The organism is Rhizobium binae (genome assembly GCF_017357225.1).
Lineage (GTDB): Bacteria > Pseudomonadota > Alphaproteobacteria > Rhizobiales > Rhizobiaceae > Rhizobium > Rhizobium binae.
Map to the genome: position 1 here is coordinate 173,015 of NZ_CP071609.1, position 57,671 is coordinate 230,685.

Sequence of the window (57,671 nt, forward strand, 5' to 3'; positions counted from 1 at the left end):
AGCTCCGTTTGTCCGGGTTGCGGGAGACGGCTAGCTGCCGCTCCTTGCCTGTCTTCATTCCTTCGAAGACACCCCTCCGACCGCGGAGCGGGCTGGCCGATGCAACTGCGCGCGAGCAGCCCTGCCGTGAAGTCCCAAGCGGGGCTTTTGAGCCCTGCGCGGGCGAGTGGCTGGGATGCGGAGCGGGCGATTGAGCGTCAGCGTCGGCGGACTGCCCGCTCTGCGAACGGTATTTCTCTTCTTCCTTCCTTCATTTCTGCCCATTCACTTCCCGTAACGCGGTAATCGCTTTTCTGGTGGGCGGCGGAACGCGCGCAAGAATTTCGCGAAACGGGCTTGAACGTTTCATCCGACCGATGGCAAACAAGCGCGGATTGATTGAAACGTCGCCGCCCTGGCATGCGCATGAGTTGTGCGGCCGCCGGCGACCCTTGGAGAGCGAGGAAGCAAGATTGTCCAAGCAAGACGATCACAAAGGGCAGCAGGCGAGGAGACATCAGTCCAAGCCGGGTTCACCCCGTACCGTTGGGTTTGAGCTGCCATTCATGACCATGTCGATGAATCAGATCCTGGCCAATCCCGTGGAAGGGGAGACGCCGTCAGCCCACCTCAAGCAAATTGGCCTGATGACAGTGATCGGCTGCCTGACGAGAGATAATCCGGTGATCACGATTACCCGCCTGACCGAAATCACCGGCCTCACCCGTAGCGCCGTGGCCGAAATGATCGGCCCGCTCGTTGAGCGCGGCCTTCTCGTAGAGGAAATGGGGAAAAATGCGATGGGACGCGGCATGGCGCGGCAATTTCTCGCCAGCCTTCATGCAGACGCTCGGGCGCATCATGGGTGATCCGATCCGACATGAAAAATGAAAGCGCGCAGCGGAGACGCTTGCCTGGACCTGTGGAATGAACCTGCAGTGCAACGTTCTGGCTTACAGACAAGGCCAGGACCTGGTCGCCAGCCCAGGTGAAAGCGATCCGCTTCCGGCGGCGACATTCTCCACACAACTGCGCCTTCACGCTGAGCCGGAGGGCATCGCCGGAACAAAAAAATGGGCCAGCGGAGACCGCGGCCCATAAGGTGTGAAGGTAATTTAAACCTCCAGAGGGGAACAGCTGATACAGCGGCACTGGGAGGAGAAGCCGCCATGTGCATCAGCTGCACGCATGATGCCTTTATTTTGATCAGACCGGAATCACTTTTTGTGCAATGCAGCTATGCGTATGCTGCTGCGCAAACAAAATTGGCAGGTCAGGCAGGGGGCGTGCGCTGGCGGCCGACGCTATTCGGCCGGCAGCACATAGCGCAGAATGTGGATGTCATCTTCAGTCATAGTCACCTCGAGCACCTGATTGACCAGGTCGTCATCCGCCTGAAGCTCTTGCATCGCTTCTTCGAATAGCTCGATTTGCATCGCCAGGTCCATCGTCGAAGGGCCGTTCAGGCATATAAGCCCTGCATGGATCGCGACATCCGCGTATTGCCCTTTCGACCCCGGGGCGGCCTCAGGTCCCCGGAAATCCACTGAGTTCTTCGTGACGAAGGTCCAGTCGCCATCGATGATGAGCGGCTTGAGCTCCCAGTCTTTCCAACCGCTCTTGCCGAGCCAGACGATATGGGTCGACTGGACATAGCCCGCCGCCTGCGCGATCTGAACCAGCCGCGGGCTGAGGCATTCGTCGATGAGCAGTTTCATGCGGGCCGCCTGCGTCTGGCGACACGGCGGTCCCTGACGATCCGGGCGCCGGCGGGCAGTTCCGGCGCAGGCTTGGGCCGGCCACGAAGCGGATTGGCTTCGGCATAGACCTTTGCAAGACCGATGCGCCGTTCATCAAGGGCGGGAAACGCCTCCAGGATCTCATCGACGGAATGGCCGGCCGCAAGGGAAGCGGCAACATCGTAGACCGGAATTCTCGTTCCACGGACAACGGGCGTGCCGCCCAGTATGTCCGGCGAGGACGTCACCATGTCCCGAGCGGCCTCAAGATCGGCGAGGTTCTCAACCGTCCTCCTGAAAAACGGCGCCAGATCGATCGTCAGAAAATCGTGGTGCAACGTCCAGTCCTTCGCAATCAATGACTCCAGCGCCAGTGTCTTCCATTCGCTGAGGCGGGGCTCGGCCCATCGGATGGCATTGATACGCTCTTCCGAGGTCAGGCGTGCGGCGCTCTCATAGTAGAAGGAAATGAGTGAGCAAGCGGTGACCCAGATCCTTCGGCCGTTTTCGGCCGAAGAGAACGTCGCGGGGAGAATTCCTTCGTCAATCACTCGGTTGACGTCGCGCAGCGTCACGCGCGCGACGACAGCCGCCTCCGCAGTCTTCAGCATCTCACTTGAGATCATGACACGCTCCTAATTCTTCCGATGGATCGGAATATATATCTTACAGGCGGGAAATTCAACCCTCGCCGTCTAACCCGGCGTGGCCCAGCATGCACTCGAAGCAAGGAGAGGGGCGAGCGCTCCTACGCCGGCGCCGCCGCCCGAAAGCGCGCCGCACACTCTGTTCGACCACTCCCCGGTGGGAGAGCGGCGGCTCTTGTAACAGCCTCTGGCGGGCTGCCAGCCGCGATGCGCGAATGCGTGGCATGTCAGGCGACCTTGTGTTCGTCGCCGCGATCGACATCGTCGGCGAGCGCCTTTTCCAGCGCGCCGAGCAGCCGGCGTTTTTCCGCTAGCTCACCCTCGAACGGGAACTCGCCACCCTCACCGCGTGACCGGTAGGAGGCAAGACGGCGCTCGGCGTCGGCAAGCCGCTGACGATAGCGATCGCGCTCTTCCTCGAAGCCACCGAGTGCGTGTTCCAGACGGGAAATCGCCCCGAGCGGCGTCAGCGTCACCGGTAGCTCGATCTCCTGGTCAGCACCGGTGCGCCGGAGCATGGTCGTGTAGCGATAACCGTCCACGCCGAAGCGCTGGCCGTGATAATCCAGAGTGAAGCCGCCGATCGAGGCGATGACGGTTTCGGCTTCGTGCTGAAGCTGGACGAGGTTAGAATCTCCTTCATCAGCGCCCGGCCCGCCTGCTTGCGATCATCGAGTCGCTGGGTCCCAACGGTCATGGAGAAGGCGTTGCCGGCGGTTGGTTGAAGTCGCGCCAGGTCCTCACCGATCTCGGCGATGCGGCGAGACGCATAATCAATGTCGTGCTCGGCGTCACGGATTTGCCGGCGAACGGCATGCTGGTCGTCAATGTGCGCGGCGCGCAGACGCTCCAGCCGGGCAATATCGGCCTCCAGACCCGCCTTCTGCATCAGGCGCTGGTCGCCCGACGCAATCGCTTTCGCCATGGCGAACTGGTTGGCTTGCCCCTCGCCGAGGTCTTCGAGACGCCGGATCGAGGTATCGCCGGAAAGCGCCGCGGCGATAAACCGGGCCTTGCGCTCGTTGTTCTGCCACATCGTCGCGTCGAGCGAGCCCTCGGTGGCATAGGCAAAGATGTCGATCTCCTCGTGCTGGTTGCCCTGTCTGACGATGCGACCCTCGCGCTGCTCGATCTGGGAGGGCAGCCAAGGGACGTCGAGATGATGCAGTGCCTTCAGTCGCAGCTGCGCGTTGACGCCGGTGCCCATGGTCTCCGAACTGCCGATCAGAAACCGGACCTTGCCGGCCCGGACATCGCCGAACAGCCGCTGCTTGGCCTCGCTCTTCTTGTAGTCCTGCATGAAGGCGATTTCCGAGGCCGGCACACCCATGCGCACGAGCTCGTCCCTGATCCAGCGATAGGCGGAAAAGCCCCGGCTCTTCTCGACGCTAATGGTGCCGAGATCGGAAAAGATCATCTGCGCTGCGCCCTGCAGGTCGTAAGCTTTGCCGTCGGAACGGAGATAGCTGTTTCCTGCCGTGTCTCTCCAGATGCGCAAGGCATTTGCCACCAGATTATTGAGCTTGTTATCAGGCTCATTGTCATTGTCGGGATCGACGAGGCGCAGATCGATCGCCGCATGCCGGCCGTCAGTGATCACCGAAAGCAGGATGTCGTCGCCCGGCTCAGGCGGCCGATCACGTTCCTCGATCGCCTTGATGCGGGCGTCGAGAATTGTTTGATAGCGCTTGAAGGCCTCGGTCGGCTTCGAGGTGACGATCTGGCGCTTGCCGGTCGAGAGATCAGGCACTTTGACGTACTGGCGCAAATCCTCGGGCATCACGACATCCGCGAAAGAACGGAACATCGCGATCAATTCCGGCACGTTCACAAAGCTGGCGAAGCGCGAGACCGGCTTATATTTGCCGGATGGCTGGAGTTCGAGCTCGGTGGTCGTGTCGCCGAAAGTCGAGGCCCAGGCGTCGAACTCATGCAATCCCCGCTGCATCAGGGCTGATTGATCCATCAGCCGCTGGACGGTGAACATCTCGCCGAGCGTGTTGGTGATCGGCGTGCCCGATGCCAGCACCAGCGCCCGGCCGGGGTTCTTGGTCTCGATGAAGCGGGATTTGACGTAAAGGTCCCAGGCGCGCTGCGAGCCGTTCGGATCGACCCCCTTCAGGGTCGACATGTTGGTGGCGAACGAGAGCTTTCTGAACTCCTGCGCCTCGTCGACGATGATCTGGTCGACGCCGATCTCGGCGATGGTCAGCAGGTCGTCCTTGCGGGTGGAGAGGGCCTCAAGCCGCTCTTTCAACCCCTCCTTCAGCCGCTCGAGGCGCTTGCGCGAGACCCGGTCATCGCTTTCGACCTTGGTGAGCAGCGTCTCGTAGAGTTCGAGCTCGTCATGGATCATCTGTTGCTCGAAGGCGGAGGGTATGCCGATGAAGCGGAAGGCCGAATGGGTGATGATGATCGCATCCCAGTTGGCGGTCGCTGCCCGCGACAGGAAACGATGACGCTTTTCTTTGGTGAAGTTGCTTTCGTCGGCGACGAGGATGCGGGCGTTCGGATAAAGCGCCAGGTATTCACGGGCCATCTGAGCCAGGCAATGGCCGGGGACGACAAGCATCGCCTTGGCGATCAGGCCCAGCCGGCGTTGCTCCATGATCGCCGCTGCCATAGTCATCGTCTTGCCGGCGCCAACGGCATGCGCAAGATAAGTCGATCCGGAGGCGATGATGCGCCAGATGCCGCGCTTCTGGTGCGGGTAAAGCGAGAAGGCTGCCGAGGCGCCGGGAAGTTTCAGATGCGAGCCATCGAATGCTCTGGGCGCGATGTTGTTGAAGCGGTCGTTATAGACCCGCACCAAGCGGTCGGTGCGGTCGGGATCGGACCAGATCCAGGTCTGGAAGGCCGTCTTGATTTTCTGCAGCTTCTCCTTCGCCGCCTCGGTATCGACGACATTCAGGACGCGACGCTCGCTGCCGTCGGCATCCCTGAACGTGTCGAAGATCTGCGGAATGCGTGAGTTGAGCGCATCGGCGATGAGTTCGCCGGCATGACGGCGATCCGTGCCCCATTCCGATGTGCCCGCGGCGAGGTATCCGAGCTGCCGGGCCTCGACCGTCCAGGAGGCCAATTCCGGCATATGATGAATGCGGATTTCGGCGCCCATGGTCTCGGCCACGAAGGCAACAATGTCATCGGCGGGGATCCAGGGCGCGCCGAGTCGGCCGGTGATGTCGGAGGGGCTGAGGTCGGCGGGCTGCACGGCAACGAGCGCCGTGACATTGGGCTCAAAGCCCGGATCGAGTGCTGCGGCGTCTTCGGCGGCCTTTAGCTTGTCGCGGACGTGGCCCGAAAGATAAGCGTCGGCCATCTGCCAGGCGCCGGTTTCCGGATCGCGGAAGATGGCGCTGCCGAGTTCGACGACGACATCGTCCGGGCTACGGTGGAGCAGTTCGGCGATATGGTCGATATCGACATGGCCGCGCTCGTTGAGGACGACGGCGAGCGCGTCGCCAGCATTCGTGATGACCGCGGCGGCTGGCGGTGAGATCACGCGCTCGCGGAAGATCGGGCCGGGACGCGCTGTGTCGGTTTCGAGATCATAGTCTTCGATCGAGGCGACGAGCCAGCAATCCGGATCATCGAGGAAGGGCTGCAGATTCGGACGCCGATGGTTTTCGCGGGCCTCGCCGGTTTCAGTGTCCTCCGAGATCGAAACGAGGGTGTGGTTGATTGGGCCGAACTCGCGGACAAAGCTCGACCAGGCGATGCGCAGCCGGACCTGGGCGTCCTTCCAGGGTCGATCGAGTTCCTGAGCTTTGAGAACCGCGCGAACGGCGTCGCGGATCGGGATCAGCTTGGCGATGATGCGGGCATGCTTTTCCGGTATGCCGGCGCTGCTGCGACCCTGACGCAGTTTTACCGGGACGGCCTCACCGTCGATGACCTGCGTGAGGCCGTGAGACTTGTCGAAGACGAAACTGCCCTCCCGGACATGGGAGCTGGAGGAGAGATCGCCGCCATCGTGATCAGATGCCTCGTCACTGTCGAAATCGACGACCGTCGGCTCGCCGTCATAGATCGCCTGCGGGAGGCGCGTGATGGCGGCCGACAGCGCGGAGGCGAGATTCCCATTGCCCTGCGGCAGGCACGTATAAGTCTCGCCGAAAGGACCGGAAGTGAGCGCATGGGTGCCGAGCACGAAATCCGGATGACGGGCGAACCAGCGGTTCGCACGGATCGGTCCCTCGTCGCCGGTGGCGGGCCGCACCTCGTCGATATCGAGCCAGGAAAGGTCACCCTCCGGTTCTCCGGTCTTCCGTTTGCGGAAAAACAAAATATCAACGACGACATCGGTGCCTGCGTCGGCACGGAAGCTGCCCTCAGGCAGGCGGATGGCGGTGATCAGATCGGCCGTTCTGGCAATGTGTTCACGTGCCGTCGCGTCGGCCTTGTCCATCGTGCCAACGCTCGTGACGAAGGCGGCGAGCGCACCCGGCTTCAAGAGGTCGATTGCGCGCACAATGAAATAATCATGCAGCCGCAAGCCGAGCGACCGATAGGTGCGGTCGGATTTGACGGTTCGATCGGAGAAGGGCGGGTTGCCGATTGCCAGGTCGAAGCTCGCCGGCAGTTCGGTCCGGGCGAAATCCCCGGTGATGACCCGCGCCTTCGGCTGCAACAGCCGGGCAATCCTGGCCGTGACGGCATCGAGCTCGATGCCGGTGACATGGCTGGCGTCGCGCAACCCTTCAGGCATGAGCGCTGGAAAGAGGCCCGTGCCCATGCCAGGCTCAAGCACACGGCCGCCGCGCCAGCCGAGCCGGGCGAGGCCGGCCCAGATTGCCCGGACGATTAACTCCGGTGTGAAATGCGCATATTGGGTGCAGCGAGCGAGCGAAGCGTATTCCCCCGCGCTGACGACGTCTTCGAGCGCCGATCCGATCGCCTCCCAGCCGTCGCGGAAATCGACCATGCCGGGGCGGCGGAACACGCCATTGGCCAGTTCCGATGCGCCAAAGCCGGTGAAGCGAATGAGCCGCTCCTGTTCCTCGCGCGTGGCAGGGCGGTCTTCCGCCTCGATCTTGCTCACCAAGGCGATCGCGTCGATGTTGTCGCGGGCGCGCTCTTTCCACCCACGGGAGAGGCGACGTTCACCGTCGAGATGGAAGTTCGCCGGGTCTTGTTTCGCTCCCGCGCATGCCGGCTTCGAGCTTGCGGGAAGGGCGGAGGCCGGTGCTGGTGGCGGCGGCTCGGGATCGTCGTCATTGGCGGCCGGCCGGATGCTATGGGAAACGCTCAAGCCGAGACCAAAGCCGGCCGACAGCGCACTGCCGCCGATGAGATCGAGTGTAAAGGCATCATTGCTCATCGAAAAATTCCTTGAGATGCAGATCGCCGTCCCGTCACGGGCGCGCGACTGGCGAGATGGAGAGAGAGGGGGCGGGTGGCCGCGGAGCTGCCAGGCGGCGGCTCAGGCTGCGATCGGAGAGGGAAGGTGGCGCAGATGCACCGGCAGCTTGCCCGCGATCTCGTCGTCGGAGAGTTGATCCAGGCACTTCTTGATCGAGTCGCGTGTGCCATTGAAGAGCGCGAGCACGCGGCGGCCCCGGAAGGTTGGCGGCCAATCCTCGCCGGCATAACCGCGATAGGCGTCGGCCGTTATGCTCCAGATATGTTCGAGACGTTCGTCGCGGCTCATCGCCCGCTGAGGCTTCGTCTCGCGCTCGATGATGGCGCGGCGCATTTCCTCTGCCGCTCGATGATCGGAGAGATCGCAGTAGCCGTGGAAATAGCGAATGCGGCCGCCGATCCTGAGCGCGAAGAACACTGACGTCACGGAGCCGGTCAGATATTCGCGCATGGCGAACATCGCGCCCCGGATCCAGAGCGGCGGCAGGATCTCGAACATATAGTCGTGTTCGGCTTCGCCGATCTCGAACCATTCGCCGGCATAAAGTGGTGCGGCGTCCTCGTCCCAGCGGTTCGGGCGCTGCGCGTGTCGGTCGAACATGCCGAACATCTCACGGCGCGTGGCGACGCCCTCGAAGACTTTGCGGATTTTGTTGGTAACGGGCATTTGCGGCTCCTGCGTTGCTATCGTTCGACTGAAGCGCAACCGAGATCCTCACGACCTCGCCATCGTCTTCAGTCCTTCTTGACAGCTCCCGGGCCGCCGCGACCCCGCATCGGCGGGTCAAGGGCCGGCTTTGCCGGGCGAAGCTTCACCCTTGACGCGCCGCTCGGGCTTGCGGCACGTCTCTTCTCTGTCCCTTCTTCCCGCTTTCTCGTTTTGACGAAGTTTCAGGAAGTCATTCCAGTCGTCTGCGGGCGGCCGCAGGCGCAGCCACTGGCAGCCGAGCTCTTCCGCCAGACTGCGAAGACGGTCGGCATAGGCTTCGCCTTGCGGGTTGGCATCCGTCGCCGCGACAATCTGGCCAGCAGGGAGCAAAGCAAGGTCGCGCAGGGCAACCTCGGTTGCCGGCGACCAGCCGCCGCCGGTGCTGAGATAAAGCGTGCCCTCCCGCGTGCCCTCGAGAGCGGCAAGGCTCATCGCGTCGATCGCCGCCTCCGTCACGCAGAGCCGCCGGGCCGGGGTAGAGCCGAAACGGAACAGGACCTTAGTGCCGCCGGTTGCAAAGCCGCGCCAATCGGCGCCGCGCTCCTCCCATCCGGTCACAATGCCGGCGGTGTCAGTATGCGCGGCCCACATGCTGCCATAGGGTCCTTCGCGCAGCACACCGTGCCTGGCTGCTTGTCCGATGATCGACGCAGGCAAAAGGCGGCGAGTGCGAAGGTATCGCCATGCGCCCGAACCGGGTGAGGGCGCCCTGCGAGAGAGCCAGCGTTCGGATACCGAGGCGACCGCCTCCCCAGTTTTCGGCGCCTTACGCCATTCTGCATCCGACGACTGAAAACCGACAAGGGCCGCGATCCGCTCGAGACCTTCGCTGAAGGCGACGCCATCGAGGTGAGAGACGAGCGAAAAAACATCGCCCTTGCTGTCGCCGAGGGGATCGAACCAGCCACGGCCCTCATGTGTCACGATGATGATCTCGGCGCCGCGGCGAAATTTTATCGCGCGACGCGTGCTCTCCTTCCGATCCAGTGTGAAGCCTGAAGTCTCCAGGACTGCCTCGCAACCAACCTTCTGGCGCAGATCCTCTATCTCTTCTCTCGTCATTCTCATTCCGGCCGCTCGGCGGCCGGCCTCCTGCTCTTTATCTCCCGCTCTTTGCGGGGCCGATCTCAGACGGCCGCGAAGAGCAAAGGCTGCAAGGGCGTGGGCTGGCAATTGTCGGATTCACAGGGGTCGCCGTCCCGTCCACGGCAAAGCCTCCCTTGCGGCCGCCGGCTCGCAAGCGGCAGCCGTCAGGCAAAAGGCGGCTCAATGGGCCGCCCAGGGAAAGAACTCATGCACCACTTCGAGGTCGTCGCTGGCGTCGATCTCGTCCGAAGGCAGCACGCCGTATTCGCCGTCGACTTCGAAGACGGTGACCGGGACCATGAGGTCGCGGGAAAGCTGGAAGGCATGTGACTGCGCGAGGGAAAGGTCGTGGGACATCTCAAGAGGCTCCTTCGGAGCGGGCCAATCCCGCTCGATGGCTCCTCAGAAGGCCCGGAGGCGGGCGCGATCACCGCGAAGGCGAAGACGAAGCGGCCGCAGCTTCGCTAGCGGACCCTTTACGGGTTGATCGTGGAAGATCCGCAGCCGGGCCAGGACGCCATCAATAGAGAGCGGGATTGGGCTGCTTCGATGAGCCTGATTAAAGGGCCTGGCGTACCATCGCGCTGCTCACAGGGCAGCTGGCGCCGCCACCTCTTGTGGCACCTTTCGACGGTTTGGCAGTACACGAGAGACAAGTCGCTCGCGCTGACCGACGGCCGTCAGTGAGATCGAGCGCCCGTGGTCAGGACATGGCCTGCGCTAGTTACCGGAGGAGGACGCCCGGGTGGGCTGTCAGTGATGCGGGAAACCCATAGTCGTTGTCGATGACCTCGCTGTTGACCTTCATATCAAGGGCGCCGTCCGGGCGGCGGAAGACCTCATAGCTTATCCGGTCGATGATCTCGTTTTCCGGACCGAAGACGAGGACACGCGGTTTCAGGCTGATGATGTCGTCTACCTCGCAGAAGACGCTTCCCGCGATGATGATCTCGTCGCCCTGTTGGCAGGTGCGGGCTGCGGCGCCATTCAGGATGCAGCATCGAGAGCCCGCCCCGCCATAGAGCACATAGGTGCTGATCCTGGCACCCGACATCTTGTTCCAGATCTCGACATATTCCAGCGGCTTCAGGCCGACGGCCCTGCAGAAATCCGCATCGATCGTGATTGAACCGTGATAGTTCAGCTTGGCATCCGTCACCCGGATCCCGTGGAGCTTGGCACTGACGTATTTTTCCAAATCCAATTCCTTCTTGCCTCAGTACCGGCCGGCAATGCGAGGAAGGGATAGCCGGTCTATCAAATCAAAAGACCACATTCAACTGCAGCGCCGATAAGTCCAGAGCTGTGCCGGCGGGATATTGCGAACGACGAAGTCGTAATGTGAAACGACGTAACGATCCGGCATCTTGACCACCGGCGAGAGCGGACCATAGGTAATCTGGATGACCGGCCGGCCCGGTGGAATGCGAGCAAGCAAGTCCTCAATCAAGAGGACGCGCAAATTCATTGGAAAGTTCAGCAGAGGCACGGCGCTGACGACACAATCGAACTGTTCGCTTCGGCGGTCGCCCAGCACCTGGTTCAGCTGAAAAGCATCACCCAATCGAAAATCTACGCCGGGAAAGCGCTGTATCAGGCTGTTGTAGAAATCCTTGGAATATTCGACGGAGACCAAGCGGCTCGGCGCGATGCCGCGGGCTAGGATGGCTTTGGTGATCACGCCTGTGCCGGCGCCGAGTTCCAGCACCGGCAATCCGGACCCGGGATTGATCACACTTGCCATGCGCCGGGCAGTATGAATTGACGTCGGGATGACGGCGCCGACACCCTTCTTGTCCTTTTGCCAGCCCTTGAAGAACTGCACCTCTTCCTCGAACCTCTTGGCGAGGCGCTCCTTCATGCGGAAAACCATGTTTTCTCCCTTTGACGCTCAATATGCCGATGTACTGTGGGAACCGTTCAGCAGAACGGTTCGAAAGTCGCGCGCGATGGCGTCAGCTTGATTGCGGGTCATCGGTCAGACCCAGGATCCCCGTCTTTCGCAGCGCGTCCTCGATTGTCTCAACGCCGAGCGCGGCGAGCGCGCTGGCGAGGCACTGCTCGATCTCAGCAACGGTTCTTGCCTCAAGCCGAGCGATGACTTCGATGTCCCGTCCGTGGGCGAGCCAGCGCAGGCACGATTTTTCCAACGGTGAAAGCATCTTGGTGCCCTTTCGTATCGGCGCGAGAAATCAATTGGTTAGATGCGATATCCAGCGCGGCTGTTTCCACGAGGCCCGGGGGCCGTCCGCACGTCGGAATCAAGAAAAGTCGAAATCTGATGGGTTGGAGGACGACCTGGCTACGCATTGAATATCGCCGCCCGGCGCCGCTTCCATGCCGCGAGCACCTCTGCTTCCTTCGCCGGCGTCAACTTCAAACGCGGATTTGCTTTGCGTTCGGGGCGTACCGCGTCGGAGTGCCACCAGGACAACGTATCGCGTATGGTGTCAGCAAGGGAACGATGAGTGAGGCCCCGCTCGAGCGCCTTGTCGAAATTGATACTTGCGAAGCCAAGGTTGTCACCGCTCAGGGGCATCCAGGGCACGGCCTCATCTATGCCGTGACTCTTGAGGAAATCGTAGTCATCGATCCAGGTGAGATGCACGGGGTTGGAGCCGCTGACCGCTGCCTGAACTCCGGCGAGGAATTCGACCATCGTCATAGGAGTGCGAGGCCCTGCGACGTTGTATATGCCCGTCGCCGCCTCTTCTACCATCCGGATCATCCATTCGGTCAGGTCGCGGACGTCGACATATTGCACCGGGTCCATCATCCGTCCCGGTGCTAGAATCTCGCCGCCCCGCTCAAAACGGAGTGGCCAATAGGGGAACCGGTACGTGCTGTCCCCCGGTCCGACGATATAGTGTGGCCTCACGATGCAGGTCTTTTGTGGAAACGCTTTCTCCGCCTCGATTTCCGAGAGCGCCTTACGCACACCAAAACTGCTGCATGCTTTTCCCGCGTCCTCCACCAAGGTCGGCTTTATCGATTCATCGATACGGCTCGTGAGATAAGGAAAATAAACGCCGGTCGACGAGACGTACATGTATAGCTCTGCACGGTCCTTCAGCAATTCCGCCGATAGGCGGACCCAAGCCGGACTGGTGGCGGAATTGTCGATAACTGCGTCCCAGGATCCGCTTTTAAGCGAGTCGAGCTGCCCCTCCCTTTCCCCGCGCAGGTGTCGCACGGAGGTCGGAAGGGCCGCATGCTGTCGCCCGCGGTTGAAGACGGTGACAATGTGTCCCCGCTCGGCCGCGTACCGTACCTGGTGGGGTCCGAGAAAGTCGGTCCCGCCAAGGATGAGGATATGGAGCGGGCGACGCGGCCCGTTCGACCGCGAAGCTGGCGTTATCAGGGGGCAGGACGACTCCAGATCGGATGCTGTCATTTCCTCTCCGTCTCTTGACGAATGCGTGGCGTTTATGCTGCAGGGGTCTCCGGCCGTTTTGATCCTGAAGCTCCTCTTCAAGGCCTGCCGGAAGTCGTTCAGTTCTCCCGGTGGCGAATTCGGCCCCACACTCACTTCTGCGAAACGTATGGCACCGGCGGATAGGACTTGCGCGCTCCGCCGGTCGGCCTTTCGACGAAGATGCTCGTTCTAGGCGGCATCCGTTCCTTGCTGACACTCAGAATTTGCTGATCGAGTTCCCTGTCGGCCGCCGTCAAGCGATGATGGAGACGGTGATAATCAGTCCAGGTCGGCGTGCGGAATGTTTCCAACCAACGTGAAGGCGCTTGAATATCGCGTGTGAGCATCCACTGCCGCGCGCCCACGCGGCTTTGGGCTTGCCGGCGCTTCTGCATGATATCCAGGAAGGGATCCACGTGCTCCTCGGGGATCACATACTCGGTTGTGATGAGGATCGGGCCGCTTCTTGGCTTCAGATCGAGCGCGATCGCAGGTGCGTTGAAGGCGCCAGAGGGTTCGAGCTCCGATTCAGACCGATTGCTGATCGGCAGCTTGAGCCCAAGTGCCGCCACAAGAATCGTTGCAACGCCGGACCAACCGAATGCCAGCGGCAGCGAGTAATTCTGGACGACGATACCCCAGAACCAGCTTCCCGCAGCAATCCCACCATAGGTAAAGGCACTGTAAATCGAGATCGTGCGGCCGACGATCCAGCGTGGGCTTGCCAGTTGCACGTTGACGCCAAGCCCGGACCACGCGGTCACCCAGCCGGCGCCGCCAAGAGCGAGGGAGAGGGTCGCCACCGCCAGCGAAGAGCTGAGCGCCAGGGAGATCTGACAGATGGCGCAGGCGATGCAGGCAAGCACCACCAGCCATTCCTGCGTGAGCACTCGCCTGAGCGGTGGATTCATGAGCCCCGCGAGAAGTGCACCGGCGCCGAAGCCGCCCATCATGATGCCGTAACCGATTGGCCCACCCTTGACGACATCGCGTGCGATGAGCGGCAGCAGCGCCAGGGTGGAGGTGGCGGCAAAGCCGAACAGCGTCCCGCGCACGATCGTCGACTTGATCTCCGAGGAAATGGCGGTGAACCGCAGCCCATCGTAAATCGCGGTCCTCAGCGCCTCACGGGGAAGCGGCGACGTTTGGACCTTCCAATTATTGCGCCATAAGGCGGTCAGCGGAGCGATAAAGCCGAGAGTCGTCAGTGCAAATGTGACGAGTGGCCCGAAGGCCGCAACGATGATGCCGCCAAGAGCGGGACCGACACTGCGCACCGTGTTGAAACCGACGTTGAGCAGTGTCACGGCCGCCGGCAGATGGCGGCGCTCCAAAATGTCGCCGAGCGAGGCGCGCCAGGCGGGATCGCTCAGCGCGATGCCGCAGCCGTCCAGGAAGCTGAAGGCGAGGATCAGCCATGGATCGGTGATACCGAAGGCCATAAGGATCGTCAGCATCGCGGCTGCAGCCATCATCAGGCTGCGGCCGACGATCATGACCATGCGGCGGCTGTAATTGTCGGCAATCGCTCCGACGAAGACAGCGAGAAAGAACGCCGGCAAGGTCGACGAGGCCTGGACGAGAGCAACCATCACGTCCGAGGTGGAGACCGTGGCCATGAGCCAGCCAAGCGCCACCGTCTGCATCAGCCAGCCGAGGCTCGAAAGCTGTGATGCGAAGAAGATCGAACGGAAAGTCGGATTCTTGAGCGGCGCCAGAAGCTCTACGGAGGTGTGGTCTTCATTCGCGCGCATTGGAATATTTCTCTTTCAAATGGTCGAGCATACGGCTGGTGATCGTCATTCGCTCCGCCGGCTCGCACCGCAAGCGGCGGTGACATGGCTGCCGCCGAGATAAACTCGACGACAGCCACGGCAGCGCTGCCCGGTCCACCGTGGTGTTGCCACCGCGGGCAGCGCTTCGCCTTGGGAGGCAGGCGAAAGAAAGGTGTTCGACAAAGAAGACGGCTGTCGCTGAACCAGGTTCAACGACAGCCGAGTGGACCTGCGCGGCAGGAGTTAAGGGCAGTCGCAGGTAGGGAGCCTCCTTGGGTCTATCGTGGTAATCGCTTGGCCAATAAACGTCAGCAAACGCAGAGCTGCTCCACATCCGGCGTCGCTGTTCATCGAAACCTGATCTCATCACAAGCTCACCTCATGGACGCGAAACACGCGCGATCGGCCGACTGCGGGTCCGAAGCGCGTCTGTCGTTCGCTCGATCGCAAGATCGGTCTGGGGAAGTGAGTCTCCTTTATGCAGGCTTGAGAGGAGTTGGCTGATTTCATGGTCCGCTGGCGAAAGCCTGTGATTGAGGCGAAGGAAATCCATCCAGGTTGGCGTGCGGAATGTTTCCGTCCACACCGACGGCTGGCGAAGATCTCGCTGCAGGGTCCAGTCACGTGCGCCGGCTCGGCTGACCGCGTATCTGCGCGTACGCATGTGGCCGAGAAAGATCTCGAGATCCTCCTCGGCGATGGAATAGACGGTCTTTGCCGCGATGGGACCGCTGCGGGGTTTGAGATCAAGTGCAAGTTCCGGCGCCCGAAAGTCCGAGCCGTATTGATCGCCGTCCTCTCCGAGCAGGACCGGCAATACGAAGCCGAGAGCTGCAACGAGAAACAGGGCGCCGGCGGCCAATTCGAGAGACGCTGCCAAGGAATAGGATTGGGCAACGGTGCCCCAGATCCAGCTGCCGGCTGCCATGCCGCCGGAGAGACAGGCGTAATAGATGGAGAGCGTGCGGCCGACGACCCATCGCGGGCTTGCCAGCTGGACCCAGACGTCGAAGCCGGTCCAGGTAATCACCCAGCCGGAGCCGCCAACGGCTAGCGCGAGGGTCGCCAGCACCGGCGACGACGTCAGCGCAAGTGCGAGGCAGCAGAGCGCGCAAGCGATGGCGGCAATCGCCATCAGCCATTCCTGCGGCACCAGTTTCCGCAGGTATTGATTGCTTAATCCGGCGATGCAGGCGCCGGTCCCGAAGCCGGCGAACAGAATGCCGTAGATTATGGGCCCACCCGCCAGACGGTCGCGGGCAACGAGCGGTAAAAGTGCGAGAATGGAAATCGCGGCGAGGCCAAAGAGCGTCGCGCGAATGATCGCCGCCCGGATGTCGGAGGACAACGCGGTGAAGCGCATGCCGTCGTGGATCGCCGTCGCGATCCGCTCCGGAGGCAGCGGAGACGAACGGACGTGCCACTTGTTGCGCAACACCGAACCGAGCGGCGCCAGATTGCTGAGAGCGGCAAAGACGAAGGCGGCCAGCGGACCGAGAAAGGCGAGGATCGCGCCGCCAAGAGCGGGTCCTATGCTGCGCGTCATATTGTAGCCGACCGACATCAGCGTCACTGCGGACGGAATGTCCCGCTTGTCGAGAATGTCGCCGACCGAGGCATGCCAGGCAGGGTCGTTCAGGGCAAAACCGCAGCCGGCCAGGAAACCGAGTCCAAGGATCAGCCACGGGCTGACAAAGCCAAAGCCGGCAGAAAGCGCCAGCACGATCGAAGCGAGCGCGATCAGAGACAGGCCTGCGACCATCACCGATCGGCGGCTGAAACTGTCGGCGATGGCGCCGGCGACGATCGACAGGATAAAGGCGGGAAGAGTTGTCGATGCCTGCACGAGCGCGACCATCAGATCGGAAGCAGAGATCGTGGCCATAAGCCAGCTTATGGCGACCGTTTGCACGAGCCATCCGAGATTGGCGATCTGTGTTGACGTCCAGATCGAACGAAACGCCACGTTTTGGAGTGGGGCGAACGTCGTCGAACCGGACGGGTGAAGGTCTTCGCGCTGCATGCCTGTGCTACTATCGACCTCCTAATTGTGTTGCCGCGACGGGGCGGCATATGCTGTGCTGAACGTCAAAATTTGACGAAATACGGTCAGCCGGTGCAGGAACCAGACTGGTCGCCAGCGGTTGCACCGACCTGCCTGCCCCTGTCTCACATAAGCCGAGCGCCATCGGAGGTGTTTCGCATGAGCAGAACGTAAATAAGGGTGAACAGCCGACGGGCGGTGTCGACATCTATCGCAATCTTCGAGGCGAGGCGCTCCTTCAGGAGCTCGGACGCTTCGTCGTGAATTGCGCGTCGGCCCATGTCGATCGCTTCGAATTTGGCAGCTCCCGCACACTTGAAGGCGTCGTAGTGACTATCGCAGATCAGGGTATAATCCTTGAGGATCCGTCGGAACGCGTTGAGCGACAGATGGTGACTGACCACAGGCGTTCCATTCTCCGTGACGATATGGAAGGCCAGCTTTGCGTCCGCCAATGTCAGGTTAAGACGATAGGGACCTCCGTCGTGACCGACGGGGATGAAGCTGCTGTCCTCCAAGAGGTCGTGGACGGCGATTGCGCGCTCGCGTTCGATGTGCGCGCGGGCGCTCTGTAAAGACCCATCCAGCGAGACATCGAAAAGTTGAAACCGGCTGTCTGTCATCGAGATTCTCCGAGTTGTCGTCTGTGCGTTCGTTGGGGTATCAAGTCTCCTCACGTGTTGCTGCGACGCAGCAGGATATTCTCTGCCGAACGACAAAATTCGGCGAAACGCGATGAGCCGGCGCAGGAAACCTGCGTTAATCCCATCAAAAAATTGGCTGCCGCCGGGACCCGTTCGCCGACAGCCAAGGTGCTGCCCTTGCGGGCAGACGGGAACTCTTCAATTCTCTGTGATGTTATAACATCACGGATCAGATAAGATAGCTTATGGAACACGGCGGTCATTTGGGACGTGTTGCTTTTCTGGGTTCAAACTACCGTCATGCCGCATGTTTCATAAAGAGTAATTTGGATTGTTGCATTTCCCGTTGAACACGTGAAAGGCGCGCTCGTCACTGAGTGTGATTCGCCATTGCCGGTCAATCTCGTTCCTTCTTCACTTCCAAAGACGATGACCGGATTGGTCTGCGTCGGTCCTTTCGGCATTCCACGTTTCTGGGCCACGATCTGGAGCGATGTCCTGAAGACGTCCTTAAGGCCGTCGACACGCCGCCAGCATCTTGCCGCTTTGGACCGGCTCTATGAAGCGGTTCAGCGCCAGCGTGGCAGCGACTGCCTCGATCGTCTGATCGCCGACGCCGATGCCAACGCGCTCGAAGACTGCTTGATGGGCTTCCTAGCACAGCTCCGCAACGAGGCCGCCGTCGCTGGGGTCGATAAGACCTCCACCTGGAAGTCTGCCGTCAGCTTCGTGACCGATATGCTGCGAATTGCCGGAGATGCATCTGGTATTCGCGCTTCCGACATGGAGGCCAAGCTTCTCAGGCTCGACACGCTATATCGGCAACTCGCGCCGAACCCTAAGCCACCAGCTCCGCCGATCCGTGCGCTGCCACCGATTGTGGTCGAGGATTTGTACGAAATCTTCAATCCGGATTCGCCGCGCGATCCATTCAAGACAGAGGCCTTGCGCTGGCGGAACCTGCTGATCTTCATGCTGCTATTACGTCTGGGTTTACGTCGTGGCGAGGCGGCGCTCCTGCATACCAGCTCCTTCAAGGAGGACTTCGATCCGGTTGGCGGAAAGACGGTTCATTGGCTGGATGTGGACGAAACTGACGATGATGACCCCCGCTACGAACGGCCCGGCCTCAAAACGGCGACGTCGCGTCGGCACCTTCCGCTGCCGCAGGAGATCGTTGGACTTGTTGTGCATTACAACAGCAATTACCGCGGTCGCGTGCATTATCCGCATCTCTTGATATCGCAAAAAGCCCAGCCCCTGTCGTTGCGCTCCTTTGGGAAGATGTTCGACGTTGTAACCGCCTCGCTCTCGAGCGACGCCATAAACTCACTAAAGAAGCAAGGGCTAGATGGCGTTAGCTGTCACGACCTGAGACATACCGCGGCCACCGTACGCATGAAGCGCTATCAGGATTCCGGTCTTGATTTCGATAAGGCGCAGGAGAAGCTGCGAGTGTTCTTCGGCTGGTCGAAGACATCCAATATGCCCCGCCTCTATGCCAGGGCCTACTTCGAGACCAGTCTTGCGGAGGTCTGGGACGAGAAGTTCGACCACTTTGTCGACGCCCTGAGGCGCACCGTTCCGGAGGCAGTTCGTTGAGTTCCTTTGCGCTCGGATATGGTGTTTTGGCCGAAATCAACAGCTTATCTGCAAAGCTCCCGTCGCTTCCACCGATCATCCGGTACTTCGACGACTTTTACAATGAAACGCGATCCATCCGCCCCCAGGCCAACGAAATCAGTCTTGAGTTGGATGGAGGCCGAAACTTCCTCGACTTCAACCAATTTGGGCCGGCAGCGCCAGTCGTGAAGCATGTCTTGGTAGACTGGTTGCTGCGGGTCGATCCCCATACGGTTGCGTCTTACTTTCGGCATGTTCGCAGTTACGTGCTAAGTCGAGGCTTAGGCTCCCTCACTTACCTTGTTGTGGCTCCCCCTTTCGATGCACGTGCTCACTGGAATACGTTCGTCCTCTCTGATGTCACCGCGGAGCAAAGTTGGGGACTACGGGCGCTGCTTCATTCGCTCTGTCGCCTCAACATCGGCCATTGGTCTCCTCCATTGGCCTCAATCATTCGCGGACTGAAAAGCCCTAAGGTCGACACTTACCGTGTCGTCCGCGCTGGCGACTGTTTCCTGCCACTCGATCAGCAGGCCATGATCATAAACCACATCGATGATATGCGAGCGACCCTGGCCGCCGATCCAGATGCAATGGATGGAACCGGGTTGCGCGACACCTGCATGCTGATCATGTCGTACCAGTATGCATTCCGACCTGGCCAGATTGCCCGCATCGAGACCGCCGACGTCCGGCTCTACTCGACGGGCGCGGTCCACGTCGCTGTCTCGCTGATCAAGCAAAAGGACAACAGCAAGCGTATCCGCGTCACCAGGCGGATCAAACGCGAATGGTGACCGCTGTTTAACGAGTTGGTGAAACGTCGGGAGAACGGCACGATGCAACCGGAGGAGGGGGTGCCCCCTCGCCTGCTCTTCGGCCTTACGCCACAAGGCGTCAGCCGCGCCATCATGGAGCTGACCGGGGAGTTGACGGGCGAAGCCTGGTCGCCAACCGACCTGCGGCATACGGCAGCGCAGCGTCTCGCCGACGGCGGCATCTCGCATGTCGGACTGACCGAGTTCTTAGGCCATACCAGCGACCGCATTGCCAACGTTTACTTCGACACCTCGCCCGCCCAGGCGCAGCGCATCAATGAGGCGCTGGCGATCTCGCCGATTTATTCAAACCTTGCCAAAATCGCCAAGACCAGGACCATAGACAAGGCGATGCTTCTCGGGCTGCCGTCAGATCAGCAGATCGGGGCTGTTCCCCACGGCATCCCCATTGCCGGGATCGGCGGCTGCAATCTCGGCCAGAGCTGCATCAAGAATCCGGTTCTGGCGTGTTACACCTGTTCGAGGTTCATGCCGCTTGGTGTGTCGGAAATCCATCAGGAGGTACTGGAGAGCTTGCGGCCCGTGGTGATGGAGTTCGCCGCCGCCTCCCGGTATAACCAGCAGTCCCCCGCCTACGCGCAGCTCAAGACCACCCTCGACGCGGTGCGCCGGGTCGTCGAGGCGCTCAAATCCGACAGCATGGACGAGGAGCAACCGTGAATCCGTTTTATGCGGAATACATCGCCACGGCCAAAGAGTTGGCGGATGCGCGCGGCCTCGTCTGGGACCTCGTCTGCGACGACGAGGGCAAGGTCAGCAAAGACACCCGCTGGGATCTCACTGAACTCGTGGGCATGCTGCCGCCGCCTACTTACTGGTTGGGGCAGTTGGGCGTAGATCCGGTAGCAGTCGAGAAAATCAACGAGATCAGACAAGGGATGAGCCAGGGCCCTCTTGCCCTTGGGCCGATGCCGCAGCACTGGCGGGACCTATATCAAGCGGTCTTCGTTCATAAGCTGCTCGTCGGCAAGACCAAGCCGCAAAGTGCAGAGCTGATAGCGCACGGCATCAGGAGGCTCGCCCCAGCCGCTGACGGCGCTCCGCCTTGGGCGATTACCCCTGAGCAAATCCAGCTCGCCTACAATGCAGTCTTGCGTTCTGCAAGTTCCGGAAAGCTTGCTCTGGACTTCGTCACCATGGTGAAAACCATTCTCGACCGGCAGAAGCTCGCCGACATCCCTGCCCTGGCTCGCTTTTGCATCCCATACCCCACCAACGAATCCCTTTCCGCCCAGCGCCAGGCGGAGACCCTTCGCAAGCGGCAGAATGCTCATGGTGGAAAGGAGGGTCTCCGCCGCTCGCTCGCGACAAGGAAATCGGCGGCGAAGTTGCCGGAGGAACGTGCGTTCTGGGAATTGGCGCGGATCGTGTTCACGGAAACCCCGCGCTCCTTCTCCGACGCGATCCGCTTTGCCGTGTTCAAGGTGCAGATCATCATGGGCTTCCGGATCGGCGAAGCTGTGCGCGTGCCCTTGGACTGGAAGCGATGACGCGAATATCTGGATGCCGATGGGCGACCGGCCGCAGACCGCGGCGGCTTCTCCCGCTCCCTGATGATCCGCCACTTCGCGGAAAAGCAGGACGAGGATGAGCGCGCTGAAGGCCTATCGTTTTATGAGAACACTCAGCATGTCCCGCCGATGTTTGAGGAGATCCTCATCGAGACGCTCGAGCACATCGAAAGCATCACCGCACCGCTGCGCGAGCGGCTGAAACGACAGACCGAGACGAGGCGCATCTTTCCGGAATATCCCGAGGATGCGCTGATCCCCGCTTGGGAGATGTATGTCAGGATGACGGGCAATATCGCCTTCTCCGACCCAGACATCCCGGTGAGTTTGGTTCAGAATTATCGCGAAACCTACGGTGCTGACGCCCTCGATAAGATCAGGCAGTACCAACTTGGTGGCTGCCATCGTATGCTTACCGGGTTTTGGGGGCGTGGTTCGCAACGAGGCATCCCGATAAGAAAAACATGGGGCAAGCCCATTTACGATCGGGGCGTCGATCAGGACATTGATTGGCAGTCGGCCTACGTTCGCGTGGGAGATGTCGAGCGACATGTCTGGGAAAATCGCACGACCAAGCTGTCGGACACGATGCCGACAACGATCACGGACGGTACCGTACTCTATCCGCATGAACTCATGTTGATCATGCCGGTCAGGAACGTGATCGAAGGTCGCAACAACGGCATCCTCGACACAACCCTGTATTCCGCGATTGGCCGCATCGACAGGCACACCCTGATCCGCTCGACCAGCGGGAAGGGTAGCGGCGACACCCTGTTCGAGCGGTATGGAATGACCGAAGAAGATCGCGCTCTTCGTCTTACCCCGCACTCCCTGCGACACCTTCAGAACACCGAGCTATTCCGTCTCGGCGTGGCCGATACGATCATCACCAAGAAGTTCAACCGGCGCAGCGTCCAGCAAAGCTACGTCTATGACCATCGTAGTCTCGCGGAGGACCTCACCGATATCGACCTTGCTCCGGAGGCGGAGGAGCGGCTCGGTGACAAACCTCTGCAGGTCTTCAGGCTGATCTCGGCCAACAAGGCGAGCGGTCATGTGGTCGAGGAGTTCCGCCGTGTCCAGCGCGAGTACGGCGAGGCGGCGGCCTTCGACTATCTCAATGCCGAGGCGGACGGGCTGCACGTCACGCCCTATGGCCTGTGCATCAACAGCTTCACCAGCGACCCCTGCCCCAAGCACCTCGAATGCTTCAACGGATGCCTCCACCTGGCGCGAACGGATGTCATCAGCGAGCAGGAAAACCTGCAGCGCATGCGAGACAAGTTTGCGAAGGTGATCATCACATTGGAAGCTCTGCCCGAGAACCAACGCAACGTGGGCTGGGCCAACCAGCTTACCCACGCTCGTGTCCGGTACGAAAATATCGTCAAGGCGCTCGGCACGGACGCGGGAATGCAGGTGTTTCCGGACGGCATCGACCTGTCCGTGTCGGCCGAACGGAACGCTGGCACCACAATCATCGACACCATGAAGCGCTTGAGGGACCTCGATGATTGACAAGAGCCGGCTGCTTGAGGAAATCCTGGAGGCGATGGTCGCCGATGACGAGGACATCAGCGTACGTGCGGTGTGCGGGCGCAGCGATGGCGTCTTCAGGCATGCGACCGACATCACCCGCATTGAAAGCCGCCGCGGGATGGTCGAGGCAGCGATCAAAAAGCAGAAAGCGGTCCGCTCAGTCGTCGAGCGATCCAGCAAGAAGTCCCCTGCTGAGCTGGAAAGGCTCGCAGCGATGAAGACCGCAGATATCGGTCAGTTGCAGACTGACAAGGAACTGCTGATTGCGTCGCATCGTGCCATGATCCTGGCCATCGCCGAAACGGGCGGCTTCCCGGCGTGGAAGCGGTTCTTCGAGGGATACCAGGCTGCCGTCGATCGGCTAGAAAAGATCGGCAGCCTTCCCGAGGCGAGCGTCATCAGCCTGTCGCCGCAGAGGGACGCCTGATGGCGCGAAGAACCGGCAAAAGCGGCGTCGAGATCGCCAAGGAGCATGTCGACGCTCTGATCGAGTACCTGGAACGGCACAAGGACGAGCCGCTTCCGAGATACGGTGTCGATCTGAACAAGAGCATCATCGCCAAGGAATGCGGCTTTGACCGGCAGGTCTTCCGCACCAATCCGCGTTGCGCCGAAATCCTGCGCGACGCCGACGACCGGGATCGCAAGGCGAGCCTGTCGCGGCTGGAGCAGGTCGAAGCTATCCGGGATATGAAGGCGAAGGCAGATGCCGGCCAGATGGCGCTCGAAGACGAAAACCTTCGACTGCTGGCCGAGAACGCCTCGCTTCGGCGAGAGCTCGAACGCCTGACAAGATTGAGCGCGGTGATCGCCGAGACTGGCAGGTTGCCGTGATTGGGTTCTCGAAGTCTGGTCCTCGGAGCCGCGCCGTCGTGGCCCTGAAAAGCCGTGGGGGCCGGATCGCAGTGAGCGAGGCACAGGGACCCGCGACGGCACGGCGTGGGTGGCCGCAGTGAACGGAGAGCCGAACACCATGGCAGGGGCCATTCAACGACGGGGCGGCTTCGAGGACCAGATACGGCCCCGGTCCTTGGTGAGCGTTCTGAGCAGTCGTCCTCCTGGGAGTTGGCCGTCACCTCGGTGCACACGAGCCGCTTCAGCGACCATGTGATCATCGGCCGCGACGAGAGCGGCAAGCTCCGTCGCGCACTCGCGCCGGCGAAAAGAACACCACGCGATCCGGCGATCGGTGAAACCTGGCGCGTGACTGGCGAGATGAGGCTGCATCCTGAATTTGGCCCGCAATTGCATGCGGTAGTGGCGCTCCCCCTGGTCACCAGTGGCCAGGCGATCATCCGCCATCTTGCCACAGACAAGCGCTTTCCTGGTATCGGTTGGGCGACGGCGAACAGACTTTGGGATGCGTTCGGCGACAGCCTCTATGATCGCATTCGCGATCGCGAGCCGCGGCCCTTGGCAGACGTCGTCGGCGCCGAGCGCGCTGTCGCCATCGTCGACGGCTTCGGGATGCTTAGCGACGAGGCCGAAATCTTCCGCTGGCTCGATCGCTATGGCGTCGCGCCCCGTGTCGCCGGCGCGGCGGCCCGTGTCTGGGGTCTCGGTGCGATCGAGCGGATCAAAGCCGATCCATACACCATGACGCTGCTTGAGACGTGGCGCGATGTTGATGCTCGAGCACTTCGTCTCGGCGTCGCCGTTGACGATCACAGGCGGCTTGCTGCAGCCGTCGAGGAGGCCCTCGCTATCAACTTCCGCGCTGGTCATATGGCCTGCCCTGCGCCGGTCCCAGCGGGAGGCGGTGTTCATGGCGACGTCCTGCGGTGTATGCGTCATCAGCGGCGGCGCCGGCACAGGCAAGACCACCGTCGTACGGGCGATCCTCGCTGCACTGGAAGCGTTGCGCGACGATCTTCCGCTCGCCCACCGCGGCGGGATCGAGCACCTGCAGGTGGCCTTGGCAGGACGCGCTGTGCGACGGATCAGCGAGGCCACCGGCCGTCCGGCCTGCACCCTCTCCCGACTGGTGCATGACATCGAAAACGCCGGCCGTAAGATTCGTGGTGGGACGATTATATTCGACGAGGCCTCAATGTTGGATACGCCCTCGATCTATCGGGTGCTCGTGCAATTGCCGCCCGAGGTCGACCTGATCTTCATCGGCGATCCCGGCCAACTTCCGCCGATCGGGCCGGGCCTTCCGTTCCACACGATGGTCAAAACCCAAGGCATCCCTGCCGTCACTCTGGAAATCGTGCATCGGCAGGACGATGCTACCGGCATTCCAGCCATCGCCTCCTCCATCCGTCATGGCAAACCCGTGAACCTGCGGCGGTTCGATCCGAACGTCGCGCTCTCTCCGGGCGTTTATCTCTTTCCTGCCTCGAAGGAGGACATCGCGACCAAAGCGCTGGCCGCGTTCCGCGCCATGTGTGGCCCGGCACCTGCAAACGGCATGACTTCGGCACTGCACGAGCTCGACGTGCAGATGCTCACCCAGGTGAAAAACGGACCTGCCGGTTCGAAGGAACTGAACCGCGCCATCGAGACGGAATACATGGCCTGCCAGCCCAGGATCGAGGATTGGGGCTTGAGTGCGGGCTCCAGGATCATGTGGCTCAGGAACGACTACTCAAAGGCGCCGCGGCTCGATCCGGCGGGCAATCCGGTGACCGACAAGGTCACGGGAGAGCCAATCTGCTCGGGGTTCATGAACGGCTCCCTCGGCGTGTTGAAGAAGCTCCATCCGAAAGGTGCCTGGGTCAGGTTCGACGACGGCGCCGAGGATGCAATCACTGCAGCTGATCTCGAAAAGCTGACACACGGCTGGGCGATCAGCGTGCATAAGGCGCAAGGCTCTGCCTTCCGCCGCGTCATCATTCCCGTCATTCGCTCCAGGCTACTTGACCGAACCATGCTTTACACCGCGATCACGCGGGCGATCGAGACCGTGGTGCTTGTCGGCGAGATCGATCACATCAATGAAATCGTCACCTCTGCACCGAGAAGCTTATCGCGCGTGACTGCGCTCCGTTTTGAGCTGGAATAAAGCAACAGGGTCGCAGTCCAGACGACGCAACACTGTTGGCAACCGTTGCGAAATCTTCGCCTGAGCGGAAGCAACAAATGCTGAAAAATCTGCATGCGACACCGTTCTTGAGCGACGCGAAGCGACAGCCCCCTGAGCTGCAGGGCTAAGCTTCACTCACTCACCCAGCTTCGCTTCCGAAAGGGCATTTTTTGGAACATGGCGGTCATTTTGGAAGTGTTGCGTTTCTGAACAAGCCGATCGCCTTCGAAGCCCCGTTCTTCCTGGCCCTGTAAGGATCGGGCGAAAGCGAAAAAGCAACAAACAGCCTATTTTCGATCCTGCAACAGCCAATCCTACGAGCGAGGTAGCCAAAGCATTGTCTTTCAAAGCAAATCTTTCTCTCACTCACCCAGCTTCACTGCCGAAACTGCATTACTTGGAACATGGCGGTCATTCAAGGCGCGCCATGTTGATGATCTGCCCTGTGCATATTCCCTTCATCGGAAAGACGTCCTTGACAAAGTTTCGACCTGCTCAAATCATCTGTCGAAACGTGGAGGTTGCGACATGAACAAGCTTGCGCTTTGCAGCCTTTTGACGCTGACTGCGGGGTTGATCCTCGGGCTGAACTTGTGGCTCACAAACATGCTACATGACTTGCCATTAGAGGAGCCTATCGTTGTTTGGCCAGTCCGATAGGATAGCGAGTTCTGCGGCCTCAAAACATTTTCGCTGGAAGCGAGCCTTCGCGTCAACGCCTCATACCGCGGCCGCCCGTGAAGCTCGGCGTGAAGTCAGCACTTGGCGCGGAATGCAACTCTTTTATCAGCATGCGCGATCCCGTGACCTAGATACCGATTGCTTCATAGGCCTCTGCGATCTGCCGGATGGAGGCGACATAAGCTGCGGTCCGATAGTCACCGAGCTCCGGCTGCTTCTCGATGAGATCGCAGATGCGTGCCCAGGTGCTGCGCATCACGTCTTCGAGGCCTGAGCGGACAAGATCGATCTCGGCGCCGCCTTCCAGGAACTCGTCGCGGATATCGGCGGGGAACTCTTTGCCGGTCATCCGCTCGAGCGCCGCCGCAATCGTCTGGTTGCGCCGCTCGCGCCGCCGCCGCTCCATCAAGCCGAAGGGGATATGCGTCAGGTTCTTCACCCACTCGAAATAGCTGACCACCACACCGCCGGCATTGACATAGAGATCGGGAAGAATGGTGACGCCGCGCGAGCGCAGGATCTTGTCGCCTTCAAAGGTGACGGGACCGTTGGCAGCTTCCACGACGAGGTGGGCGTTGATGCGCTCGGCGTTCTCGGCATGAATGGCATTTTCCATCGCCGCTGGAATCAGAACGTCGCAAGGCTGTTCGATGCCGGTAAAGTCGGCGGCAAAGGACTTCGCCCCGTCAAAGCCGAGGATGCTGCCGGTGCGAATCTGATGCTGCTTCAGCGCCTCGATGGCAAGTCCTTCCGTATTGGCAACATAGCCGTCGCGTTCGGCAACAACGGTGATGCGTGCGCCATCTTCTTCCGACAGGAACTTGGCGGCGTGATAGCCGACATTGCCGAAGCCCTGGATGATGACCGATGCGCCCTTGAGATCGCGGCAGCTGTTGAGAGCTTGCGTGCGGGTATCGCGAAGATAGCTCTGGATGGCGAACTGCACACCCCTGCCCGTCGCTTCCGTGCGGCCAGCAATACCACCCTTCGATAGCGGCTTGCCTGTGACGCACGCACGTGAATTGATTACCTCGGTCGGATTGGCGCGGCGGAACTCGTCCATCATCCAGGCCATCTCCCGCTCGCTTGTACCGATGTCGGGAGCTGGAACGTTCACACCGGGCCCGATCAGCCCTCGTTTATTGAGCTCCTGCGTGAAGCGTCGAGTTATGCGCTCCAGTTCCTGCGGTGTCCAATCACGCGGGTCGATTTTCAGCGCGCCCTTGGAACCACCGAAGGGCACATCAACGAGCGAGCACTTCAGCGTCATCAGTGCCGCAAGGGCCTCGACCTCCTCGGCGTCGGCATTCGAGGCATAGCGAATGCCGCCCTTCACCGGTTCGCAATGTTCGCTATGGACCGACCGCCAGCCGATGAAGCTGTACATGCGACCGCGCAGCCGCACGCCGAAACGGACCGTATAGGTCGAGTTGCACTGGATGATCCGTTCTGCCAGTCCATCGGGTAAATCCAGGAAGGACATGGCATGCCGGAAGTTTTGATCGACACTATCCAGGAAGCTGTTTGCTCGATTCATTCCGCTTGTCCCTAAAATGTTCAACCGGCTCAACCCATTCTTTCGGAGGCGTAGGAGCCTGGGCTCGGCGGAAATACAACCGTGCGATTCCCGTTGAGGAACACCCGCCGATGAATGTGGGCGTGAATGGCGCGCGCCAGAACCTGAGCTTCGACATCACGACCGAGAGACACGTAGTCCTCAGCAGACTGGGCGTGAGTGATACGCACGGTATCCTGTTCGATAATCGGCCCTTCATCGAGATCGGCCGTGACATAGTGCGCCGTCGCCCCGATTAGCTTCACGCCACGCTGATAGGCCTGCTTGTAAGGGTTTGCGCCTTTGAAGCTGGGGAGGAACGAGTGATGGATGTTGATAATGCGCCCGGACATTTTCTCGCACATCTTGTCGGAGAGAACCTGCATGTAGCGTGCGAGCACCACCAGCTCGGTGGAGGTGGACTCGACAATCTCCATGATCTTTGCTTCCGCGCGCGGCTTGTTGTCCTTCGTCACCGGGATGTGGTGGAAGGGGATATCATGATTTACAACCAGCTTCTGATAGTCGAAATGGTTTGAGATCACGCCGACAATATCAACCGGCAACGCACCGATGCGCCAACGGTAAAGCAAGTCATTCAAGCAGTGGCCAAAACGCGAAACCATCAGGAGGACTTTCATCCGCTCTGCTTGATCGTGGAGTTCGGCTTCCATCGCAAATTTTTCGGCGATCGGTTTCAAGCCTTCAGTCAACGCGCCGAGAGACTTCCCTTCTTCCGAAATGAACGACACGCGCATAAAAAAGCGGCCGGTTTCAAGGTCGTCGAACTGGGAGCTGTCTACGATGTTGCATCCCATATCCGCTAGAAACCCGGATATCGCTGCCACTATGCCGCGCTTTGCCTGGCAGGTAACGGTAAGGACAAATGTCGTCATGGTTCTCTCTCTGTCACTAATGGAAAGGGCCCCCGCATCCTGATCATCAGGACGCGGGGGGAGCTGGCCGCGGATGCGGCTAGGGAGCACGTTTGGGCCAAGCCGCGTAAATCGAGGTTCTAAGGGTTAGCCCGTGGAGATATATCTCGCGACGCGAGACAGACCGTATGAGATGAAGTTTCGCTGCACGAATCCGACCGCTCTTAGGTCACCAGCACGCAGAGCGCGACAAAGTTCGTCAACTTCCTCTTTGAGGAACCTGACCTCGTCCTCCCACATGCGGTCCACGAGGCTGTACCAGACACGCGAGGCTTGGAAGTACAGCCGGTCGTGGATCTCCTGCATCGCTGAATTGCCTATCAGCCCGTTTACAGCGAAATGAATTTCATGATTGATCTGCCAGAACTGCTCGAAATCCCTCGACTGGAAAAGCGCGTCCACCCTCGCAACAAGCGCCTCGACTTCCTCCAGTGCTTTTTGGGTTCGCTCCGGCCGACCAAAATCCCCTATCATTTCGCTTAGCCGCAAACGAAATGCATAGACATCCTTGAATTCCTGGAAATCAACCCCGGTGACCGTCGTACCGACGCCGTTCTTGGTTTCGACAAGGCCTTCGTAGTCAAGACGCTGCAGTGCTTGGCGCACGGGCGTGCGGCTCACATTGAATTCCGCAGCGAGTTCTGTTTCGACCAACAGTTCTCCGGGGCGGTACTGCAAGAGGCAAATCCGGTCGCGAAGAACACGATGGATTTCGATAGCCTGTCCGCGAGGCGCCGCAGTACGCGGCGCCTCGCGCTTCAATGCTGTAACGGCTCTAGCCATCAATTTTCTCTAAAAAGTCGGCCATATTTATCGCTCCGATCATTAACCCCAGCCAAGCGCAGGCAATCCCACATCATCGCCTGATTACTCGTGATGACGGGCTTACCCGATTCTGCCTCAAGCGCCTGAATAATGTCCACCGAGCGCAGAGCGCCGCAACTGATAAAGATGGCGTCAGAGTCCGCCCGATCGACTTGCTTGGCAAACTCGAAAATGTAGTCGGGCGTCACCCGCACCATGTCCTCGTCGTTTTCAATGTTCAGGCCCTGGATGTTCAGGATCTCAAACCCTCGCTCTTGCATATATACCCGTTCGATCTCGTTGACCGGATCGAGATACGGAGTTGCGATGGTGATTTTTTTTGCCTTAACAGCTTCCAGTGCGCGCATTACGCCGGAGATGATCGACGTCGGCTTGGCACCGGGCGCACCGCGATTGAGTTCGGCAAATACCTTGTCTTCCCCGATCACCACGCTCCCAGAGGTACAGCCGTAGCAAATTACGTCAAGCTGGACCTCCGGAACGATCAGCGCTGCGGCGTCACCAATACCGGAAGCCATAGCGGCCAAGGTGTCCACATCCACCTTGTTGGCCATCGGCGCTCTCTGGAAATGCACGCCGACCCCGTCCGGAGCGAGCTTGAACATATCCTCTTCGATAGTCTGCTCCATCGCCAGAAGAACGAAGCCCAACTTGGCCTTGTGGTGACGCCCGGCGTCAAAGCGAATGCCTCCGCGCCCAAGCGAATTCTCGACCTTCCCAGTCTGTTGCATGTGTAGTCGCTCCTGTGATGCTTTCATCTACCTGTACACAGGAAGCGACAGATGCGCAAGATTATCACGCAAAATATCGCCTAATTGCGCCGTTGACACCCATTCCGCTTCGTTTTATAGCTCTTTAAATCCAACCTGCATACAGCTTAGAGGAAGGCGCAAGGACATGAGACCAGGCAAGGAACGCACAGAGAAACTGAAAAAGGCGCTTCATGCGGCCGGATTCGAAAGCGCCATTCTGACTAACCCGGATTCCATCGCCTACTTCGGCGAATATCAGGACTACCTGGGTATCGACTTCGGTCGCCCGACCCTCATGACCGTACCGGTCGACGGCGAGCCGACCATCATTACTCCGCTGATGGAATCGGAAATGTGCGGCCGGATGAGCTGGGTGACGGATATCCGCCCGTGGAGCGACGGCATCAATGACGAATGGCGCAGCGTCTTGAAGTCGGCCGTCGAAGGAAAGGCGCGCCGGGTCGCGATCGAGCGGCGCTCAATCCCGGCGTTGGTCGCCAACGATCTGCTGCCCATGCTGCATGGAGCCGAGGTCGGCGACGCTGGACCGGTCATTTCGGAGATCCGGATGATCAAGTCGGCCGACGAGATCGGGATCATGCGCAAGGCCGGCGAAGTCGCTGTCGCGATGGTGAAGGGTGCCCGCGAGGTCATCGCAGAGGGCGTGCCGGAATATGAGGTCGCGCTGGCTGTCATAGCCGCGGGGACCAGGAAGGCAGCGTCGTTCCTCGATGACAGCACGGATCGCTTTGTTTCCCCTACCATCTACAATCTGCAGATCCTTCAGTCTGGCACCGATGTGTGCTTGGTGCACCGCCGCTCTTCCGTTCGGACCATCCGGAAGGGGGATCCGATCTATCTCTGCTTCTGCGGGATCGCCAACTTCCGCAACTATAAGCTCGGCTTCGACCGCGAATTCTTCGTCGGCGGCGCGACAGACGAGCAGGCCCGAGTGTACGAGACTGCCGTCGCTGCTCAGCAGGCGGCGCTCGCGGCAATCAAGCCGGGCATTGCATGCGAGGAAATCAACGCAGCTGCGGAAGTGGTCTACACCGAGGCGGGCTTCTCTGCAGGCTATCGCACCGGCCGTTCCGTCGGTCAATCATTCCTGGAATCCCCGGAACTGAAGCGCGGCGAGAAGCGGCTGCTCCAGGCCGGCATGACCTTCGCAGTTGACGGCGGGATCACAATCGAAGGGAGCTTCGGCGGGCGTATCGGCGACTCGATCGTCGTGACCGACACGGGATTTGAATACCTGACGAACTACCCGCGCGAACTTGCTGTCGTTTGAGGTAGGACAATGAGCAGGCCCACCTTCGCTACCTTGAAAGCGATGAACGCCGAATTCTTCGAAGGCTGCTGGGACGAGAAGGATCTGGAGCAGCTGGTTGCGCCAACGTTCGGCGTCGTTTCCAGCTTCGAAAAGGTCATTTCCGACCTGCAACGCATAGTCAGTAAAGATCTGGGCCAGGTGGGCCCCGATGACCACTGCTCGGGGCTCACCAATGACTGATAGAAAGTCCATCAAACAGATCGCGGCAGAAATCCAAAGCGGCCGTTCTGTTGTCGAAGTCGTCGAGGAGAGCTTGGTTGCAGCCGACCGGCTAAATCCGGAGCATCGCAGCTTTATCACGATCGCTAGGGAGGCTGCGCTCTCCCAAGCTGCAAAAGCAGACGCCCAACGACATGGAGGCACGCAGCACGGGCCCCTTCACGGCGTGCCTTTCGCGGCGAAGGACATGTTCGAGACCGCCGGCATTCTCACGACAGGCGGAAGCCCGGTGTTGAAGGATAACGTGCCCGAGACATCGGCCTTGGTCGTCGCGCGTCTCGAAGAGGCTGGCTCGGTATTGATCGGAAAGGCAAACCAGCACGAATTCGCCTATGGGGCGACTGGGGAAAACAACTGGAGCGGCACGACACGCAATCCGTTCGACACTACCCGGTTAGCCGGGGGATCGAGCGGAGGTTCAGCGGCCGCAGTTGCAGCCGGGATCGTACCCTATGCTCTGGGAACCGACACTGGCGGCTCAGTCCGGGTTCCGGCCGCCCTTTGCGGGGTCGTGGGTTTCAAGCCAAGCTTCGGACGCATGAGCCTGCAAGGCGTCATTCCATACTGCTGGTCTCTCGACCACGCCGGGATCTTCGCAAACACCGTCGAAGACGTCGGCCTGGTTTTTGATCAAACGACATCTGTCGCGCGGGCAGTCAATCCCGAGAACTTGAGGGTCGGGATCATCAAGGGCTGGGCCGAAAGAAGTGAGCCGCCCGTCCGGCGGGCGTTTCTCACGGCCAAATCCGCCCTCGAGCAAATGGGCGCTACGTTCACTGAAATAGAACTTCCCGACCAGGCGGAGGCAAGAACGGTTTCACTGACAATACAGTTGGCTGAGACCTTGGCCTATCATGGCCCCAACCTTGCGCGTGCACGTTCATCGTTCGGAGAAGATATGCTGAGCGGGATGGCGCTCGGACAGTTTCTCTCTGCAGAAAGCTATGTTCAATGCAAGCGCATGCTTGAGATTTACAATCGGGCATTTGCGGAAACAATGAGCAGCGTCGACGTTCTCCTGACGCCTGGATGCCCGATCACCGCCCCAGAAGTCGGCGCGGTCCATGTTGACGTCGGCGGCGATAGCCTACCGGTAGGAAATGCTCTGACACTCTTCACATCATTCTTCAATCTCGTAGGAACGCCCGCAATTGCTCTGCCGGTCCGCGAGGAAACATCCCATCTGCCAGTATCCGTGCAGCTCGTCGGCGGTCGTAATCGTGACGCTGAGCTCTTGGGTGTGGCACAGGTTTTCGAGGAAACACTTCGAAGAACCAAGATGATCGCGGCCTAGCCGCTTCATTCTCACAACCTAAGCCGACGGTAAGATCGGTCAAACAAACCTCAGAGGAAAACAAATGACACGACCTTCACTACTCGCAGCTATTGCGATCGCAAGCCTCTCGACCATCACTACGGGCGCCTTTGCTGCGGACCAGCTAGTCGTCGCTTCATTTGGTGGCGCCTACACCGCCAGCCAATCCAAGGCGTTTATCGAGCCCTATATGGCTGAAAAGGGAGCCAAGGTGCTCACCGCTGACTACAACGGCGGTCTTGCTGAACTCCGCTCCCAGGTTCAATCCGGCAACGGCGCATGGGATGTTATCGATCTCGAGCTTCAGGACGCTTTGAGAGCTTGCGACGATGGGCTTATCGAAAAGATCGATGCTTCTCAGCTTGCGCCGGCGGCCGACGGAACGGCTGCGGCTGATGACTTCCTGCCGGGAACCCTGATGGACTGCGGCGTCGGTACGATCATGTGGTCGAACATCATCGCCTACGACAAGACCAAGTTCCAGAATGGCGGACCCAAGACCATTGCCGACTTCTTCGATCTCGAGAAGTTTCCGGGCAAGCGCGGTCTGAGCAATAAGCCGAACGTCAACCTCGAGTGGGCGCTCATGGCTGATGGCGTGCCGAACGACAAGATCTATGAGACGCTTGCGACAGAGGAGGGCCTCAACCGGGCCTTCGCAAAGCTCGACACGATCAAGAAGGATGCTGTGTTCTGGGGCGCTCACGCCCAGGCCCCGCAGCTTCTTGCGGACGGCGAAGTAGTCATGACGGCTGCCGCAAATGGACGTATCTACGATGCGATCTCCAAGGAGCACAAGCCGTTCGAAATCGTTTGGGATGGACAGATCTGGAACCTCGACGTCTGGGCGATTTCTAAGGCCAGCAAGAACAAGGATGCCGCCTTGGACTTCGTGAAGTTCTCGACCACGGGGCCGCGCCTTGCTGACGTCACGAAGTATATCAGCTACGGGCCTGTCAGAAAGTCGTCCCAGGGTCTCGTTCCAGAAGCGATCCGGACAAACCTGCCGACCTACGAAACCAACTTCAAGACGTCTCTCGCCAATGATCTCGAATTCTGGGCAGATCACCAGGACGAGATCAACCAGCGCTGGGCCACTTGGATGGCGAAGTAATTCGCTCGCTGATCCCTCTCTTTAGAAGATGGTCGGAGCGTGCTCCGGCCGTCGGAATTGGCGCGGTAGCTGCGTCGGCACACTAGCCGGAATGAGATATCATGAATACCGAAACCAGATCATTCGTGAACTTTCACGAAGTGCAAAAGAGCTACGATGGCTCCTCTCTTGTCGTGAAATCCCTCTCGCTTGATATAGCAAAGGGCGAGTTTCTGACGATGCTTGGTCCGTCAGGGTCAGGCAAAACGACCTCGCTGATGATGCTTGCTGGTTTCGAGCGACCCACAGGTGGCAAGATCACAGTCGCGGGTCGTGACCTTACGAACCTGCCCCCGCATCGAAGAGACATCGGTATGGTCTTCCAGAACTATGCTCTCTTCCCGCACATGACGATCGCGGAGAACGTCGCCTTTCCTCTGGTGGCACGCAAGATGCCGAAACCGGAGATCGAATCGAGAGTAAGGGGTGCCTTGGAGCGGATCCGAATGAGCTCCCTCGGAAACCGTCGCCCTGCGCAGCTTTCCGGAGGCCAGCAACAGCGTGTAGCGCTTGCCCGCGCCCTGGTTTTTGAGCCGTCTCTCGTACTAATGGATGAACCACTTGGGGCGCTCGACAAGCAACTGCGCGAGCACATGCAGATGGAAATCAAACACCTGCATGGGGAGCTTGGCCTGACCGTAGTTTATGTCACCCATGATCAGGATGAGGCCTTGGCGATGTCCGATCGAGTGGCTGTTTTCAATGACGGGATCATCGAACAGGTCGGGCCCGCCCGCGCGATATACGAGGCACCTGAAACGGCATTCGTTTCGTCCTTTGTGGGCGAGAACAACCACCTCCAAGGTATCATTTCTTCTGTGACGCGCGACATGTGTGTCGCAGCCGTTGGCAAAATCGACGTCCAGTGTGTGGCCGTCGGCTCTTTGAAACGGGGGGATCGCGCGATCGTCTCGTTGCGCCCGGAGCGGGTGTCGTTGGTCCAAGAGGATGGATCTTCCGCCAACACCGTTAGAGCCGTAGCGAAGGAAGTCGTGTACTTCGGGGATCATCTCCGCCTGTCCTGCCAGCTTGAAGACGGGCAGACCGTTACGGTGAAACAGCCGAACAGAAATGGAATCGCTCAAATCTCTGTGGGGCAGCCGGTATTGTTAGGCTGGCAAGCAACCGACGCCAGGGCCTTGGCCTCCGAAGGAGTGGTTGGCAATGGCTGAAGCGGCAATCTTCGCAACACCGGAGGAGATCTCCCGTCAGGTAGCGAGGTCTCGACGCAGTGAGATGCGGAAGGGACTTCTTCTTTTGGCACCTGCGTTGGTGTTTCTTTTTTTCACCTTCCTGCTGCCGCTCGGCTACATCTTCCGTCTGAGTGTCTACGATCCGACCGTCCACGATGGCCTGCCGCGCACGGTGGAGGCGCTCCAGACGTGGAGTGGAAGCGGCGCACCCGACGAACAAACGTTCCAGGCGTTGGCGCAGGATCTTATCGATGCTCGGCAAGCTGATATCGTTGGGTCGATTGCAAATCGACTGAATGTCGAGGCCGCCGGACTGCGCAGTGCCTTCACAAGAACTGCTAGACGCCTCGGGCAGAAGCCTCCAACCGTGAGCTATTCGGAATGGTTCCAACAAGCGGATCCCGTTTGGAGCGAACAGTCGACTTGGCAGGCAATTAACCAATTGCGCAGCTCAGTGAGCGCCAACTACTATCTGTCAGCAGTCGATCTCCGCAGAGGCGCGTCGGGCGCCATCGAACTTGCCCCTGAAGACAATCGTATCCACACCACGCTCTTCGCGAGAACGTTCCTGGTCGCCTTTTCGGTGACTGCACTGTGCATCCTCCTCGGCTATCCGGTAGCCTACCTGATCGCGACATCGTCGAAGTTCCTCGGCTCCATAATGATTGTTCTCGTCCTTCTGCCGTTTTGGACGTCGTTGCTTGTTCGAACCACGGGTTGGATCGTGCTCCTGCAGTCCCAGGGCGTGCTGAACGACATCTTTGTTTATCTGGGAATTATCTCGGACGAGAATAGGGTTAGGATGATCTATAACCTCGCCGGCACGCTTATTGCCATGACCCATATCTTGCTGCCGTTTTTCATTCTTCCCCTCTACAGCGTGATGGTTTCGATATCTCCGGTCTACATGCGAGCTGCTCAATCGCTGGGCGCCCACCGCTTCTACGCCTTCTGGAAGGTCTACTTTCCAAACACACTTCCAGGTGTCGGTTCCGGGGCACTTCTCGCTTTCATTCTTGCCGTCGGATATTACATCACTCCTGCTCTCGTTGGCGGACAGTCGGGGCAGATGATCTCCAACATGATCGCGTTCCATGTCCAGTCGTCGTTGAACTGGGGGCTGGCGGCAGCTCTCGGGATGATACTCCTGTCGGTGGTCCTGGTTCTCTACGCCATTTATCACCGATACTCCGGCGCAAACCGGCTGGTGAACTGAGGAGCGAGCTATGAACGGCTATACTATCGAGACAGCCTGGTCGGTTCTCTTCCGTGTCATTTGCTGGACAATCCTGATCTTTCTCATCGCGCCAATTTTCGTGATTATTCCGCTTTCCTTTAACGCAGAGCCCTACTTTACGTTTACCAGCGGCATGCTGCACCTCCGCTCCGAAGCATTCTCCACGCGCTGGTACGACGCATTCGTCTCAGATGCCGGATGGATGGTTGCCGTGAGGAACAGTTTCCTCGTCGGGATCCTGTCGACGTTACTGGCAACAACGCTCGGCACTCTCGCCGCATTGGGCCTCAACAAGCCGCTCCCATTGCGCAGCCTGATCGTCAGCCTTCTTCTGGCACCGATGATCGTCCCGATCATCGTGCTGGCCGCCGGAACCTACTTCGTGTTCGCGAAAGTTGGCCTCGTTGACAGCTATCTCGGACTGGTGCTCGCTCACGCTACCTTGGGATTGCCGTTCGTGGTCGTGACAGTGCTGGCCAGCCTCTCGAACTTCGACCATGGTCTTGTCCGCGCGGGTCTCATTTCGGGGGCACATCCGACGATGGTCTTCCGTCGCATCACGTTGCCGCTCATCGCACCAGGCGTCCTTTCCGGCGCGGCGCTGGCCTTCGTGACATCGTTTGACGAAGCAGTGATCACCCTCTTCCTATCCCCAAGTCCGGGATATTACACAGTCCCCCGTAAGATGTGGTCCGGCTTGCGCGAACAAATCAGCCCTACCATCCTCGCCGTTGCCACCACCTGGATCGTTCTCTCCTTGGTGCTGATGATTTTGATGGGCGTGTTGCGGCGCCAATCTGTCAAGCGGTCGGCTAAGCCCATCAGCGTCGTTTGAGACATTTCTCGATGAACGATTACGTCGGCAAAGATGAGCCGCTAACCATCCTCCTCGGCAACAATTTCGGTCGAACGACCTGGGTGTCGCAGGTTCCAGTTGCCAGGCTGGTGCACTCCGCGTCCTGCCCGAAAGAGTTGGAACGATTCGCCACCATTCCGGTGAACATGATACGCTCCACGGCCAGGCAGATCCTCTTCGGGCTGGTAAAATCGGCCCAGGAACAACGGCTCGAGCAGGGTGCGCCGATCCTGCCGGAGTTTGCTCAGATACTATCACTGCTGCATGTCCCCTCGCTGCGCACGCTGCGACCTTTCGTTGTCCACATCGAGGAGATTGCACCCGATAATGACGGTATCCGCACGCAACGCATATTCTGGCATACGCGGGAGACCTTAGGGTTTCGGGTCTACCTTCCACCCGAATATTCGTGGCGAATAATGTCAGGGCATTCCGATGTCGCTGCGTGCTGTCTTGCGCTTGAGATGTGCGACACCATCGTTCGCTCAAATTGTTACCCGGACGAGCGCTTTTTCCCGCGCGTCAAAGCCTTGAGTGAGAACGAACTGACCGTTTGGTTGGAGGCTCTTGCGTGTTCGCATTCCTTCACAAAAGTCGCGGTGGAGTTCTATCTGGGTATGTCGCCGGAAGAAGAGCGTGACGTCGCGCACGGCCTGTTGGCCAACCAAGGCACTCATCACCGGGCGGCTCGCGCAGTCTAAATCGAATGCCTGCATCTAATGGAAATGAGATGTCGAAGATAGGTATCATCGGAGCTTCGGGGTGGTTGGGCTCGTCCTTGGCGCAGGGCCTTGTCGACGCGGGGGTAGCCAATCCACAGGATTTGATCCTTTCCTATCGAAGCAGAAAACCCAATATTCTTCCGGACGCCGTTTGGACCCTGGACAACAAACTCCTTGCCGAGGAGGCGGCGGTCGTCATCGTTTCGGTACAACCAGGCGATTTTCCCTCGGTCGACATCGCGATCGGAGGAAAGCTCGCGATTTCTGTCATGGCCGGGATCAACTTGGCGGCGCTTTCCCGCCACCTGGGAACGGATCGCGTCGTTCGGTCCTTGCCGAATGCTGCAGCCGAGGTCAGACAGTCCTATACGCCGTGGGTCGCCTCCCCAAAGGTGACAGATGAGGATCGTGCCCTGTTACGTCGGATTGCCGGAGCCTGGGGCGAAGCTGATGAGCTCCGTTTCGAACTCGATTTGGACTACTTCACCGGATTGACGGGTTCAGGCCCCGCATTTCCCGCCTTGCTTGCACGCGCAATGGCGCGGGATGCTGTGGCAAGGGGGATCGACCCCGCGATCGCGCGCAAGGCCGTTGTCGCCGTGCTGAAAGGCGCCGGCGCGCTCTTTGAGCGAACTTCAGACGCGCCTGAGGATGTGGTCCGACGTTTCGTCGATTACAAAGGCACCACTTCGGCAGCCTTGGAGGCGATGATCGCCGGCAACTTCGAGAGGGCCGTCAGCAATGGCCTTGAGGCAGCGCTTGCCCGATCGTACGTGCTCGGGTCCAGCGAAGGCAAAGTCGACTGATCACCGCTTGGCCTTCGTTAATTTCTCTCGAAACCGGCTCGGAGTGCTGGAAAAGCGTGCTGTGAATGCTTTTGAAAAGTGTCCCGCGCTGGAAAAGCCGGTCGCGAACGCGATCTCTGAAATCAACAGCGGGCTTTGTTCCAGCAGTCTGCGTGCGTGATCCAGGCGGACGTTTCGGTAAGCTTCGAGAAATCCGATTTCCAACTGGTCCGTAAACAATCTGTCCAGATGGCGAACGCTGACGCCGGCAACCTTCGCCATCGCGTCGCGGGATAGTGGCTGTTCGATCGTGGCCTCCATCTTTTCCAAGACTGCCAGTAGCGCTGGATGATGGGTGCCAAACCGCTCCGCCGCCGAGCCGCGCTGTGGCGCGGTGGGCTCGCCGACCGCCGTATGGAGATACCAATCACTGACGCGGCGGGCGAAATGCGATCCCATCCGTTCCGAAATCATCGCATGCATCATGTCGAGCGGCGCGATACCGCCGCCGCAGGTTATACGATCGCCGTCTATGACAAAGCGCGCCTGCCGGGGCGAAAGATGCGGAAAGGCTTCTTTCAAAAGCTCGGCGTGTTCCCAGTGAATGGTGAAGTTGCGATTGTCCATGAGCCCCGCGGCAGCCAGAAGATAGGCGCCCGATGATATGCCGCCGATCCTGACGCCCTGCCGCGAGAGTTTGCGCAGTGTGCCGTAAAGTCCGTCCCGGTCCTCCCAGTCCTGCCGGTTGCCGCCGGCGCAGACGAAGACCGTGTGGCAGCCTCCACCCTTGGCCAGTAGATCCTCGCAATCGATGCTCAGACCCGACGAGCTTCGCACCGGTTGGCCGGAGGGCGAAAGCGGGGTGATGTCGTAGAGCGATATCCCGGCAATGAGATTGGCAGCACGCAGTGGCTCCGTCGCCGATGCATAGGACATCAGCGCAAAATTGGGCACGAGTAGAAAGCCAATGCGTTGCAAAGCCTTCGATTCATTTAGAGAGCTCATGGCCTATTTCTATATCAATGTGTCCCTTGTATGCAATTGCTGTCGTCGAGAATGGCTTAGGGTAATCATCGACACCTCCATTGACGGGCAATCCATGCGGTATTCAGCACTATCCCTGCTTCTTAACGGACTTCGTGGCAACAAGGCCTGGGCGCCGGCCTGGCGCCAGCCGGAGCCGAAGTCCCATTACGACGTAATCATCGTCGGCGGTGGCGGCCATGGTCTTGCGACCGCCTATTACCTTGCCAAGGAATTCGGCATCACAAATGTCGCCGTGCTGGAAAAAGCCTATATCGGAGGCGGAAACGTCGGCCGCAATACGACGATCATCCGGTCGAACTACCTGCTGCCCGGCAATAACCCGTTCTACGAGTTTTCCATGAAGCTCTGGGAAGGGCTGGAACAGGATTTTAACTTCAATGCGATGGTCTCGCAGCGCGGCGTTCTGAACCTCTTCCATTCGGATGCTCAGCGTGACGCCTATACACGGCGCGGCAATGCCATGCGTCTCCACGGCGTCGATGCTGAACTGCTCGATCGCGCCGCGGTGCAAAAGATGCTGCCCTTCCTCGATTTCAACAATGCCCGCTTCCCGATTCAGGGCGGTTTGATCCAGCGGCGCGGCGGCACGGTTCGCCACGATGCCGTGGCCTGGGGCTATGCCCGTGGCGCCGACATGCGCGGCGTCGACATCATCCAGAATTGCGAAGTGACCGGCATCCGCCGCGAAAACGGCAAAGTTACGGGCGTCGAGACGAGCCGTGGCTTCATCGGCTGCGGTAAGCTCGGCCTTGCGGCCGCCGGCAATTCCTCGCGCGTCGCCGAAATGGCGGGTCTGAAATTGCCGATGGAAAGCCATGTGCTGCAGGCTTTCGTATCGGAGGGATTGAAGCCATTCATCGATGGTGTCGTCACCTTCGGCGCCGGCCATTTCTATGTCTCGCAGTCCGACAAGGGCGGCCTTGTCTTCGGCGGCGATATCGACGGTTACAATTCGTATGCGCAGCGCGGCAATCTGGCGACGGTCGAGCATGTGATCGAAGCCGGCAAGGCAATGATCCCATCGCTGTCGCGTGTCCGGGTGCTGCGCTCCTGGGGTGGCATCATGGACATGTCCATGGATGGTACACCGATCATCGACCGCACGCCGATCGACAATCTCTATCTCAATGCGGGCTGGTGTTATGGCGGCTTCAAGGCGACGCCGGCGTCGGGCTTCTGCTTTGCGCACCTGCTCGCCCGCGGCGTCGCGCACGATACCACGCGGCAGATGCGGCTCGACCGCTTCGAGCGCGGCTATCTGATCGACGAAAAGGGCCAGGGCGCCCAACCGAACCTGCACTGATCACACGAAGGAAAAGCCGGATATGGCAAGCCTCGTTCCCTGCCCCCATTGCGGCAGACGACCCAAGGAAGAATTCACCGTGAAGGGCGCAGCACTTGCCCGCCCGGCACCGGAGGCCGAGGCGGCGGCCTGGATGGATTACGTCTACCTGCGCGACAACCCGCGCGGCCGATATGAGGAATATTGGCACCACACGTCGGGCTGCCGCCGCTGGCTGGTGGTGACCCGCGATACCGCCACCCATGAGATAGAAGCGAGCCGCGATGCGGCGCTCGCGCAAGGATAGTCGCCCATGACACCGTATCGTTTGCAGAATGGCGGCTTGATCGATCGGCAGGTAAGCCTGTCCTTCTCCTTCGACGGCAAGAAAATGCTCGGCTTCGGCGGCGACAGCCTTGCCTCCGCGCTGCTTGCCAACGGCCAGCTTCTGGTCGGTCGCAGCTTCAAGTATCACCGTCCGCGCGGCATCCTGACCGCGGGCGCGGCAGAGCCGAATGCGCTGATGACCATCGGCCAGGGCGGCCGCACTGAGCCTAACACCCGCGCCACCATGCAAGAGCTTTACCAGGGGCTGGAAGCCAGGAGCCAGAACCGTTGGCCGTCGCTCGACTTCGACATCGGCTCGCTGAACAGCCTGCTGTCGCCATTCCTCGGCGCGGGCTTCTACTACAAGACCTTCATGTGGCCGGCTCCATTTTGGGAAAAGGTCTACGAGCCCTTCATCCGCAAGGCTGCCGGTCTCGGCAAGGCGAGCTACGAGGCGGACCCGGATACCTACGAGAAGTGCTGGGCGCATTGCGATCTCCTGATCATCGGCGCCGGACCGGCCGGTCTTGCCGCGGCATTGACAGCGGGTCGTTCCGGTGCGCGGGTCATTGTGATCGACGAGCATTCGATAATCGGCGGTTCGCTTCTGTCGGACACGGCGACGATCGGCGGCGCGACGGCCATCGATTTCGTCCGTGAGGCGCAGGCCGATCTTCAGGCGCTGCCGAATGTGCAGGTTCTCGACCGCACCACAGTTTTCGGCTGGTACGATGGCAATGTGTTCGGCGCGGTCGAGCGCGTCCAGAAGCATGTCGCCCTGCCGAAGGCCGAAGTGCCGGTCGAGCGGCTGTGGCGCATCGCGGCGAAACAGGCGCTTCTGGCGACCGGCGCCGAGGAGCGTCCACTGGTCTTCGGCGGCAACGACACGCCCGGCGTAATGATGGCCGGTGCGATGCGCACCTATCTCAACCGCTTCGGCGTGGCGCCCGGTCGTGAAGTGGCGATCTTCACCACCAATGACAGCGGCTATGCGCTTGCTCTCGATCTCGAGGCGCGGGGTATCGTGCCTGTGGCGATCATCGACAGCCGCCCGGAAGGCTCAGCCGCCTATGCCGGACACGCACGCGTCATCAAGGGTGCCTTCGTCTCCGACGCCAAGGGCGGCAAGGCCCTGTCGTCCATCGAAATCTCGAGGAGCGGCGGCAGGGAAACCCTCAAAACGGACGCGTTGGCCGTGGCGGGTGGTTTCAGCCCGATCATCCATCTTGCCTGCCATCGCGGCGGCAAGCCGGTCTGGTCCGACGAGCAGGCGGCGTTTCTCGCCCCGGAAAGCCTCATCGGTCTGCAACTTGCCGGCTCCGTTCTCGGCGCTTCCAGCATCGCGGCCTCGTTGACCGAAGGCGCTGCCAGAGCGTCCGTCATGGTCTCCGACATGGGCTTTCCCGTCGCGCCGGCGAGCTTCGGCGAGGTAGAAGGCGACATGGCGAGCCGGCCGGCCAAGGCACTCTGGACCATTCCGAACGTCAAGGGCAAGGCCTTCGTCGATTACCAGAACGACGTGCACCGCAAGGATCTCGGCCTCGCCGTCCGGGAAGGATACGGCCATGTCGAGCTTGCCAAGCGCTACACGACCAATGGCATGGCGACCGACCAGGGCAAGCTTTCCAATGTCAACGCCATCGGACTTCTGGCCGAAGCGCGGGGCGTTTCTCCTGCTGATGTCGGCACGACGACGTTCCGTCCCTTCTACACGCCAGTGTCGTTCGGCGCGCTGACCGGTGCCTATCATGGCTCCCATTTCCAGCCGGTGCGCAAGTCGCCGTTGCATGACTGGGCGAAGAAAAACGGCGCGGTCTTCGTCGAAACAGGCCTGTGGTATCGCTCCTCCTGGTTCCCGCGCGATGGCGAGACCACCTGGCGCGAAAGCGTCGATCGCGAAGTGAAGAATGCCCGCGTCAATGCCGGTCTTTGCGACGTGTCGATGCTCGGCAAGATCGAAGTGTGCGGCAAGGACGCCGCCGAATTCCTCAACCGCGTCTATTCGAACGCCTTCCTGAAACTGCCGGTTGGCAAGGCGCGCTACGGCCTGATGCTGCGCGAAGACGGCATGATCTATGACGACGGCACGACCAGCCGCCTGTCGGAAGAGCATTTTTTCATGACGACGACGACCGCCTATGCCGCGGGCGTCATGAACCACCTTGAATTCTGCAGCCAAGCGCTGTGGCCGGAACTTGACGTGCGGCTTGCCTCGGCGACTGATCAATGGGCGCAGATGGCGATTGCCGGGCCGAAATCCCGCATGATCCTGCAGAAGATTGTCGATGAGAATATTTCGAACGATGCCTTCCCGTTCCTAGGCGCCAAGGAAGTTTCCCTGTTCGCCGGTCAGTTGCATGGCCGTCTCTTCCGGATTTCGTTCTCCGGCGAACTGGCCTACGAACTGGCGGTTCCGGCCGGCTATGGCGAAAGCGTTGCTGACGCCTTGATGGAAGCGGGCCGCGAGCACGGCATCCAGCCCTATGGCGTCGAGGCGCTAGGCGTCATGCGCATCGAAAAGGGCCACGTCACTCATAACGAGATCAACGGCACCGTGGTGCCGGGCGACCTCGGTTTCGGCAAGATGGTGTCTGCCACCAAGCCGGACTTCATCGGCAAGGCTATGGTCGGCCGCGAAGGTCTCATCGACGCCGAACGTGGCCAACTTGTCGGTGTGCGACCGCTCGATCCCGCCACATCCTTCCGCAGCGGTTCGCACATTCTTGCCAAGGATGCGCCGGCGACGCTCGAAAACGATCAGGGTTATGTCACATCGTCCGCCTACTCGCCGCATGTGGGTTCCACGATCGGACTTGCGCTCGTCAAACGCGGCTCCGAACGGCATGGCGAAGACGTCATGATCTGGAACGGCCTGAGCGACGAGTACACGCCCGGCCGCCTCTGCAATCCGGTTTTCGTCGATCCAGAAAACGAGAAGCTTCATGTCTGAATTCCGCGTCACCCTGCGGCCAGCACTGGCCACCACGGATCCCGTTGCTTCCGACCGGATCACGCTCGAAGCCCTGGCTGAAGGCCATGTCATTCATGTTCTCGGCAAGCCTGGCGATGACGGTGTCGCCGCACGGCTCGCGCCGTTTTCTGACGGTACGGCGCATGCGGTTCGCGCCGCCGGCCCGGGCCAGTGGTTTATCGTTGGTAACGGCGTGAAATCGTATGCGGAACTCTCGGCCCTTTCCGAAGCGCTGAAGCCGGGCGCTTTTGGCGTTGATCAGAGCCAGGGCCGCGTTCGTATGCTGGCTAGAGGCTCGATGGTCGAGCGGGTGCTGGCCAAGGGGACGGCGGTCGATCTGTCGCTTACCGCCTTTCCGATCGGTCATTCTACAACCACGCTGTTCGGCCACATTGCCGCGCACGTAACCCGCACCGGTGAGGATGCCTTCGAGATCATGGTTCTGCGCGGTTTCGCTGAAAGCCTGTGGGACGATCTTGCCAGCATGTGCGCCGAATATCTCTGAAGCCAAACGACGGATATCCCATGACAGTCATCATCGACGGCAAGCAGATGGCCGCTTCGGTCCTCGAGCAGGTGAAGCACGCTGCCACGCAGCTTGAGAGGGAAGCCGGGGCCAAGGCCGGGCTGGCGGTAGTCATTGTCGGCGACGATCCGGCAAGCCACACCTATGTCGGCGCCAAGAGCCGGATGGCCAAGGAATGCGGCTTCTCCTCAGTCCAGCACACGCTGCCTGCGGAGACGAGCCAGGCGGAGCTGCTGGCGCTCGTCGAGACGCTGAATGGCGATCCGGCTATCCACGGCGTTCTCGTGCAGCTGCCGCTACCGGGCCATTTGGATTCTGATGCGGTGATCCAGTCGATCCGTCCGGGGAAGGATGTCGACGGCCTGCATGTGGTCAATGCCGGCAAGTTGGCGACGGGCGATCTGAAGACCGGCCTCGTGTCCTGCACCCCAGCCGGCGCGATGGTGCTGGTGCGCGCCATCCATGGCACGGATCTTTCGGGATTGAACGCTGTGGTCATCGGCCGTTCGAACCTGTTTGGCAAGCCCATGGGGCAATTGCTACTTAACGCCAACGCGACGGTAACGATGGCGCATTCGCGCACGAAGGACTTGGCAGGCATTTGCCGCAGTGCGGATATTCTGGTTGCAGCCGTCGGCCGCCCCGAGATGGTCAAGGAAGACTGGGTAAAACCCGGTGCGACCGTGATCGATGTTGGAATCAACCGAATTGCAGCGCCTGAACGCGGCGAAGGCAAGAGTCGGCTTGTCGGCGACGTGGCCTATGCGGAGGCCGTAACGTTCGCCGGAGCGATTACGCCGGTCCCAGGCGGTGTAGGTCCGATGACCATCGCCATGCTTATGGCCAATACGGTCATTGCGGCGACCCGCGCGCTTGGCCGTGTCGCGCCGACGTTCTAGTTCGAACAACAGCAACTTCGACTGGGGGCACCCACAGCGCGAAAGCGAGTAAGCTTGGGCTCTCCCCCCCCTCGGCCGCGACCGCGCGTCGCACTGCGGCGGTTTGGCCCGCCGTAGAATGCGGATGATTTCTTGCGTCCGACAAGAGAAGAAAATCTCGGGCGTGAGAAGGGTAGCGCTAGCAGCGTCGCCTCGCGCTGATGTGGTCGGTGGAAGTTTGTCGATCTATCGGTCGCTCAAACGGCTATCCTCAGGTAGTCCTCCCCGTTTTAGCGGGGTTCAGCGGTAGAATTCACGCGGCCATTTTCAGTTTCTGAGCGGGTGTGATGCCGCCAATGCCCATGTTGGGCCGTTCGTGGTTATACGTCCAAAGCCACTCCGTGGCGATCTCCTGCACCTCCGTTATGCTGTCAAAAATATACAGATCGAGCCATTCATGCCGAACAGTTCGGTTATAGCGCTCGACATACGCGTTCTGCTGAGGCTTGCCGGGCTGGATGTAGTTCAATGCGATGCCTTGGGTCTCTGCCCATTCGACCAGTTTCGAACTGACATATTCAGGGCCATTATCAACCCTGATTGCCAGCGGCTTGCCCCGCCATTCGATGATCTGGTTGAGGCTGCGCACGACCCGCTCGGCAGGAAGTGAGAAGTCAACCTCGATCCCCAGTCCCTCTCGGTTGAAGTCGTCCAACACGTTCAGAAGCCTGAACTGGCGACCGTCCGCCAAGCGATCCGCCATGAAGTCCATCGACCAGATCATGTTCGGCGCTTCGGGCACCGCCAGTTCCTCTGGCTTCTCGCGCTTCAGCCGCCGCCGGGGCTTGATCCTGAGATTCAGCTCAAGCTCCCGGTAGATGCGGTAGACGCGTTTGTGGTTCCAGCGATGGCCCTGGACATTGCGCATATACAGGAAGCAGAGACCGAATCCCCAGGTCTTCTTCACCTTCACAAGCCCAAGCAGCAGATCGGCGATCTGATCGTTGTCGAAATTACGTTGGGGACCATACCGATAACACGTCTCGCTGACGCCAAATGTCCTGCATGCCAGCGCGATACTTACACCGCGTTGCGCCACTACTTTCTCGGCCAGCTCTCGGCGCTGAGATGGCCGCGTCATTTTTTTCCGAGAGCCTCCTTCAGCAGATCGGCTTGCATGCTCAAGTCGGCATACATCCGCTTCAATCGACGGTTCTCGTCCTCAAGAGCCTTCATCTGGCTCATCATCGAGGCGTCCATGCCCCCATACTTTGCCCGCCACTTGTAAAAACTGGCACTGCTGATGCCATGCTCCCGGCAAAGCTCAGGTACGGGGACACCGCCTTCCGCCTGGCGCAACACAGCCATGATTTGGGCTTCGGTAAATCGGCTCTTCTTCATCAAAATCTCCTCGAGCATCTTGCCGAGAAAATTCTACTTTTGAAGCCCCTTATTCGCGGGGAGGACTACCCTCACATCGCAAAGACACTAACGCTGGGTGCTACAGTCAGCGCTTGAATACCTTTCAACTCGAAGAGCCGGTAATCTCGAAGCCGAATTATTTGGAGCTTTTGAACGCGGACAAATAACAGGCGTCGTCCCGGGAGGCCCAGCTGTGCGCCGCAGACTTCAGGGTCGTGTCTTTTAGATCTTTAAACAATTTCCCGCTGCCGATGACACTGGACGAGAGCCTAATTCGCCGATGGAAGCGGTTCGCTTCTAACAGTCGAGTCCGGCGGCCGCGGATGACATCGACTTAAAGTGCTTCCAAGCACATCGCGATGCCCATGCCACCACCGATGCAGAGCGTCGCGAGCCCCTTGGAAACGCCGCGGCGCTTCATTTCGAACAGCAGTGTGTTGAGCACACGGGCGCCAGATGCACCTATCGGATGGCCGATGGCGATAGCACCGCCATTGACGTTGACGATCGAAGTATCCCAGCCGAGGTCCTTATTGACGGCGCAGGCCTGGGCGGCGAAAGCCTCGTTGGCTTCGACGAGCTCGAGATCGGCGATTGACCATCCGGCCTTTTCCAGCGCCTTGCGCGATGCCGGGATCGGGCCGGTGCCCATGACCTGCGGATCGACGCCGGCCGTTGCCCAGGAAACGATACGGGCGAGCGGCTGGATGCCACGCTTTGAAGCCTGAGCTTCGCTCATCAGAAGGGTCGCGGCCGCGCCGTCATTGAGGCCCGAGGCGTTGCCGGCCGTGACCGTGCCTTCCTTGTCGAAGGCCGGGCGCAGCTTGGTCATCTGATCAATCGTAGCGGCGGATATATTCGTCCTGATCGACGGTGACGTCGCCCTTGCGGCCCTTGACGATGAACGGAATGATCTCGTCGGCAAAACGGCCGGCCTTTTGCGCGGCCTCGGCCTTGTTCTGCGAGGCGAGCGCGAACTGGTCCTGGTCGTCGCGCGACAGCTGCCATTTCTTGGCGATGTTTTCGGCTGTCGTGCCCATGTGATAACCATGGAAAGCGTCGGTCAGGCCGTCCTTGATCGTCGTGTCGATCATCTTCATGTCGCCCATCTTGGTGCCGTTGCGCAGATGCGCGCAGTGCGGCGCCATCGACATCGACTCCTGACCGCCGGCGACGATGATCTTCGCATCGCCGGTTGCGATCTGCTGCAGCCCGAGTGCCACGGCCCGCAGGCCGGAGCCGCAAATCTGGTTGACACCCCAGGCGGTGGCTTCCTGCGGGATGCCGGCCTTGATCGCCGCCTGACGCGCCGGGTTCTGGCCCTCGCCGACCGGCAGCACCTGACCGAGGATCACCTCGTCGACTTCACCCGCTTCGACACCGGCGCGCTCAAGCGCGCCCTTGATGACGGCAGCACCGAGTTCATGCGCCGGCGTATTGGCAAACGCACCATTAAACGAACCGACCGCGGTCCGGGCGGCGCTGGCAATAACGATGGATGGGGTGCTCATGGTGGCTCTCCGCTGGTTGACGATCCGATTGAGTTCGATTTTGTCCGGCAAGCTCCGGATCAGTTGACGATCGTGGCGTCCGTCGCGGCACGCAGTTCGCTATCCGTCACACCATCGGCGAGTTCCACGAGCTTCAGGCCTCCGTCGACGACGTCGAGCACGCCAAGGTTGGTGATGATGCGGTTGACCACCCCTTTGCCTGTCAGCGGCAGGGTGCAGGCCTTCAGCACCTTGGACTCGCCCGCTTTGTTGGTGTGGTCCATGACAACGACGACGCGCTTGACGCCGGCGACCAGGTCCATGGCGCCGCCCATACCCTTGACCAGCTTGCCGGGGATCATCCAGTTGGCGAGATCACCGTTCTCGGCCACTTCCATGGCGCCGAGAATGGCCATGGCGATCTTGCCGCCACGGATCATCGCGAAGCTCTGCGCCGAGTCGAAGAAGGCCGAATGCGGCAGCGCCGTCACCGTCTGCTTGCCGGCATTGATCAGGTCGGCGTCGATCGCGTCCTCGTTCGGAAACGGGCCGATGCCCAGCAGACCGTTCTCCGACTGCAGCGTCACATGCACACCCTCGGGTATGTAATTGGCCACCAGCGTCGGAATGCCGATGCCGCGATTGACGTAGGTGCCGTCTTGAAGTTCGCGGGCAGCCCGTGCTGCCATCTGGTTCCTATCCCAGGCCATCTTGTCTCTCTCCTGCCCTCAAGCCGCCGCGCGTGTCGTGCGCTGTTCGATGCGTTTTTCGTGCTGGCCTTGGATCAGCCGATGCACATAGATTCCCGGCAGGTGAATCTGATCGGGATCGAGGCTGCCGGCCGGTACAATCTCCTCGACTTCGGCGACGCAGATCTTGCCGCAGGTGGCGGCCGGCGGATTGAAGTTGCGAGCGGTCTTGCGGAAGACGAGATTGCCGGTCGTGTCCGCTTTCCAGGCTTTCACAATGGAGAGATCGGTGACGATGCCGGTCTCGAGTACATAGGTCTCGCCGTTGAAGCTCTTGAGTTCCTTGCCCTCTTCCACGACCGTGCCGACGCCGGTTTTGGTGTAGAAGCCTGCAATGCCGGCGCCGCCGGCCCGCATGCGTTCGGCGAGCGTTCCTTGCGGGTTGAACTCGAGCTCCAATTCGCCGCTCAGATACTGCCGCATGAACTCGGCGTTCTCGCCGACATAGGACGAGATCATCTTCCGGATCTGCTTCGTCTTCAGCAGCACGCCGAGACCGAAGTCGTCGACGCCGCAGTTGTTCGAGGCGATCGTCAGGTCCTTCGTGCCGGCCTCGTGGATGGCCGCTATCAGCAGCTCAGGAATACCGCAGAGGCCAAAGCCGCCAGCCGCGACGAACATGCCGTCGAAGAGCAGGCCATCAAGGGCCGCCTCCGGGCTCTCATAAATCTTATTCATAATCTCCCCTTGGAGCTTACCAGAGGCGGCAGCATTCGCTGACGCTGGTTATCAGGCGTAGGCCGCGCGGTGGCCAGAGTCACCCGCGGTTGATGCAGACGACCTTCGGCTGGGTCATGTCTTCATAGGCGAAGCGCACGCCTTCACGACCCATGCTGCCGTATTTAAAGCCACCGAAAGGCATGGCATCGAAACGGTAGTCTGAGGAGTCGTTGATCATCACGCCCCCCGCTTCGATCCGGTTGGCAGCGTCGAGCGCGACATTGAGGTCGCTGGTGAAGATGCCCGCATGCAGGCTGTAGTCCGGATCGTTGGCCATATCGATCGCTTCATCGAGCGTCTCGAAGGGCGCCAGCATGACGACGGGTGCGAACACCTCCTCATGCCACAGGCGGCAGGTCAGCGGCGTACCTTCGAGCACCGTCGGGTGATACAGGGACCCCTCGCGACGGTGTCCGCAGAGCAGCTTAGCACTTGCGCCGATGGCTTCGTTGACATTTGCCTCGGTGCGTTCCGCGACCTGCTTGGAGATCATCGGACCGACGTCGGTGTCCTCCCGCAGCGGATCACCGGCCTTAAGCTTTTTGGTAGCCGCAACAAAGGCATCGCGGAAACGGTCGTAAAGCTCGGCCTGGACCAGGATGCGCTGCGCACCGATGCAGTTCTGGCCCGCGGCCCAGAAGGCGCCGGAGACGCAACCTTCGACCGCCTTGTCGAAGTCGCAGTCGTTCATGACGATGACCGGCGCATTGCCGCCGAGCTCCATGGCGAGCTTCTTCAAGCCCGCCGCCCGGCTGATCGCCTCCCCTGTGGCAAAACCGCCAGTAAAGGAGACCATGCGCACCTCACGCGCAGAGATCAGAGCGGCCACCAACTCTCTGTCACCGTGAACGACGGTGATGATCCCCTCAGGCAGACCAGCTTCGCGCAGCGCTTCGACGAGCTTTATCGCGGAGAAGGGCGTCAGGTTCGATGGCTTCAGCAGTACCGCATTGCCGCCGGCGATAGCCGGGCCGAGCTTATGCGCGACAAGATTCAGAGGATCGTTGTAGGGGGTGATGGCGGTGATGATGCCGAGTGGTTCGCGTGTGAACCAGCCCTGGCGTTGTTCCGATCCGGTATAGGAGTCAAAGGGCACGATTTCGCCCGCGTTGCGCTTTGCTTCTTCCGCCGACAGCTTCAGCGTATTGACGCAGCGCAGCACCTCTTTGCGCGCCTGGATGATCGTCTTGCCGGCTTCGCGAACAATGGTCTCGGCAAAAGCCTTGCTGCGGCTCTCGACGATTCGGGCGGCTCCTTCCAGGATGGCGGCCCGTTTGTGCCGCGCCAGATTGCGCGAGACCTCGGCGCCGCGGCGAGCGGTTGCCAGCAGGCGATCGATCTCGGCGGGAGCCGTTGCCTCGACCGATCCAAGCAGCGCCCCGTCATAAGGGCTATGAACAGAGATCGGCGACAGGCTGGTGGTGATGTGGAGTTTGGCGGCAGTCATATGGCCAGCTTCCCTATTCCTTGTTGGCCTCCTGTCTGGAGGTTGCGTTCACCCGCAAGGCAAAGATGACCCCTGCCCCGTTCCGGCTTCGAGCAATCATTGAGCACAACCCATGACGGCCGGCATCACCGGCCGCCATGGCTCAAATATCGATCAGATCTTCTGACCGTCGCGGACCAGATCGTCCATGACGGAGCGAACGGCCTTCTCGGCAATCGAGACGATCTCGTCGATCTCGTCCCTGGTGGTTACGAGCGGCGGCGCAAAGCCGAGGATGTCGCCGTGCGGCATGGCGCGGGCAATCAGGCCGCGGTCACGGGCTGCCTTGGAGACGCGGGCGCCGACCTTCAGCGACTGATCGAAGCGCTTCTTGTTCTCGCGGTCATGGACAAACTCGATGGCGCCCATCAGGCCGACGCCGCGCACTTCGCCGACGATCGGCAACTGGGCGAACTTCTCCTTGAGCTGCGCCTGGAAATAGGCGCCGACCTCGCGGGCGTTGCCCGGTAGGTTCTCCTTCTCGACGATGTCGAGCACCGCATTGGCTGCCGCCGCACCGATCGGATGACCGGAATAGGTATAGCCATGCGAGAAGGCGCCGACGCGATCCGCTCCGTCTTCCAGCACCTTGTAAACCTTCTCGCCGACGATCGCCGCCGAGAGCGGGAAATAGGCCGAGGTCAGCCCCTTGGCGACGGTGATCAGGTCGGGCTCGATGCCGTAGTGTTGCGAACCGAACATCGAACCGGTGCGGCCAAAGCCGGTGATCACTTCGTCGGCGATCAAGAGCACGTCGTGCTTCTTCAGTACCTTCTGGATCGCTTCCCAGTAGCCTTCCGGCGGCGGCGTGATGCCGCCCGTTCCAAGCACCGGTTCGGCGATGAAGGCACCCACATTGTCGGGGCCGAGGGTCTCGATCATCTCGTCGAGTTCGGCGGCACGGCGGGCGGAGAATTCCCGTTCGGTTTCGCCGGGATTCGCACCCCAGTAGTGATGTGGAACGCCGGTGTGGTCGATCTGCGGCAGCGGCAGGTCCATGTGGTCGTGGTAGAAACTCATCCCGGTCATCGAGCCGGAGACGACGCTGCAGCCGTGATAGCCCCGCTCACGCGAGATGATTTTTTTCTTCGTCGGCTTGCCGCGCAGGTTGTTGTAGTACCAGACGAGCTTGGCCTGGGTCTCGTTGGCGTCCGAACCGGACATGCCGTAGAACACCTTGCTCATCTTGCCCGGCGCCATCTTCACCAGACGGTCCGACAGGATCGCAAGCTCGTCGGTCGTGTGCGCCGCATAGGAATGGTAGTAAGCGAGACGATAGGCCTGGCGCGAGATCGCTTCGGCAACCTCGGTGCGGCCGTAGCCGACGTTGACGCAGTAGAGGCCGGCAAAGCCGTCGATCAGCTGATTGCCGTGTGCGTCCTGAATGCGGATCCCCTTTCCCGTCTCGACGATCGTCGGCTCGCCGAGCTTGCCGCTCGCGAAGTCCTTCAGTTGCGTGAACGGATGCAGGACTGTGTTGCGGTCCTTTTCGGCGATGTCCTTAATGTTGATGGTCATCATTGTTTCCTTATGATTTTCGTCCGCCCGACAAAAGGTGTCGGAACAGAGAATGTCCCTTCGTCCGATCGTCGTTACCGTGCAGTTTAGGCACGAGAGCAGCGCGCGTGAGAGCATAGGCCGCAATCCTATGCAGCTTTCCTGCAAAATATCTGCTCCTTCGCAGGGGTTCGACCGGGCGGAGCTTGACCTGCAGACGTAGCCTTTTGGAGGCCGTGCCGTGTAACGATCGTCTGATATCTGACAGTCCAGCGAGGCACGCTCATCTCTGTCCAAGCGGCCTGCCGCCGCCGCTAATGCGATTGAAAGAAGGTCATCGAAGCTGACGTTTCAATTGTTTCGCCGAAGGCGATTGGCCGGCAACTCACAATGATTGTGTTAGTGCCGCTTGAGCGTGAGCGTGCAGACATCATTGATCGATTCGAAGCTGCGATCCGCAGATATCATGTGACAGGAGATGCAGATTGCCAGTGTTGCGACCCACTCCACTTCAAACCTTAAGTAATACTCAGGCGGCCGAACGGCCGCCAGCGGTTAGCTTGAAATATTCTCTCATTGTGCCGATGCACTCGGAGTTACATCCCGCAGGTTCGACGTTGCCGAAAAGTTTCTCAATTCGCATCAACCTCCTGTCCCCGTTGTTCAGAATGTTTCGGTAGACCGGGATTGCTTTCGCGTTCTCAATGTAGGTCTTGGTCTCTCCACCCATGCTTCCTTTGACCAGACCAAAGTTCATCACCAAGCTTAAGATCAGATGAGGCGCCGTGTACCAGCCCCAGCTCAAACTTCCGAGCGAATACGCAATGACGGCGACCCGGTTTGGGTCCCGTTTCGTACGATAATACTCGACGGGCTGGATCACATGCGGGTGGTGGCCGAGGATAAGGTCCACACCCTCCTCGATCAGGGCGTGGGCTGCTTCGACCTGCCGGAGTCGCGGGAAGAATTCGAACTCAACGCCCCAGTGAATTGAAGCGATAATGAAATCGCACCCCTTGTCTCTGCAATCTTGAATTTGCGCCCGCAAAAGTGAGAGATCCGGTGCTTCGTTCCTTGCCATGAGCTGCGCCAGATGAACGCGGAACTCTTCACCCTCAGGGAACGGCATTTCGTTCACACTGTAGGTTACCGAGATCAATCCCAACCGTATCCCGTTGCGAGTATATATCTTGGCTTTACCATAGTCTTCAATCTTCCGGGGTGCGCCAATATGTGTAATCCCGTCGCGTTCAATTACGTCTTGGGTTGCAGAAAGCGCTTCACCGCCGAAGTCGAGTGAATGATTGTTCGCAAGGTTAAGGATATCAAAACGCCGCCCCTTGTGCTCGGTCAGCGTGCGGTACTGAGTTTCACTGCAGCAAAAAAGGTAAGAATTTCCGTCGACCGCATACTGTTCGGCAACTTGTTGGTCGACAACTACCGACTCGTAATTCCCAATTACAACGTCTTTGTTGAAGAGTATATCCTCTACGCCTTCAAAAAGTAGATTGGCCGAATGTTCCAACCCCTCTGTCTGAATGAGGTCTCCAGCCACCCCCAGCGTGAGGGATTGTTCGGAAGCGAAGCTCTTTGGGAGTTCCACTATTGACGGGCCATTTTTGAAAATCGCGTCTGACACCTCCCGTTTGGTTCTTCTTACAGGATGCGCGGATGTATAGTACCAATAGGCGGCGACTTCCTCATTAAACTCGGTTCCATCGTAACCTGATTCATCAAGAGGGAAGTCCCACCACCCAAAAATTCGTGCTGTCTCGATAGCTTTCTTCGTCTCATTTTCCACCGGGAAGGCTTCGAAAGGATTGTTCGGAAGAACAGGCGGCATTTTGATACTCCTAAAGTGTGTTCTGGGGAGCGATCCGACGAGCGTAGCCGTGGATGTCGGCAACCTAAAGTCGTCGACATCTTGAGCGCTTGTGGCATAGGTACACGAATCCTTATCCAGCGACCGTCGCTTAGAATAGGTAGGCTTAAAGAAGCTCAGCAATATGCGGCGTTCAGGTAATCCTTGCCTGAATACTCAGCATCATCCTGGCGTCCTTTTCGATTTAGTTGCGCCAACAACCCCTAAGGAATTTGATGGCGGTCTTGCTTCGTGGATCGAATCCAATCGGGAGACACTCTTCCAGGGGAGCGCGTTTTCGCGCGTTAGAGGAAAATGGCACCGGAACTTGTGTTCCCTGTCATCACCTTCTTGAGTTACTGCGGGTGAGACGCCGCTGCACAGCTTCTGCGCGTAGAGACAGCGCGTGTGAAACTCACAGCCGGACGGCCGACGTAGTAGACTTGGCACCTCACCTTTAAGCTCAATGCGGTTGGTGACGGCGTCTGGATCAGGTTCTGGATTCGCGGACAACAAAGCTTGCGTGTAAGGATGGCGGGGCTGTTCAAAAATGCGCTCCGTGGAGCCGACCTCGACGAATTGACCGAGATACATGATTGCGGTCCGATCGGTCATATGGCGGACGACGTTGAGATTATGTGTGATGAGTAGAATTGCGAGACCCATTTCGTCCTGTAACCGCGCAAGCAGGTTGAGCACCTCACCTTGCACTGAAACATCGAGACCCGCTGTCGGCTCGTCGGCAACGATCAAATCCGGGTTCAGAGCAAGGGCTCGAGCAATGCCCACGCGCCTGGCCTGCCCTCCGGAAAGCTGATGGGGATACCGCCTTGAAAATTCTACCGGCAGGCCGACCATTTGCAACAGCCGTGCTGCTTCAGCGTCCGCATCACGATTGGTCAGTCCATGTATCAGGAAAGGCTCCGTGATGAGCGACCGCACAGTCAAGCGAGGGGAGAGAGAACCAATCGGGTCCTGAAACATCATCGCCATACGCCGCAGATAAGCTCGACGTTCTACACCGTCGAGCCCGGCCAGTTCCACACCGTCAAAGCGAATGCTGCCGCTAAATGGTGGCTGCAATCCGATAATGCTGCGTGCGACTGTGGACTTGCCCGAGCCGCTCTCTCCGACAAGGCCAAGGGTCTCGCCCCTGCGGATTGCGAACGAGACGCCGCACACGGCATCGATGAAAGGCTCCTTCGTGCCGGACAGAAGGGCCTGCCATGATCCCATCGTGCGGAAGCGGACCCGGAGGTTTTCGACCTGGAGAAGCGCACTCATGCTGAAACCATCCGTTCTTCTCCCAGAAGATGGCATCGCACCACTTGCTCATCTCCAATGCGGGACTCAACCGGGTTCTCTTGCTGACACCGGCCAAAAGCATGAGGACACCGCTCACGAAAGATACAGCCTTGGGTCTTGCCATACAAACTAGGTATATCTCCAGGGATTGTCGGCAAAACTCGTGTCCTTTGCTGAATACGACCTGGATCGCAGTCAAGCAGCGCACGAGTGTACGGATGGCGAGGGTTATGGAAGACGTCGCGTACGGACCCGTGCTCGACTATTTCCCCAGCATACATTACTGCGACATGATCGCAAAGCTCAGCGACAGCGCCAAGATGGTGAGAGACGAATAGAATAGAACAACCGATCTCCCTTTGCAGGTCTTTCAGGAGATGGAGAATCTGTACCTCAAGCGTTGCGTCGAGGGCAGTCGTTGGCTCGTCCGCGATGAGAAGCGCCGGCTTCACAAGAAGGGCCATGGCAATGCATATCCGCTGCCGCATACCACCGGAGAACTGATATGGATAAGACCGAATGCGAGCTTGAGGGTCAGGAATACCGACGCGGCCCAGCATCTCGACAGCAAGCGTCCGTTTCTCACTTCGGCTAATTGGCCGGT

At 60.0% G+C, this 57,671-nt stretch carries 49 protein-coding genes and 4 pseudogenes (1 of these 53 cut by a window edge); 25 read left to right on the forward strand and 28 right to left on the reverse strand.

Annotated features, from left to right (window positions below; all coding sequences use genetic code 11):
• Positions 1–452 precede the first annotated feature (452 nt).
• On the forward strand, positions 453–848 hold the full coding sequence (locus J2J99_RS31470) for a helix-turn-helix domain-containing protein (protein WP_246638572.1): 396 nt from the start codon (positions 453–455) through the stop codon (positions 846–848).
• Between the two features lie 435 nt (positions 849–1,283).
• Here the strand turns inward: J2J99_RS31470 and J2J99_RS31475 are convergent, their stop codons facing one another.
• The 14 genes and pseudogenes from J2J99_RS31475 to J2J99_RS31540 form a co-directional block, all read right to left on the reverse strand.
• The gene (locus J2J99_RS31475) at positions 1,284–1,697 is read right to left on the reverse strand and encodes a DUF5615 family PIN-like protein (RefSeq protein ID WP_168297151.1); all 414 of its coding nucleotides are present in this window, start codon (positions 1,695–1,697) and stop codon (positions 1,284–1,286) included.
• Positions 1,694–2,344: a DUF433 domain-containing protein gene (locus J2J99_RS31480; RefSeq protein WP_168297152.1), complete on the reverse strand. Its 651-nt coding sequence runs from the start codon at positions 2,342–2,344 to the stop codon at positions 1,694–1,696. The genes J2J99_RS31475 and J2J99_RS31480 overlap by 4 nt, the downstream gene beginning before the upstream one ends.
• A 248-nt stretch (positions 2,345–2,592) precedes the next feature.
• Positions 2,593–7,688 (reverse strand): annotated as a pseudogene (locus J2J99_RS31485) (DEAD/DEAH box helicase family protein).
• Between the two features lie 102 nt (positions 7,689–7,790).
• Positions 7,791–8,396 (reverse strand): DUF1419 domain-containing protein, encoded by a 606-nt coding sequence (locus J2J99_RS31490; RefSeq protein ID WP_168297153.1) that lies wholly within the window; start codon positions 8,394–8,396, stop codon positions 7,791–7,793.
• 117 nt (positions 8,397–8,513) lie between these two features.
• Positions 8,514–9,500: a DUF3991 and toprim domain-containing protein gene (locus tag J2J99_RS31495; protein ID WP_168297154.1), complete on the reverse strand. Its 987-nt coding sequence runs from the start codon at positions 9,498–9,500 to the stop codon at positions 8,514–8,516.
• 204 nt (positions 9,501–9,704) lie between these two features.
• Complete coding sequence (locus J2J99_RS31500) at positions 9,705–9,881, reverse strand: hypothetical protein (RefSeq protein WP_168297155.1); 177 nt, start codon at positions 9,879–9,881, stop codon at positions 9,705–9,707.
• A 367-nt stretch (positions 9,882–10,248) separates the two neighbouring features.
• The gene (panD, locus tag J2J99_RS31505) at positions 10,249–10,722 is read right to left on the reverse strand and encodes an aspartate 1-decarboxylase (protein WP_168297156.1); all 474 of its coding nucleotides are present in this window, start codon (positions 10,720–10,722) and stop codon (positions 10,249–10,251) included.
• A 78-nt stretch (positions 10,723–10,800) separates the two neighbouring features.
• A complete protein-coding gene (gene pmtA / locus J2J99_RS31510) occupies positions 10,801–11,397 on the reverse strand; it encodes a phospholipid N-methyltransferase PmtA (protein WP_168297157.1) in 597 nt (198 codons plus the stop codon).
• Positions 11,398–11,479: 82 nt separating this feature from the next.
• Positions 11,480–11,686: a helix-turn-helix domain-containing protein gene (locus J2J99_RS31515; protein WP_168297158.1), complete on the reverse strand. Its 207-nt coding sequence runs from the start codon at positions 11,684–11,686 to the stop codon at positions 11,480–11,482.
• Positions 11,687–11,826: 140 nt separating this feature from the next.
• Positions 11,827–12,918, reverse strand: coding sequence for an NAD-dependent epimerase/dehydratase family protein (locus J2J99_RS31520; protein WP_168297159.1), 1,092 nt, complete (start codon positions 12,916–12,918; stop codon positions 11,827–11,829).
• Between the two features lie 131 nt (positions 12,919–13,049).
• Positions 13,050–14,693: an MFS transporter gene (locus tag J2J99_RS31525; RefSeq protein ID WP_168297160.1), complete on the reverse strand. Its 1,644-nt coding sequence runs from the start codon at positions 14,691–14,693 to the stop codon at positions 13,050–13,052.
• Positions 14,694–15,093: 400 nt separating this feature from the next.
• Positions 15,094–16,737: an MFS transporter gene (locus J2J99_RS31530; protein WP_168297161.1), complete on the reverse strand. Its 1,644-nt coding sequence runs from the start codon at positions 16,735–16,737 to the stop codon at positions 15,094–15,096.
• Between the two features lie 146 nt (positions 16,738–16,883).
• Positions 16,884–17,381, reverse strand: a complete 498-nt coding sequence (locus tag J2J99_RS31535) for a UPF0262 family protein (protein ID WP_168297162.1) — start codon at positions 17,379–17,381, stop codon at positions 16,884–16,886.
• 50 nt (positions 17,382–17,431) lie between these two features.
• Positions 17,432–17,665 (reverse strand): hypothetical protein, encoded by a 234-nt coding sequence (locus J2J99_RS31540; RefSeq protein ID WP_168297163.1) that lies wholly within the window; start codon positions 17,663–17,665, stop codon positions 17,432–17,434.
• A gap of 127 nt (positions 17,666–17,792) precedes the next feature.
• On the opposite strand from J2J99_RS31540, the gene J2J99_RS31545 reads away from it, so the two are divergent.
• From J2J99_RS31545 to J2J99_RS34385, 9 genes and pseudogenes are all read left to right on the forward strand, one after another.
• Positions 17,793–19,004 (forward strand): site-specific integrase, encoded by a 1,212-nt coding sequence (locus J2J99_RS31545; RefSeq protein ID WP_246638571.1) that lies wholly within the window; start codon positions 17,793–17,795, stop codon positions 19,002–19,004.
• Complete coding sequence (locus tag J2J99_RS34360) at positions 19,001–19,822, forward strand: hypothetical protein (RefSeq protein ID WP_246638570.1); 822 nt, start codon at positions 19,001–19,003, stop codon at positions 19,820–19,822. The genes J2J99_RS31545 and J2J99_RS34360 overlap by 4 nt, the downstream gene beginning before the upstream one ends.
• A 42-nt stretch (positions 19,823–19,864) precedes the next feature.
• Positions 19,865–20,524, forward strand: a complete 660-nt coding sequence (locus J2J99_RS34365; protein WP_246638569.1) for a tyrosine-type recombinase/integrase — start codon at positions 19,865–19,867, stop codon at positions 20,522–20,524.
• On the forward strand, positions 20,521–21,354 hold the full coding sequence (locus J2J99_RS34370) for a hypothetical protein (protein ID WP_168297165.1): 834 nt from the start codon (positions 20,521–20,523) through the stop codon (positions 21,352–21,354). Before J2J99_RS34365 ends, J2J99_RS34370 begins: the two co-directional genes overlap by 4 nt.
• Before the next feature lie 63 nt (positions 21,355–21,417).
• Positions 21,418–22,896: a hypothetical protein gene (locus J2J99_RS34375; RefSeq protein ID WP_168297141.1), complete on the forward strand. Its 1,479-nt coding sequence runs from the start codon at positions 21,418–21,420 to the stop codon at positions 22,894–22,896.
• Between the two features lie 34 nt (positions 22,897–22,930).
• Entirely contained in the window at positions 22,931–23,344 is a 414-nt protein-coding gene (locus J2J99_RS31560; protein ID WP_246638568.1) for a hypothetical protein, read from the forward strand.
• Complete coding sequence (locus tag J2J99_RS31565) at positions 23,344–23,751, forward strand: 26S proteasome regulatory subunit family protein (RefSeq protein WP_168297167.1); 408 nt, start codon at positions 23,344–23,346, stop codon at positions 23,749–23,751. Before J2J99_RS31560 ends, J2J99_RS31565 begins: the two co-directional genes overlap by 1 nt.
• A gap of 633 nt (positions 23,752–24,384) precedes the next feature.
• Positions 24,385–24,585: pseudogene (locus J2J99_RS34380) on the forward strand (helix-hairpin-helix domain-containing protein); the annotation flags it as partial.
• Between the two features lie 97 nt (positions 24,586–24,682).
• Positions 24,683–25,924: an ATP-dependent DNA helicase gene (locus tag J2J99_RS34385; protein ID WP_246735363.1), complete on the forward strand. Its 1,242-nt coding sequence runs from the start codon at positions 24,683–24,685 to the stop codon at positions 25,922–25,924.
• Between the two features lie 829 nt (positions 25,925–26,753).
• Here J2J99_RS34385 and J2J99_RS31575 read toward each other — a convergent pair.
• The 4 genes from J2J99_RS31575 to J2J99_RS31590 form a co-directional block, all read right to left on the reverse strand.
• Positions 26,754–28,109 (reverse strand): Glu/Leu/Phe/Val family dehydrogenase, encoded by a 1,356-nt coding sequence (locus J2J99_RS31575; protein WP_246638576.1) that lies wholly within the window; start codon positions 28,107–28,109, stop codon positions 26,754–26,756.
• Positions 28,110–28,192: 83 nt separating this feature from the next.
• Entirely contained in the window at positions 28,193–29,077 is an 885-nt protein-coding gene (purU, locus tag J2J99_RS31580) for a formyltetrahydrofolate deformylase (RefSeq protein ID WP_168297169.1), read from the reverse strand.
• Between the two features lie 126 nt (positions 29,078–29,203).
• A complete protein-coding gene (locus tag J2J99_RS31585; RefSeq protein WP_168297170.1) occupies positions 29,204–29,899 on the reverse strand; it encodes a GntR family transcriptional regulator in 696 nt (231 codons plus the stop codon).
• Complete coding sequence (locus tag J2J99_RS31590) at positions 29,899–30,672, reverse strand: maleate cis-trans isomerase family protein (RefSeq protein WP_168297171.1); 774 nt, start codon at positions 30,670–30,672, stop codon at positions 29,899–29,901. The genes J2J99_RS31585 and J2J99_RS31590 overlap by 1 nt, the downstream gene beginning before the upstream one ends.
• Positions 30,673–30,838: 166 nt before the next feature.
• Between J2J99_RS31590 and J2J99_RS31595 the strand changes: the two genes are divergently transcribed.
• From J2J99_RS31595 to J2J99_RS31635, 9 genes are all read left to right on the forward strand, one after another.
• Positions 30,839–31,984: a M24 family metallopeptidase gene (locus tag J2J99_RS31595; protein WP_168297245.1), complete on the forward strand. Its 1,146-nt coding sequence runs from the start codon at positions 30,839–30,841 to the stop codon at positions 31,982–31,984.
• 9 nt (positions 31,985–31,993) lie between these two features.
• On the forward strand, positions 31,994–32,206 hold the full coding sequence (locus J2J99_RS31600) for a hypothetical protein (protein ID WP_168297172.1): 213 nt from the start codon (positions 31,994–31,996) through the stop codon (positions 32,204–32,206).
• Positions 32,199–33,539 carry an amidase gene (locus J2J99_RS31605; protein ID WP_168297173.1) on the forward strand — a complete coding sequence of 447 codons (1,341 nt, stop codon included), beginning with the start codon at positions 32,199–32,201 and terminating at the stop codon, positions 33,537–33,539. Before J2J99_RS31600 ends, J2J99_RS31605 begins: the two co-directional genes overlap by 8 nt.
• A 64-nt stretch (positions 33,540–33,603) precedes the next feature.
• Entirely contained in the window at positions 33,604–34,674 is a 1,071-nt protein-coding gene (locus J2J99_RS31610) for an ABC transporter substrate-binding protein (protein ID WP_168297174.1), read from the forward strand.
• 101 nt (positions 34,675–34,775) lie between these two features.
• On the forward strand, positions 34,776–35,885 hold the full coding sequence (locus tag J2J99_RS31615) for an ABC transporter ATP-binding protein (protein ID WP_168297175.1): 1,110 nt from the start codon (positions 34,776–34,778) through the stop codon (positions 35,883–35,885).
• A complete protein-coding gene (locus J2J99_RS31620; protein ID WP_168297176.1) occupies positions 35,878–37,122 on the forward strand; it encodes an ABC transporter permease in 1,245 nt (414 codons plus the stop codon). Before J2J99_RS31615 ends, J2J99_RS31620 begins: the two co-directional genes overlap by 8 nt.
• Before the next feature lie 10 nt (positions 37,123–37,132).
• A complete protein-coding gene (locus J2J99_RS31625; protein WP_168297177.1) occupies positions 37,133–37,978 on the forward strand; it encodes an ABC transporter permease in 846 nt (281 codons plus the stop codon).
• Positions 37,979–37,989: 11 nt separating this feature from the next.
• Positions 37,990–38,700, forward strand: a complete 711-nt coding sequence (locus tag J2J99_RS31630; protein ID WP_168297178.1) for a hypothetical protein — start codon at positions 37,990–37,992, stop codon at positions 38,698–38,700.
• 77 nt (positions 38,701–38,777) lie between these two features.
• Positions 38,778–39,527 carry a pyrroline-5-carboxylate reductase family protein gene (locus J2J99_RS31635; protein ID WP_343229146.1) on the forward strand — a complete coding sequence of 250 codons (750 nt, stop codon included), beginning with the start codon at positions 38,778–38,780 and terminating at the stop codon, positions 39,525–39,527.
• Here the strand turns inward: J2J99_RS31635 and J2J99_RS31640 are convergent, their stop codons facing one another.
• Positions 39,528–40,511: a GlxA family transcriptional regulator gene (locus tag J2J99_RS31640; RefSeq protein ID WP_168297179.1), complete on the reverse strand. Its 984-nt coding sequence runs from the start codon at positions 40,509–40,511 to the stop codon at positions 39,528–39,530.
• 94 nt (positions 40,512–40,605) lie between these two features.
• Here J2J99_RS31640 and J2J99_RS31645 point away from each other — a divergent pair, with 94 nt between their 5' ends.
• From J2J99_RS31645 to folD, 5 genes are read left to right on the forward strand one after another with little or no spacing between them, the layout of a single operon-like run.
• Positions 40,606–41,856, forward strand: a complete 1,251-nt coding sequence (locus tag J2J99_RS31645) for a sarcosine oxidase subunit beta family protein (RefSeq protein WP_168297180.1) — start codon at positions 40,606–40,608, stop codon at positions 41,854–41,856.
• Between the two features lie 22 nt (positions 41,857–41,878).
• Positions 41,879–42,142, forward strand: coding sequence for a sarcosine oxidase subunit delta (locus J2J99_RS31650; protein ID WP_168297181.1), 264 nt, complete (start codon positions 41,879–41,881; stop codon positions 42,140–42,142).
• Positions 42,143–42,148: 6 nt separating this feature from the next.
• Positions 42,149–45,112, forward strand: a complete 2,964-nt coding sequence (locus J2J99_RS31655; RefSeq protein WP_168297182.1) for a sarcosine oxidase subunit alpha — start codon at positions 42,149–42,151, stop codon at positions 45,110–45,112.
• A complete protein-coding gene (locus J2J99_RS31660) occupies positions 45,105–45,638 on the forward strand; it encodes a sarcosine oxidase subunit gamma family protein (RefSeq protein WP_168297183.1) in 534 nt (177 codons plus the stop codon). Before J2J99_RS31655 ends, J2J99_RS31660 begins: the two co-directional genes overlap by 8 nt.
• A gap of 20 nt (positions 45,639–45,658) precedes the next feature.
• Entirely contained in the window at positions 45,659–46,558 is a 900-nt protein-coding gene (gene folD / locus J2J99_RS31665; protein ID WP_168297184.1) for a bifunctional methylenetetrahydrofolate dehydrogenase/methenyltetrahydrofolate cyclohydrolase FolD, read from the forward strand.
• A gap of 292 nt (positions 46,559–46,850) precedes the next feature.
• Here the strand turns inward: folD and J2J99_RS31670 are convergent.
• The 6 genes and pseudogenes from J2J99_RS31670 to J2J99_RS31695 form a co-directional block, all read right to left on the reverse strand.
• Positions 46,851–47,938 (reverse strand): IS3 family transposase gene (locus J2J99_RS31670; protein ID WP_168297185.1). Its coding sequence is split into 2 segments (ribosomal slippage): positions 46,851–47,677 and positions 47,677–47,938, totalling 1,089 coding nucleotides; the frame shifts between segments, so codons are not numbered across the junction.
• Between the two features lie 355 nt (positions 47,939–48,293).
• Positions 48,294–49,470: pseudogene (locus J2J99_RS31675) on the reverse strand (acetyl-CoA C-acetyltransferase).
• 59 nt (positions 49,471–49,529) lie between these two features.
• Positions 49,530–50,159 carry a 3-oxoacid CoA-transferase subunit B gene (locus tag J2J99_RS31680; protein WP_168297186.1) on the reverse strand — a complete coding sequence of 210 codons (630 nt, stop codon included), beginning with the start codon at positions 50,157–50,159 and terminating at the stop codon, positions 49,530–49,532.
• Positions 50,160–50,177: 18 nt separating this feature from the next.
• Complete coding sequence (locus J2J99_RS31685; protein WP_168297187.1) at positions 50,178–50,876, reverse strand: CoA transferase subunit A; 699 nt, start codon at positions 50,874–50,876, stop codon at positions 50,178–50,180.
• Positions 50,877–50,955: 79 nt separating this feature from the next.
• The gene (locus tag J2J99_RS31690; protein WP_168297188.1) at positions 50,956–52,365 is read right to left on the reverse strand and encodes an aldehyde dehydrogenase family protein; all 1,410 of its coding nucleotides are present in this window, start codon (positions 52,363–52,365) and stop codon (positions 50,956–50,958) included.
• A 153-nt stretch (positions 52,366–52,518) separates the two neighbouring features.
• Complete coding sequence (locus J2J99_RS31695) at positions 52,519–53,922, reverse strand: aspartate aminotransferase family protein (RefSeq protein ID WP_168297189.1); 1,404 nt, start codon at positions 53,920–53,922, stop codon at positions 52,519–52,521.
• 185 nt (positions 53,923–54,107) lie between these two features.
• On the opposite strand from J2J99_RS31695, the pseudogene J2J99_RS34390 reads away from it, so the two are divergent.
• Positions 54,108–54,387, forward strand: a pseudogene (locus tag J2J99_RS34390) (ArsR family transcriptional regulator); the annotation flags it as partial.
• A gap of 43 nt (positions 54,388–54,430) precedes the next feature.
• On the opposite strand, the gene J2J99_RS31700 reads toward J2J99_RS34390, so the two are convergent.
• From J2J99_RS31700 to J2J99_RS31710, 3 genes are all read right to left on the reverse strand, one after another.
• Complete coding sequence (locus tag J2J99_RS31700) at positions 54,431–55,744, reverse strand: CapA family protein (protein ID WP_168297190.1); 1,314 nt, start codon at positions 55,742–55,744, stop codon at positions 54,431–54,433.
• Between the two features lie 201 nt (positions 55,745–55,945).
• On the reverse strand, positions 55,946–57,046 hold the full coding sequence (locus J2J99_RS31705) for an ABC transporter ATP-binding protein (RefSeq protein WP_168297191.1): 1,101 nt from the start codon (positions 57,044–57,046) through the stop codon (positions 55,946–55,948).
• Positions 57,043–57,671: the 3' portion of an ABC transporter ATP-binding protein gene (locus J2J99_RS31710; protein ID WP_207601008.1), read on the reverse strand. 385 nt of this gene lie beyond the right edge of the window; 629 of the gene's 1,014 nt are visible here — the last part of the coding sequence; its start codon lies beyond the right edge, outside the window — the gene reads right to left on this strand; its stop codon occupies positions 57,043–57,045. Before J2J99_RS31710 ends, J2J99_RS31705 begins: the two co-directional genes overlap by 4 nt.

Coding starts and splice junctions, on each gene's coding strand:
- J2J99_RS31475 (WP_168297151.1), bottom strand. CDS start 1,697: ATGAAACTGCTCATCGACGAATGCCTCAGCCCGCGGCTGGTTCAGATC.
- J2J99_RS31480 (WP_168297152.1), bottom strand. CDS start 2,344: ATGATCTCAAGTGAGATGCTGAAGACTGCGGAGGCGGCTGTCGTCGCG.
- J2J99_RS31490 (WP_168297153.1), bottom strand. CDS start 8,396: ATGCCCGTTACCAACAAAATCCGCAAAGTCTTCGAGGGCGTCGCCACG.
- J2J99_RS31495 (WP_168297154.1), bottom strand. CDS start 9,500: ATGACGAGAGAAGAGATAGAGGATCTGCGCCAGAAGGTTGGTTGCGAG.
- J2J99_RS31500 (WP_168297155.1), bottom strand. CDS start 9,881: ATGTCCCACGACCTTTCCCTCGCGCAGTCACATGCCTTCCAGCTTTCC.
- pmtA (WP_168297157.1), bottom strand. CDS start 11,397: ATGGTTTTCCGCATGAAGGAGCGCCTCGCCAAGAGGTTCGAGGAAGAG.
- J2J99_RS31515 (WP_168297158.1), bottom strand. CDS start 11,686: ATGCTTTCACCGTTGGAAAAATCGTGCCTGCGCTGGCTCGCCCACGGA.
- J2J99_RS31520 (WP_168297159.1), bottom strand. CDS start 12,918: ATGACAGCATCCGATCTGGAGTCGTCCTGCCCCCTGATAACGCCAGCT.
- J2J99_RS31525 (WP_168297160.1), bottom strand. CDS start 14,693: ATGCGCGCGAATGAAGACCACACCTCCGTAGAGCTTCTGGCGCCGCTC.
- J2J99_RS31530 (WP_168297161.1), bottom strand. CDS start 16,737: ATGCAGCGCGAAGACCTTCACCCGTCCGGTTCGACGACGTTCGCCCCA.
- J2J99_RS31535 (WP_168297162.1), bottom strand. CDS start 17,381: ATGACAGACAGCCGGTTTCAACTTTTCGATGTCTCGCTGGATGGGTCT.
- J2J99_RS31540 (WP_168297163.1), bottom strand. CDS start 17,665: ATGACCGCCGTGTTCCATAAGCTATCTTATCTGATCCGTGATGTTATA.
- J2J99_RS34365 (WP_246638569.1), top strand. CDS start 19,865: ATGCAACCGGAGGAGGGGGTGCCCCCTCGCCTGCTCTTCGGCCTTACG.
- J2J99_RS34375 (WP_168297141.1), top strand. CDS start 21,418: ATGATCCGCCACTTCGCGGAAAAGCAGGACGAGGATGAGCGCGCTGAA.
- J2J99_RS31560 (WP_246638568.1), top strand. CDS start 22,931: ATGGTCGCCGATGACGAGGACATCAGCGTACGTGCGGTGTGCGGGCGC.
- J2J99_RS31565 (WP_168297167.1), top strand. CDS start 23,344: ATGGCGCGAAGAACCGGCAAAAGCGGCGTCGAGATCGCCAAGGAGCAT.
- J2J99_RS34385 (WP_246735363.1), top strand. CDS start 24,683: ATGGCGACGTCCTGCGGTGTATGCGTCATCAGCGGCGGCGCCGGCACA.
- J2J99_RS31575 (WP_246638576.1), bottom strand. CDS start 28,109: ATGTCCTTCCTGGATTTACCCGATGGACTGGCAGAACGGATCATCCAG.
- purU (WP_168297169.1), bottom strand. CDS start 29,077: ATGACGACATTTGTCCTTACCGTTACCTGCCAGGCAAAGCGCGGCATA.
- J2J99_RS31585 (WP_168297170.1), bottom strand. CDS start 29,899: ATGGCTAGAGCCGTTACAGCATTGAAGCGCGAGGCGCCGCGTACTGCG.
- J2J99_RS31590 (WP_168297171.1), bottom strand. CDS start 30,672: ATGCAACAGACTGGGAAGGTCGAGAATTCGCTTGGGCGCGGAGGCATT.
- J2J99_RS31595 (WP_168297245.1), top strand. CDS start 30,839: ATGAGACCAGGCAAGGAACGCACAGAGAAACTGAAAAAGGCGCTTCAT.
- J2J99_RS31600 (WP_168297172.1), top strand. CDS start 31,994: ATGAGCAGGCCCACCTTCGCTACCTTGAAAGCGATGAACGCCGAATTC.
- J2J99_RS31605 (WP_168297173.1), top strand. CDS start 32,199: ATGACTGATAGAAAGTCCATCAAACAGATCGCGGCAGAAATCCAAAGC.
- J2J99_RS31610 (WP_168297174.1), top strand. CDS start 33,604: ATGACACGACCTTCACTACTCGCAGCTATTGCGATCGCAAGCCTCTCG.
- J2J99_RS31615 (WP_168297175.1), top strand. CDS start 34,776: ATGAATACCGAAACCAGATCATTCGTGAACTTTCACGAAGTGCAAAAG.
- J2J99_RS31620 (WP_168297176.1), top strand. CDS start 35,878: ATGGCTGAAGCGGCAATCTTCGCAACACCGGAGGAGATCTCCCGTCAG.
- J2J99_RS31625 (WP_168297177.1), top strand. CDS start 37,133: ATGAACGGCTATACTATCGAGACAGCCTGGTCGGTTCTCTTCCGTGTC.
- J2J99_RS31630 (WP_168297178.1), top strand. CDS start 37,990: ATGAACGATTACGTCGGCAAAGATGAGCCGCTAACCATCCTCCTCGGC.
- J2J99_RS31640 (WP_168297179.1), bottom strand. CDS start 40,511: ATGAGCTCTCTAAATGAATCGAAGGCTTTGCAACGCATTGGCTTTCTA.
- J2J99_RS31645 (WP_168297180.1), top strand. CDS start 40,606: ATGCGGTATTCAGCACTATCCCTGCTTCTTAACGGACTTCGTGGCAAC.
- J2J99_RS31650 (WP_168297181.1), top strand. CDS start 41,879: ATGGCAAGCCTCGTTCCCTGCCCCCATTGCGGCAGACGACCCAAGGAA.
- J2J99_RS31655 (WP_168297182.1), top strand. CDS start 42,149: ATGACACCGTATCGTTTGCAGAATGGCGGCTTGATCGATCGGCAGGTA.
- J2J99_RS31660 (WP_168297183.1), top strand. CDS start 45,105: ATGTCTGAATTCCGCGTCACCCTGCGGCCAGCACTGGCCACCACGGAT.
- folD (WP_168297184.1), top strand. CDS start 45,659: ATGACAGTCATCATCGACGGCAAGCAGATGGCCGCTTCGGTCCTCGAG.
- J2J99_RS31680 (WP_168297186.1), bottom strand. CDS start 50,159: ATGGCCTGGGATAGGAACCAGATGGCAGCACGGGCTGCCCGCGAACTT.
- J2J99_RS31685 (WP_168297187.1), bottom strand. CDS start 50,876: ATGAATAAGATTTATGAGAGCCCGGAGGCGGCCCTTGATGGCCTGCTC.
- J2J99_RS31690 (WP_168297188.1), bottom strand. CDS start 52,365: ATGACTGCCGCCAAACTCCACATCACCACCAGCCTGTCGCCGATCTCT.
- J2J99_RS31695 (WP_168297189.1), bottom strand. CDS start 53,922: ATGACCATCAACATTAAGGACATCGCCGAAAAGGACCGCAACACAGTC.
- J2J99_RS31700 (WP_168297190.1), bottom strand. CDS start 55,744: ATGCCGCCTGTTCTTCCGAACAATCCTTTCGAAGCCTTCCCGGTGGAA.
- J2J99_RS31705 (WP_168297191.1), bottom strand. CDS start 57,046: ATGAGTGCGCTTCTCCAGGTCGAAAACCTCCGGGTCCGCTTCCGCACG.